Raw genomic sequence first — 57671 nt, 5'->3', positions numbered from 1 at the left:
TAGCGTGTGCTTATATGAAGTCAGATGAAGTTCCTTCATTACAAGCATTTAGGACCGCTTATTACTCTTCTGAAGGGCAAAGCTTCTTGAAGGAAAAAGTAACATTGCTTCATTGTACGACCGATTATCCGACTCGCTATGAAGATGTTCATTTGAATAAAATGACTACTTTGCGTCATGCATTTGGCCTGAGTACGGGCTATTCCGACCATACGTTAGGAACCGAGATAGCTGTTGCGGCTGTCGCTATGGGGGCTGAAGTAATTGAGAAGCATTTCACGCTTGATAAGAATATGCCAGGACCTGATCATCAAGCATCGATGGAGCCGCATGAACTAACTCAGCTGGTTAAGCAAATACGTCATATCGAGCAGGCAAGGGGGATATCACTAAAAGTCCCTGCGCCATCCGAGCTGCGCAATGCGGAGCCCGCCCGTAAGAGTTTGGTAGCAGCGCAGCCTATAGCAGAAGGAGAATTGTTTACATACAGCAATTTAACACTGAAGAGGCCGGGAACAGGACTCCCCCCATCCGCTTACTGGCGGTTGCTTGGACAGCGCGCATCCCGTACATATGATAGAGACGACTTGATTCAATGAGCACGAAACCTATTATCTTGCTTGGCGGGGGAGGCCATGCGAAGGTATGTCTTGATTTGTTACTGCGGCAGCAAAGGGCGTTTGTCGGCTACACATCGATAGAACGCTCGGAATCTTCGTTTGAGAGAATCGAGTATCTGGGAACTGATGAAGTCATCCTTACATATCGACCTGAGGACGTTTCACTTGTAAACGGTGTCGGCATGGTAGGGAATTCGGACTTAAGAGCGGAACTGTATGATAGATTCGCATCATTAGGCTTTGAATTTGAAACGATCATACATGACCAAGCCATTGTATCTGACATTTCAATGCTGCACAGCGGCGTACAAATTATGGCAGGGGCAATTGTTCAGGCTGGAAGTCAAGTAGGGGCTAACTCTATTGTGAATACGGGAGCTATCATCGACCATGATTGCGTAATCGGTATGCATACTCATATCGCTCCTGGAGCTGTACTCTGCGGTCAAGTTGACGTTGGTGACCATACCCATATAGGGGCCGGATCTACCGTTATTCAAACTATCGCAATAGGCAGTCATTGCTTAATAGGAGCATGCGCGCTTGTTCGTAAATCGATCCCGAACCATACCATCGCATACGGGGTACCTGCTAAGGAGGTTGAGAAATGAAACATATCGATAAATTACTGCTATCTCCACAGTCATCCATTTTTGAAGCGCTTCGTATTATTGATCAAGGAACTGTACAAATTGCGTTAGTCGTTGATGAAGATCGTTTTTTATTAGGTACGGTAACAGATGGTGATATACGACGAGGTATTCTAAGAGGGACTTCTTTGGACGACAAGGTAGAGACGATCATGAATGCTCGTCCTACTGTAGGTAGAGAAGAGGACATCCGCGATGTAATTTTTGCAAGAATGAAACATAACAACTTGAAGCACATTCCGATCGTTAATAATGTTGGCAAGGTTGTAAGGCTGGACTTGTTAGAAGAAATGGTTAAGCGAGATAGAAGCGATAATTGGGTTGTGTTGATGGCAGGAGGACTCGGAACAAGACTTGGGACATTAACGAGAGATTGTCCAAAGCCGCTGTTAAAGGTAGGTTCTAAGCCGATTTTGGAAGTGATTTTGGAAAATTTTATTTCAAACGGATTTTATCGTTTTTTTATTTCGGTTAATTATAGAGCGGAAATGATCATGGATTACTTTGGCGACGGGAGCAAGTGGGGAGTTGAAATCTTATATATTAGGGAAACCCAAAGATTGGGAACTGCTGGTGCGCTCAGCTTACTTCCGTTCAGGCCAGACAAGCCTATCATCGTTATGAACGGAGATTTGCTGACGAAAGTTAACTTCTCACAATTACTAGATTTCCACCATGATACAGATGCAAAAGCGACTATGTGTGTGCGCGAATATGAGTTTCAGGTCCCTTACGGTGTCGTAAAGGTCGATAACCATCGGCTACAAAGCATTGAAGAGAAGCCGTTGCAGCGCTTTTTCATTAGCGGAGGAATCTATGTAATCGATCCTGAAGTGTTGAGCCATATTCCGGCTAACCAGTTCTACGATATGCCTAGTCTGTTTGACCGGTTGATAGAAATTGGTTCAGCCACCTCCGCCTTTCCAATTAGAGAATACTGGATTGATATCGGACGCATGGATGATTTTGAACGAGCCAATATTGAATACAATGAAGGAATTATATAGATATGATCAATGGACACAAAGTACTAGCTATTATTCCAGCAAGAGGCGGCTCCAAGGGCGTTATAGGCAAAAATATTCACCCGCTAGGGGGAAAGCCCTTAATTGCATGGACTATTGAAGAAGCAAGGAAATCCAGCTACATCGATCGTTGCATCGTCTCGTCGGATGATGATGAAATTATTCGCGTTGCACTGAGCTATCAGTGCGACGCCCCCTTTGTTCGACCGGCTCATTTGGCACAGGACGATACACCGGGAGTAGCACCTGTGCTGCATGCGCTAGAGTCGCTGCCGGAATATGATTATGTGGTACTGCTGCAGCCGACGTCGCCTTTTAGAGTGGTAGAAGATATAGATGCCTGCATATCATTGTGCGATCGTATGGAGGCGCCTGCTGTGGTGTCTGTAACGGAGCAAGACAAAAGCCCCTATTGGATGTTCCATATGGAGGACAATCAACAACTTAGCCCTCTTATGGGGCATATTGGCGCTCTGCACAGACAAGGGCTACCGACGGTATATCGATTAACTGGCGCGGTGTATGTGGCGAGGACGGAATGGTTGAAGCAATCGAAATCTTTTATAAGCGACCAAACAATGGGCTGCAGCATGCCTTCCGATAGAGCAATTGACATCGATACCCATTTTGACTTTACGGTGTGCGAAGCGATTATAGCATCGAGGAAGCAGGAGGAAGCAAACCACCTGTGTTGAAATGGTAAGTATGCTAGAGAGAGGTCAGATTGTAGAGAAAGAACGGTTTATTGACTATGTGTTTTATAAGTCTATTGTTGTAAGTAGTCCAGAGTTCTAAACAAGGTATTTCGATTTCTTATCGTCCAACAAAAATTATACCGACATATAAACCAGTCTGTCTTACGTACTCCCAGTGGTTCGTGAGAATGTAACGATTATGATTGATCCTTGAGTGCTAATGAGGGAAGGGTCAATTAGTATTATCCGATTACTAACGTGGTGAACAATAATGGGTATTCGGAAGACTTGCAAAACGGATACAAATATAGAAGCCGAGCATCACAAATAAACAATAAATAAGAATGAAAAATGTTGATTGATTATTCAATGAATCCGCTTACAAAGAATTGTTTGACAATTCGAATAGCTCGATGGTATAGTCAAATTGTGGGTTAGACGTAAGTTGCCTCACAGTATTTGAAGATGAAGGAAATGTTTGCACATGCAAGGTAAAGTTAAATGGTTCAACGCAGAGAAAGGCTATGGATTCATTGAGACTGAGCAAGGCGGCGACGTGTTTGTTCATTTCTCCGCGATCCAATCCGAAGGCTTCAAGACTCTTGAAGAAGGCCAATCGGTCGAATTCGACATCGTAGAAGGCGCTCGTGGTCCACAAGCTGCAAACGTAGTCAAACTGTAATCATCCGGCTATTATTAGCCACCTTATAGATGGTTCGATTGACAACTGCCTAACACAAAGCCCCGGCTAGCGGGGCTTTTTTTGTGTATTCATTTCAAAGAAACGGATCGTTTCGTAAATTGCTCTTCCGCTATTTTAATCAAGCGAAGCATATCCTCGATAGAGTCTTTAAAGCTGAAATTTTGTGTAATTATTTTTTTCATTCTCATGCCCTTTTCCTTGCGATATTCCACGTCTTCATAAAGCCTATAGAGCTCAGCTTCATACTCCTGAATGCTTCCTGAAGCATCGACAGAGCCGACAACAGCTCCGATATCACTGGATTCGTTTAAGGTCAGAATTGGTAGGGACTGATTCATAGCGATATAACCGCTGAACCCGCCGCCTTGTCTAAACGGATTGACGAAAGCGTCACAAATTTCATATAAAGCGGGTAGATCAGCCATATATTCAATGAAAATGATTTGATTGGCGTTAATTAAATGAGCGTAAGCTACATGTAAATAGTTGAACGAGGCTCTGCCTACAATAAGCCACTTCACATCAGTCCTTTGTTGAATAAAGCTACATACTAGATCGATAAATACTTCATTCATTTCCGCATCCAGCCGATTGCCTACCGTAACCATAACATAGTCTTCCGACTTTATAGGATAGGCAGACCTAGCTATCGCTTGAGTGGGCTCGGGGAAGGATAAACCGACTATATGCTTGTGGTAATTAATATCTTTAATCTGATAGCGGTTGTACTCCTTCATGATATCTTCATTACTATAACCGCCAATGTAGAGGTCAGCTCCGCAAGGGTTTACCGCTCCACCCATTGTAAAGTTAATGACAGGAACCAAGTCACCTAAATAGGCTGCCATGAAGCTGTAATTGATCCCGATAGCGATGACAACATGGGGTTCAAAATCAACAATCTGATTCAGATCATTTTGAATTCTATTGATACGCATTTTTGAAACATCAGAGTAATAAATATTCGAAGTCGTTTTTAAATACGCTTCGTGATTGCTGCTGAATGTACTTGATATGGCTGAACGGAAGTAATTAGGGAAACAAACCTCATTAGGACTAAAGTGCAAAAAGTCTTCTGTAAAAATTTTAAATTCATAGTCGGGCAAGTATGTTTGGAAGCCCATTAAGTAGTTTAAGGTAAGCATGGTCGGCGCATGATTCGGAAGAAGCAATTGGCCTGCTACGATAGCTATACGCTTCGGATTTCGTTTCTTGAAATCAACTTGAACGTGAGGCTTATAATAATTAACGATCCGCGAGAATATGGTTTCACGATGAGCGAACAGTTCAGGGTAACCCTTAACCTTGTTCCTGTTCAAGTAAACAAGGGAATTAATTAGCATGGGATAGTGATATTCTAAGTGCTCATTATCCATTAATAAAACGTGAAGGATCTCTTCCAATGAATCATTATCCGCATTTAACATGGCTAAATATGAGAAGAAGTACATTTTTTCAATGAAACCGATAGAGCTATTTTTAATGTGAAGCAGAAACTGTTTATAAATTTTTTGTTGTACAGCATCGTCCCAGGTGCTTATATTTTTAAATAAGGTATAGATTGCACTGTCTTTCTGCTGTTGGGGCAGATCCGCTTGGAAAACAAATTGAACGCCATAGAATGTAAAGTAGGGATGGCTTTGTAATAGTTCCATCCATTTCGTATCAATAGTTACATCGAAGTTTTGAGTAAATGGTAGATTTATGACTTGAGACTCGCTATCTGCATTATATGCGAACTCGTAATCTGTATCATTGTAGTTAAATGTCCAAGACATATTCGACTTGATTGGAGCCAAGTCATAGTCGAAATATTCGAGCTCGTCAAAGTGGACAAAGATATTGTTCTGCATTAAGAAAGGAGTCCATTTCGTTAAGCCATCTTCGCATGTAGATAGATAGATTTTATCACGAAGATTCTGGTGCTTAATGTTATTAAATTGGGACAGCTGCTCGATAAAGGCATAATGCTCCCAATTTGGCGGAGCAGGAGAGCCGCCGATATCATCAAAATAAACAAAGTCATGAGCAAGTGAATTATAGCATCTGTACCAAGAGAATAATAGAAATCTATTATTCGACAGCACCGTAATTCTGTCAATTCCTTCTTTATACCGATTTTGTTCTTTGAGGTAAGTTACAATATCGAGCAAATGTGTGAGTTGAAAGCCGTTATCCTTATCGTCGAATATCTCAATATGAAAATTTTCACTTTCAAACTTATCATAAATCCAATTTAGTCTCGCTTCATCCCTAACATTTGTTAGAACAGCAATTAATATGTTGTTCATGCTCATATCCCCTTTCTTGCGTGGAGCCAAGTGATACACCTGATGATCAGCTCAAAACTTTAAACATACTTTCAATAACATACTCCTGATCTAACTCGGTAAGTAATGGATACAAGGGAATCCGAAGCAGTCTGCTGCTTAGGCGTTCCGTTATTGGCAGATCTCCAGGCATATATCCCAGCTTCTGACCCATCGGAGATAAATGAAGGGGAACATAGTGAAAGCTAGCCATAATGCCTAGTTTACGCAGTTCTGCGAGTGCGTAATCTCGCAGGTTCTCGCTTGGAAATATAACATGGAATAAATGATAGTTAGATTCGCAGTCAGAGGGAATGAACGGAAGCTGAATAATCTCTTTGCTTGCCAGTTCTTTAAGACCCTCGTAATAACGATAATAGGCTTGCTTACGTAAGTGCTGAATCTCATCCAAATGCTCAAACTGAGCGCTTAACATAGCAGCAACGATGTCCGTAGGCAAATAACTAGAACCTATATCTACCCAAGTATACTTATCCACTTGTCCTCTGAAAAACTGGCTTCGGTTTGTTCCCTTTTCTCGTATAATTTCGGCCCGTTCTGCAAGAGCTCCATCATGATTAAATAACAGAGCACCGCCTTCGCCGCAAGAATAGTTTTTCGTATCGTGGAAGCTATAGCAGCCCATATCACCTATAGATCCCAAGTACTTTCCCTTATATTTGGCGTTGACGCCTTGAGCAGCATCTTCAACAACAGTTAGCTTATAGTCTCTCGCAATAGACATAATGGAATCCATATCACAAGAGACACCGGCATAGTGAACGGGGAAAATAGCTCTTGTGCGGCTCGTTATTCTGTTCATAATTTCGCCAGGATCGATATTCAACGTTAATTCATCTATATCGGCGAATACGGGTTTTGCTCCTCGCAGCATGATCGCATTTGCAGTTGAGACGAAAGTGAACGAGGGGAGTATAACCTCGTCATTTTCTTTCAGATTTAGTAAAATGGCCGACATGTCCAGCGCTGAAGAGCAAGAAGTCGTTAATAAGCTTTTCTCAGATTGGAAAGTTGAGTTAATAAATTCGCTGACCCTTTTCGTATAATAACCGTCGCCAGCAGTGCTTATTCCATTTAGCACATTACTGAAATAATTCATTGTATTGTTTGCAATAAAGGGTTTATTGAACGGAATTGTTCTCATAGGTTTGACCCTCTCTTAGTTGTTTTTCAATATGTATGTAGGATTGTTTGCCGCCAATTCTTGTACCAGCATATAGATTCTCGTAGAAATAGGGCTCGAAGCCGCATAGTTCCATTTCTTTCGCAATTTCATCAATATCATAGTCTACCTTGTGCAAAACGACTTGATTATGATTGAAAACGGCAAAGGAAGCTCTAGGATCGCCATCTCTAGGCTGTCCCACAGCGCCTGGATTACAGTAAGTTTTATTAGGGAACTGAGCTAGAGCTTGAACATGTGTATGCCCTGAGAAGAAGAAGTCGCCCGAAAGGTGAGTGAAATAGCCTTCAGTTATTGTGTATAAATACTCATCTACCGGATCGTTCCAGCCGCCATGTACGCAGTTCATATTTTGTGTCATTAGAGAAAGGCACGCTTGCTCAAGCCATAGTCTGTTCTCATCCGTAATTATTTTAGATTGGTGTTCCAAGCATCGATTAGCAGAGTTCGATCGTGGGCACCCTGAGTTTGATAGCAGATATTGATCATGGTTCCCAAGCAGATGGATAACATCTCTCGTTTTCAGTTCATCTATGCACTCATTAATCATGCAATAATAGCCAGCGACATCGCCCAGGCTAATAATTTGTGAACATCCCATTTCGTCAATACTTCGCAATACGGCCTTGAGGGCTGGATAATTGCCATGAATATCAGAGATTATCGCTATCATAGGTGATCACATCCTTTATGTATCGAACTGCAGTTCCTTTTTTGAGCGTTCGATAGCTTGGTGCTTGGTTGTTTAAGTAATAATCGATACACATTTCGGCTTCGTTATATCCAAATGCAGTTCTAATCGAAGTAGAAGATGAGATTCTCGGATTAATTTCTAATAATAAATATTGATCCCCATGACGTCGAAATTGGAAGTTAGTAGGGCCGCTTGGCTTGAATATCTGAACCAAGCGATCTACCATTTCATTCAAGCTTGCATTATCGACAATTTTTGCTTTGGCCGTTGCTCCATCGGGCCCCAGCTTTCGGTGTAAGGCTATCTTCTGAGTACTGCTTCCATCGCCAAGACCGAATACACCAACGGTATACTCGGATTCGGTAGAGCCAACGATTTGCTGGACCATAAAATTATCATGAAGCTTTGTTTTCCAGTATGTAAAATCTTCTTTATTGTATAAAGTGTGTATCCCTTTGGATGCATAGGAGCGTCTTGGTTTAAGCAAGTAAGGAATGCCAAATGCTTGCTCAACTTCAGAATAATCATCGCCAATATAGGAGGGGATGCTAGGCATATTATTGTCGATCAGTTTTTCGTGAGTATGCCATTTATCATCGGCTAGCTTGATTAAGTCGAAGTTGTTGATAGCGAACTTGGTATTAAGCTTATGCAGTCTGTCCCACTCGGCAATCATTCGATTGATATCCTGCTCGATCCCGGGAATGACTAGGTCAATCTGATTATCTAAAATGATTTTAGTTAAAAAGTAGGGGTAGTTCTCATTACTAGCAAGCACGCCGGGAATAAAAGTGTTGCACCAGTTTTTTCCGACGGCATCATCGTAAATATCAGTTCCAATGATATTTACCTTGTGTTTGGAGTCGAGTAAAGATTGAATAATCCCATAGCCTATTACCGCCCCTACACCAGTAACTAATATGTTGTACACTTGGATACCTCTTTCAATCCTTAATATAGAGCCTTTCTAATCAGCTGAATGCCCTGATACAAATCAGTCTTAGGACGATAATCTATTTTGTTGTAAAGCAGTTGAGCGTCTGAAGGAATATATACTTTCTTGATGTTATCTTTCTCTATATCAAAGCGGACCTCTCCGACTTGTTCGAAAACCTGGTAGGCTGTTGTGGCCATCTCACTGATTTTATAATTTTGCGGAGAAATGCATGAATAGACTCCAGTTACTTTATTATCGATGACGCGAGCGATCATCTCGATCAAATCATCAATATATAGAAAGTTTCTCGTTACATCTGCATTTCCAAAGAAGGTAATACTATCACCCCTATGAGCCTTATCAATCACATAATAGAGGAAGGGCTGGTGTTTCTTAGCCTTGCCTATTGCATCATAGACTTGGCTAATGAGCAGGGAAGTGAACGATATTCCGGCTTGGCCGCATCTGAACTCCATATAATCTTGACCGTGCTGCTTAGAAATTCCATAGGACCCGTAGTACTCATTATCTATATGGCGGTAGGCAGATATTGAAGAAAGATAGATTATATGACGGCATTTAAGTTTTATTGCGAGATGACTTGCGAAAATGCTCCCTAATGAGTTGATTCTTTCATTTAACAAGCATCCCGCTAGATCATCAGACGCAAAGCTTGCCGCACAATGTATGATAACATCCACTTCAAACGATGGTTCGAGTGATGTATTCGTATCGAATTGCTCAAGATCTAATGCGATATCATCGTTAGCAGCTCGTCCAGCGGTAAAAACAATGTTATTGCTTGATCGCAATTTAGAAATGAGTTGACTCCCTATCATAGAATTACTGCCGACTACGAGAACTCTCATCTAGTATCACCTGTTTCAAAGAGATAGCGGTTCCGCTTCTACTAATATGGCTGCACAAAGCTCAGGATAGTCCACGCCAACTCGCAGCATTCCGGTAAGGAGTTCGTTGCTTAACTGCAGATCTTTAATTTGTCTCGTTGTAATCGGTTTAAGAAAAATTCCTTCAAGTTTGTTAACTTTTAAATGATTATCCGTGAAAAGCTGGGTAAAGCTTTCAACGTTGTATAGTCGTTGGTGTCCTAATTGCAAGTCGGCCTCGCTTAAAGCGGACATATCGTCAATCATTCCAGCTTCGAATGCAATACGTTTATTTAACGTCGTACTATTAGGTACAGCTGCATAAATTTTCCCATTAGGCTTAAGCATTTGCTTATACTTGTGAATGATCAATTCAGGATCATCGACATGTTCGAGAATGAAACCCATTACAATAATGTCGAATTTCTCATCAGTGTCAAAATCCTCAAAAAAGGCGTGAGTGATATTTACTGGATCGAATCCTTTGAATTTCTCATTAAAGTCTTTAATAATCTCCTTGGAGCCTTCAATAACTAAATGCCGGGCATAATGTTCTGAGAAAATTTTTGAAGTATAGCCATGCCCCAATCCCAGCTCTAACAAAGACTCCCCCTGAGCGTAATGAAGAATCCGTTTAGGATACCAGTTTAAAATTAGTTCATTATCTAATGCGTATGGAAAATCGTTGTTATATGCACCTGAGAAATTATCTAGCTGTGTTTTCAATAGAAAGGCCTCTCTCTTTTTTAAAATAATTAACCGCGTTTTTACCTTCGTTTAGTATTAGATCTAGTATTGAAACTCCATGCTCAAAAGGTCCATTAAGCTGTTCATAGGGCAAGTATCCCGAGTAATCGATGTAGGATACGGAAATGCCGGAGTTTTGAAATTGTCCTTCATCTAAGTAGGATTTTGCCGCAGGACCAGAGATATATCTGGTCGCGCCAGTTGCTTTGCATAAATCAATGAGCCGTTCATTTTTGCCGTTCGTTGAAGGCGGATAGTATGATGAATAAGAGATCTTAGTATGGATATCGAGCACGTTGCAAACCCATTGAATGAAGAGCATATTAATTTCACTAATTCGCTCGAGATTGCTTGAATAATCATACAACTGCTGCAATTCCGATTTGAAATCATTAAAGTGATGCGCTTTGGAATAGGAGGCCTCAATTGTTTTCCAATGCTTAATGCTCCATCGGTTGCTGGCAACCTTCGTTTCAATGATTTTTTGTTGAAGTTCAGTATGAGTGACAGGAATAGTGAGCCATTGCAGGCCTTGTGATGTCTTTATCTTGTTCCGGTTTCTCCAATCATTCTTAGTATACTGAACCTCGTCATACAGAATGAACTCGTCTACCCTACTGATCAAATCGAAATAGCCCTTCCAAGGGATGTAGTTGGACTGCAGCACAGCAATAGTTTTGTGAATAATAAATCCCTCCTTTCTTAATCCTTTTGATGAGCATAGAAGGATTATGCTCGTAAAATAGTACATCCAATATTTGAAGAGGTGATTGGCTAATGGAGCAATAGTATTCAAATAATTTTCAACTGTATGAGCAGTCTCGAAGGATTGATTATGCATAACAGGCCCTTGTCCCATGAACCACTGGTAAGAAACCTCGCAGCTTGTGAATCCAATCGTTTTACTTTTATTTTCAATATCAAGCGGATCGATACCGCCTAATATGTTTTTAGTGTATTCAGCTAAATTGAAAGTATTTTATTAATTCCAAACTCTTTTTCCGCCATGTCATCAATGTATACAACGGAATTAATTTCTCTAGTGACAATATCAGAGTAGTCGGCGTTATCCTTCTCGGTCAGATTCTTTAAAGCCTCCCAATATAGCTTGTTTATTGATTTGTTGACGATTATCTTAGTAATGTCGGTGTAAACTGTACCTTAAATATATCGGTTTAACTAACGTTGAATATTACCTCTAGTATTTGGTTTATTTTTACAGAAACAAAAAGTTATACACGACTTATGCAATTCGCTGAATTAGTTTGGGAATTCTGAGAATCTATGCTTGAATAAACGGCCATAAGGTCATGAATAATTTTTTCGACCAATAAGCTGAAATTATACTTGAAAACCCGCGTACGTCTATGTCAGACTCAATAGAGATTCGTTCAATGCCCTTGTGGTTTCTTGTCCGAACCTGGTAACGAGTTTTGGAGTGTTCACGAACCACTTCGCCGTGGGTGCATCTCTCATCACTCATTTTTTCTTTGTTTACTTGCCATAAAGCAAAGGCTTGCAAAGATTCTGCAGTAAACAATAATTCATTATGAGCATGGTGGTGCTCTTCGGTAGTGGAATGACAATTGTCAAAAGAGAGATCTTGCTTTGCCATACGAAAGAAAACCTCAATACGCCAGCGCTTGCCGTAAACTTCTAGCGCTTTCTCAGGCACATCATGGCGATTACTAATAATCAAATAAGTCCCTTTGTTAAGTAGCTGGGCTTTCTTCTGTTTCATCAGGAGAAGCAGCGATTTCTACATCCTCTTTTAATCGCGCAGCCACGACAGCAGTGATCGGTACAAATTGATTCTTGTTTACCGGCTGTCCTTTTCTTCCAGTGGCTTGAAAGGAAGCTTCATATAGATATCTGGGAATGGAATTGCGGTTAGACCAGTAGTACTTTTAGCGCAACCAGTAAATGAAAGTTCTCTTTTATTAATTGGCGACCCGAAACCGGAATATAGCTAGCTTTATGACCTACCACAGTTACCTTTCGGTAGAGTGCAGTATTGCGTTTCGCCTTGGTTACCCAGTCGAAACCATTGTCCTGTAAGAACACCATAAACTCTCTTTTACAGTACCATCGGTCCATCGCAACCCAAAGTCGACAGGACACCGATTCGCGTAGTTGATGCAATAGTTGCTTGGCTAAATCATATTGGTTAATTCAGAATGATCTTTTGTTTTTGTCCAAAATCGATAGGATAGCGGGTAATCCAAGCCATTTTGAAGGATAGCTTGAATCACAATCAGATTCATACACCAGCTGTACGTTTTGGATGTAGAGTCAAATAACCAACATAAGAATGGCAATTTCTTCGCACACGGATGTGCAATATGGGTGTCATCCAGGTTAATGCAATCTCCATCCTGCAAGGTCATATCTTCATCTTCTTGAAGTCTAGCCATTCGTTTTCGACATTGGAGTATAAATTATAGAGATGTACTCCTTTCAAGTAGGACTGAACACATGTCCAATGTTATTAGTAGTTTTTTCCCCTGTTTCACTGTATTTTCGACACAATCCGCTACTCCCAATCCCTTACTCCATCTAAATGAATTCGCTTACAATAAATTGTTTGACAATTCCGTTATGTGGGTGCTATAGTCAAATTGTGGGTTATACATTGAGATGTCTCACAGCATTTGAAGATGAAGGGAATGTTTGCACATGCAAGGTAAAGTTAAATGGTTTAACGCGGAAAAGGGTTATGGATTTATCGAGACTGAGCAAGGCGGCGACGTATTTGTTCATTTCTCCGCTATCCAAACTGAAGGTTTCAAGACTCTTGAAGAAGGCCAATCCGTTGAATTCGATATCGTCGAAGGCGCTCGCGGACCACAGGCTGCTAACGTAGTCAAACTGTAATCATCAGGCTAATCTAGCCACTTTATAGGGATCACAATTGACAAGTAATAACGACAAAGCTCCGGGAAACCGGAGCTTTTTTTGACCTTAAGTAAGGAAGCCGATCTTTTCGCACCTTTAAATAGTAGTACTATTTCATAATTATCTGAATATTCTAAATAAACTAAAAAAATTTTGATTTAGGTCGTTACATATGATATAATAAGGGCATGTAAAGGAGGAGTTCCCCATGAAATACAACATTCGAGGTCAACACTTTCAAGTCACAGACGCATTGAGAGACTACGTCGAAAAGAAACTCAGCCGATTGGATAAGTACTTTGAAGCACCGATCACCTCCGATATTAACGTGACACTATCTGTCACTAAAGGGAAACACACAGTTGAGGTAACTATACCGCTCACCGGCGTCATGCTAAGAGCCGAGGAGAAAGGCGAGGATATGTACGCTTCCATTGATCTGGTAGCGGACAAACTCGAACGACAAATACGTAAACATAAAACAAAAGTTAATCGCAAATTCCGTCAAGGAAGCGGTGTACGCGCCTTGTTTAGGGAAGAAGGCTCTGCAGTAGGTGTTCTAGAAGAGGAAGATGAACTGGAACTCGTACGTACGAAGCGTTTTGCCCTGAAGCCTATGGACGTGGAAGAAGCGATTTTACAAATGAATATGGTAGGACATAACTTTTTCGTATTCGCGAATGTAGACAATAAAGAGGTTAACGTCGTATACAAACGCAGCGATGGAAAGTATGGTTTAATCGAACAAGATTAGCAGCATTCATTCATAAACCAGTGGCCCTTTTCTCCAATTTGGAGAGGGGCTTTTTCTTTTCCTAGAGCACTCGTTGCGGCGATGTCTACAAACTGTTACAATTTAAGGCAAAGAGGCGTAATAACGAAAGGGGAACACTATGCTCGGACTAGTGAAAAAAATATTCGGTGATCAAAACGAGCGCGAGGTTAAACGACTCCAGCGTACGGTAGACGAGATTAATGCCATAGAATCAAAAATGACAGCACTATCTGATGAAGCACTTCGTGCGAAGACAGATGAATTTAAAGCAAGAATTGAAAAAGGCGAGACGCTGGAAAAAATTCTTCCTGAAGCTTTTGCAACGGTAAGAGAAGCGTCAAAGCGGACCCTTGGCATGCGTCATTTTGATGTACAGCTAATGGGCGGTATGGTACTGCATGAAGGTACGATTGCGGAGATGAAAACGGGTGAAGGTAAAACGCTTGTTGGGACGCTCCCAGTGTATTTGAATGCTTTACTAGGTAAGGGCGTTCATGTCGTGACGGTCAATAACTACTTGGCACAACGCGATAGCGAGATGATGGCTCAGCTTTACAACTTCCTTGGTATGTCTGTTGGTTGTAACCTGCACGGTTTGTCACATGATGAGAAGCAAGAGGCTTACGCATGCGATATTACGTATGGTACAAACAATGAATTTGGCTTCGATTATTTGCGGGACAATATGGTGCTTTACAGTGAACAAATGGTTCAGCGTCCTCTTTATTACGCTATTATCGATGAAGTGGATTCCATTCTAGTCGATGAGGCGCGGACTCCACTTATTATTTCTGGACAAGCAGCTAAGTCAACGGAGCTTTATTTTGCCGCAGATCGCTTTGTGAGCCGTTTGAAGGCTGAAGAGGATTATTTGATTGATATAAAGGTACGCAGCGTTATGCTGACTGAGGCAGGCGTTGAGAAGGCTGAACGTGCTTTTCAAATTGAGAATTTGTTTGACCATGACAACGTAACTATTAATCACCACATACAGCAGGGCCTGAAAGCAAACTTTATTATGAAGCGTGATGTCGATTACGTCGTGGAAGAGGACGAAGTCGTCATTGTTGATGAATTCACTGGACGTTTGATGTCGGGACGTCGTTATAGTGATGGCTTGCATCAAGCTATTGAAGCGAAGGAAGGTCTCAAGGTCCAGAACGAGAGCATGACCCTGGCAACTATCACATTCCAAAACTATTTCCGTATGTACCGCAAGCTAGCAGGCATGACAGGTACGGCGAAGACGGAGGAAGAAGAATTCAAGCGCATTTACGGTCTTGAAGTTATTCAAGTGCCAACTAATCGCTCGATGATTCGTAAAGATATTGCTGACGTTGTATATAAAACCGAAAAGGGTAAATTCAATGCAGTTGTTGATGAAATCGTAGAGCGCCACAGTAAAAAACAACCGGTGCTAGTAGGTACGATTTCCATCGAGAACTCAGAGAAGCTTTCTGACATGCTTAAACGTAAGGGAGTTACCCATAAAGTACTAAACGCTAAGTTCCATGCTGAAGAAGCGGAAATCATTTCACGTGCAGGGCAAGCGAGCTCTGTAACTATAGCAACGAATATGGCTGGACGTGGTACGGATATTTTGCTGGGCGAATCGGTTGCGGAAGCAGGCGGCTTGCACATTATCGGTACAGAACGTCATGAGAGCCGTCGGATCGACAACCAGCTGCGTGGTCGTGCTGGACGTCAAGGTGACCCAGGTTCATCACAGTTCTACTTATCTTTGGAGGATGAGCTGATGCGTCGTTTCGGCTCGGAGAACATTATGGGCATGATGGATAAGCTTGGACTGGATGAGGATCAACCGATTGAAAGTCGAATGATTTCGAAAGCGATCGAGTCCGCGCAAAAACGTGTAGAGGGCAACAACTTTGATATTCGGAAGGTTGTCTTGCAATATGATGATGTAATGAACCAGCAGCGTGAAATTATTTACAAGCAGCGCCGTGATATTCTTGGCTCGGATAATATCCGCAAGGAAGTAATGGATATGCTTACGCCGGTTATCGATCGTATCGTAGAAGCGCATTGCTCGGAGGATATTCCAGAGGAGTGGGATTTGCAGGCGATTGTTGAATATGCGCATGCAACCTTCCTGCAAGAAGGCACGCTGACCAAAGATATGCTTTGGGGTAAAGAGAAGGAAGAAATTACACAGTTCATCCAAGCGAAAGTCGATGAATACTACGATGAACGTGAACAAGAGCTCGGAGAAGAAACGATGCGCGAGTTCGAGAAGGTCGTTGTGCTCCGCGCAGTAGACAGCAAGTGGATGGATCACATCGATGCGATGGATCAGCTGCGTCAAGGTATCCATTTACGCGCATACGGCGGAACGGATCCGCTTCGCGAATATCAATTCGAAGGCTTCGAGATGTTTAAGGAAATGATTGAGAGTATTCAAGAGGAAGTTGCAAAATATATTATGAAGGCTCGTGTTGAAAGCAACCTAGAGCGTCAAGAGGTGGCTAAAGGCCAAACAACGACAACTAGCGGCGGCGGAGAGGCGCAAGAAAAACGTCCAGCTAAGCGTGAAGAGCGTGTTGGCCGCAATGATTCTTGTCCGTGCGGTAGCGGTAAGAAGTATAAGCAATGCCACGGTAAATAAAGAACGGCATTGCACGATTCAGCATATTGTAAATAAATGAATGACTATTTTGAGGTGAAGCTAAGGCTATGATAGACATAACGGTTAAACAAGACCTGCGTGAAATGGCCAAGCGGCTCCAAGAGCTCAGGGGGTCTCTTTGACTTAGATCTTAAGCTGGAGATCATTGCCAATTTCGAAGAAAAAATGACTTATCCTGATTTCTGGGATGACAATGAGCGTGCGCAAAGTGTTATTTCTGAACTGAATGCTGTTAAGTCAGTCGTCGATCAATATAACGGACTTAATTCGGAGCAGGATGACTTGCAGATGATGCTTGAGCTGGTTGAAGAGGAAGGCGATGAATCTCTTGCTGCGGATGTAGTAAGCGGCGTGCAGGAGCTGCTGCGTAAGGTAAATGAATTCGAGCTTCAGCTGCTGCTAAACCAGCCTTACGACAAGCTGAACGCGATCGTCGAGCTTCATCCTGGCGCGGGTGGGACGGAGTCTCAGGACTGGGGACTGATGTTATACCGGATGTATACGCGTTGGGCGGAGAAACGAGGCTTCAAGGTCGATTTGCTCGATTATTTGCCTGGTGACGAGGCCGGCATTAAGAGCGTTACTATTTTGGTAAAAGGCTATAATGCCTATGGGTACTTGAAAGCAGAGAAAGGCGTGCATCGACTTGTTCGCATCTCGCCTTTTGATTCGGCGGGTCGCCGCCATACATCATTTGCATCTTTGGACGTTATCCCTGAAATCAACGATGATATCGAGATTGAGGTTCGTACGGAGGATTTGAAAGTGGATACGTACAGGGCAAGCGGAGCGGGCGGTCAGCACGTTAACAAGACGGAGTCAGCGATTCGGATTACCCATATCCCAACTGGCATTGTGTGTGCATCCCAGCAGGAAAGATCACAAATTAAGAACCGTGAGATCGCAATGAAGATGCTTCGCTCCAAGCTTTACGAGCGGAAGATCGAAGAGCAACAGAAGCATCTGGCAGAAATTCGCGGCGACCAATCTGAAATTGCTTGGGGCAGTCAAATCAGATCGTATGTTTTTCATCCCTACAGCATGGTGAAGGATCATCGTACGTCTGTGGAGACTGGTAATGTTGGAGCGGTTATGGACGGCGATATCGATCAGTTTATTGATGGATACTTACGTCATCAGATTCGTCATGACTAGCACTAACGCGTAGTATCTGTAACAAACATAGTATAGGGAAAAGGGGAAGAGTTTCAACACTGATACGTGTTGGGCTCTTCTTTTTGTGAGAAGTGAGCTAGTGTAGAGATAAGGAGATTGAGGGAATGGCAGGTACTCCTGTAAAACGAAGAAAAGGCAGTCGCAGCTTAAGTCCGCGATCACAGAGAATGGCGAGTGTTTTTTGGCTTGTTATAGGGGCGTTTATCGTAGCGGTCAGCTTCAATATGTTTATGGTTCCGAACGGAATTGCGTCAGGCGGAGTTTCTGGTATTTCGATTCTGGTACAGCGGACTTTGGGAATTGCGCCGGCATTGACACAATGGGCGATCAATATTCCGCTATTTATTGTAGGCTTCCTGCTGCTCGGCAAAAGATTTGGTGCGAAAACAGCGCTAGGCTCGGTCGTGCTGCCATTGTTTGTATTGCTTACAGATAGCTGGCCTTCACCAACGGATAATCTGTTGCTGGCTGCCATTTACGGCGGTATTGGGGTTGGCTTGGGGCTTGGTCTTGTATTTCGTGGCGGAGCTTCCACCGGAGGATTAGATTTGGCTGCGCAAATACTACATCGCTATACGGGGTTGCCGCTCAGCTTGGCAGTTGTTTGTTTTGATGGGGCCGTTATTGTGGCTGCTGGCTTGATCATTTCACCGGAGGTTGCGCTCTACGCGCTTATTGGATTATTTGTGACAAGCAAGACGATAGATTTTGTACAGAGCGGTCTGCAGCTATCGAAGGTCGCTTTTATAATAAGTGATCAAGCCGAAGCGCTGGCGGAGTCTATTTTGAACGATCTGGATCGTGGTCTTACTCGGCTCGATGGGCACGGCGGCTATACGGGAGCGGGGAAAACGGTGCTTATGGTTGTTGTAGGGCAGAATGAAGTGCCAAAGCTGAAACAGCTTGTTAGGGCGATTGATTCAGGTGCTTTCGTTATTATTAGTAATACAGCAGAGGTGCTGGGGCAGGGGTTTAAGCTCGAGAACTGATGTGAGTAAGGGTAAGTGCGTGTGGGGGGACAAGTGCAAGTCCACAAAAATGATTGGGTTCAGCGATTTAGCAGAATTTCTATTGTTTCCCAAGTAGTATGCTAGTGGGGAGCAACTATATAAGTACAAGAAGGATACAAGGTGGCAATTATGACTGCTTCGAATATGGCTTGTATCCTTTGATGAAATTAAGCTTTGGATTGCTTTTGAATAACAGAAAGGGAAGGTCAAGGGTGTCCGCTATCTCTTCGGGTTTATGGCCCTTATTCAATAGCTTACGAATAATAAGTTGGCGTTCTTCTTCTTTACCCTCTTCTTTGCCTTTCTCTCGACCTTCTTCTAGACCTTCTTTGTACCCCCCTCCCCCCCAACGCTTCCACGCGGGCATTAGCTCCATAATAGTCACCTCATCCTCAGGGTATTGTTCAATCAATTCTCGTATCAGGGAAACATCCTGTTCTTTATCAGGTACAAAATATAAGTCGGCTATAGACATAATTAATGCGAGGAGAGCTTGATCAAGTTGCTTTTGAAGTCTTAATATCATTTTCAAATAGACTAAACGAACGGAGCGTTTCTCTTCCTTCATAAGCTCTGCCGATTCCAGCTTTGAACTTAAAAATGTATAAAATTGTTCAAATGATGGAGGTATTTTTGCATTGTATTATTATAAATCAGTATGTATAATAATACGAAACACAACTGATATTTCCATCAACTGCCGAATGATGTACAATTATAAATTGAGGAAGAAGACAACCTTTCCGTTAGCGGAAAGAGCAATAGATGGAACTGTTGCATGCTGGGCCATTTTGGGAGGGGCTGGCAAGCTTCGTCCAGTTACGGGGAGAGATAAACATGAGCACAAAGGTGAAAATTGCGATTGTGGGTTCAACTGGATATGGTGGAGTAGAATTGATGAGATTGCTTGCTTCTCATCCGTTGGCAGAAGTGACTTCGGTCATCTCGTCATCGAGCGCAGGAACACCGATTTCGGAAGGTTACCCGCATTTGACTGGTATTCGCGAGGAACTGCTAGATGATGTTGAGCCACAAGCTATCAAAGCGAAGGCTGATGTTGTTTTTCTAGCAACTCCAGCAGGCGTGGCGGCTAAGCTTGTACCACAGCTTCTTGAAGTAGGCTTGAAGGTTATTGATTTATCAGGTGATTTCCGCTTGAAATCACAAGCATTGTATGAACAGTGGTACAAGAAGCCGGCAGCCGAGGAGAAGTACCTCCAGCAAGCTGTATTCGGGCTCGCTGAGATTTACGGTGATCAAGTCGTAGATGCTAATTTTATCTCAAACCCAGGCTGCTATCCAACAGCAACACTTCTCGGACTTATTCCGGCTGTGAAAGAGGGCTGGATTGATCCTTCTACTATTATTATTGATGCGAAGTCAGGTGTATCCGGTGCTGGTCGCGGTGCATCACTCGGAACTCATTATTCGGAGCTGAATGAAAATCTCAAAGCGTATAAACTGAATCAGCATCAGCATGTTCCGGAAATTGAAATGGTTTTATCAGACGTTGCTGCTAAGCCAGTAGTCACTACATTTACGACGCATCTTGTTCCAATGACAAGAGGAATTATGTCTACGATGTATGCGACAGTGCAAGGTGAGCGCGACGTTAATGATTTTATAGAGCTTTACCGCTCCTACTATAAAGGACGCAGTTTTGTGCGTATTCGTCCTGAAGGACAATGGCCTTCGACGAAGGAAGTATGGGGCTCGAACTACTGTGACATCGGCTTTGCGGTTGATAAGCGTACCGGCCGTGTAACGATTGTTTCTGTTATTGACAATTTGGTCAAAGGCGCAGCAGGTCAAGCGATTCAAAACTTGAATTTAATGATGGGTTGGGATGAAACGCTAGGTCTGCAGTTTGTTCCAGTGTATCCATAAATATAACGTTAATGATAAACCGATATTATAAATCTATTTTATACACGTGAAGGGGATACGCATTTACTATGGGACAGGAGAATAAGGAATCATTGTTCTCGGTCGTCGCGGACGGCTCGATAACTACACCTAAAGGATTCAAAGCAGGCGGACTTTATTGCGGCCTCAAAAAATCGACGCGACATGATCTAGGGGCAATTGTATGCGAGGTGCCGGCAACTGCAGCTGGAGTATATACGACTAACGCATTCCAAGCAGCACCGATTCAGGTTACTCGCGAGAGTATTGGATCAGGCGGCATATTGCGTGCTGTGCTTGTTAACAGCGGTAACGCGAATGCGTGTACAGGTAAGCAGGGAGATGCGGATGCTTATGAAATGCGGTCTCGATTTGCTGAGTCGATTGGCGTATCGGCGGATCATGTAGCAGTTGCTTCGACAGGTGTTATCGGCGAGCCGCTCAAGATGGATAAAGTGCGCAGTGGCATTGATGGTCTGCCTGTGAAGCTGGAAGATAATCGCCAAGGTGCAGACGGCTTCTGCCAAGCGATACTGACAACGGATCTTGTTCAAAAAATGGTATGTGTAGAGCTTGAGCTTGACGGTCAGATTGTCCATGTAGCGGGTGCTGCCAAAGGCTCGGGGATGATTCATCCGAATATGGCTACTATGCTTGGCTTCGTTACGACAGATGCTGCTATAGGCAGTGAAGCGCTGCATCAGCTGCTTCGTCAGGCAACGGACTATACTTTTAATATGATAACTGTTGATGGAGATACAAGTACAAATGACATGCTCGTTGCAATGGCGAGCGGACTTGCTGGAAATCGCGAGCTGACGTCGAATCACGAAGGTTGGGCAGCGTTTGCGGCTGCGCTGCGTTATGTATGTGAAGTGCTGGCGAAAGCTATTGCGCGCGATGGAGAAGGCGCTACGAAGCTTGTTGAAGTACAAGTAAGCGGAGCTGTAAGTGATGAGTCTGCACAAGCAATTGCGAAGACGGTTGTTGGGTCGTCATTAGTCAAGTCCGCTGTTTTTGGTGCGGATGCGAACTGGGGCCGAATTATCGCGGCAGTTGGGCGGGCAGGCCAGCCGGTTAATCCGGAAACGGTCGATATACGTTTGGGGGATATTTTGACGCTAGAGAAGTCTCGTCCGGTTGTATTTGATGAAGAGGCTGCTTTGGAATATTTAAAGGGCGACACCGTTGTAATTCGCGTTGACCTCTATAACGGCGAAGGAACGGCAACGGCTTGGGGCTGCGATTTGACGTATGATTATGTCCGAATTAATGCGGCGTATCGTACATAAGCGAAGTGATGCTGGAGGTTATGGAACTGTGATAGAGCAAAGATTTGTAATGAAATGCGGAGGCAGCACACTAGCGGCGCTTCCGATTCGTTTTTTTGAAGAGCTGCGTGAGCTGCAGCAGTATGGTGTGCGTCCGGTTATTGTTCATGGCGGAGGCCCTGCAATTTCTGAGACGTTATCTAAGCTAGGGATCGAGACTGGTTTCGTAAATGGTTTAAGGAAGACCAATGACGAGGTGCTCGATGTTGTTGAGATGGTGCTTGCAGGACGAATTAACAAGGAAATCGTTCGCAAAATCCAAATAAACGGCGCGAAAGCATTAGGACTTTCGGGTGTGGACGGCATGTTAATCCAAGCACAGCCTGTCGCGAATGCAGCAGAGATTGGATTCGTGGGCGATGTGACGGATGTAAATGCAGAGCTGATTGAGGGCATTATGACAATGGGCTATATTCCTGTTATTGCACCAATCGGAATCGATGAACAGGGTCAGCGCTACAACATCAATGCAGATACAGCTGCAGGAGCAGTTGCCTCTCATTTGGGTGTTGAGCAGATGATCGTGGTGACAGACGTTCCTGGTATTTTGAAGACAGTTGATGGCGTGAAGCAAGTATTGCCGGTAGTTACGGTTGAAGAAATAGAAAGTATGATTGCAAGCGGCGAGATTTATGGCGGTATGATACCAAAAGTACGTGCAGCTATTCAATGCATTCAAGGCCAAGTACGCGAGGTTATCATTGTAAGCGGCGAGGAGCCGGGCGTGTTATCGAAGGCTGTCCGTGAGGGCGGCGTTGGTACGCGTATTGTTCAGACGAATGAAGGGCGGGTGTAATAGCGATGAGCGACACTAAAATAGCAGAGGTTCAGGGACAAGATTTGTTTCCTACCTATGCGAGATATCCAATGGCTCTAGTTAAGGGTGAGGGCAGCTGGCTTTGGGATGATAAAGGAAACAAGTATCTTGATTTTATGAGTGGAATCGCGGTTACGAACCTAGGGCATGCACCGAAGCAAATTAAAGCGGCGCTCATTAAGCAGCTTGATGAACTGTGGCATGTTTCTAACCTATTCCACATTCCAAATCAAGAGGATGCAGCAAAGCTGATTACCGACAATAGCTGCGGCGATGCGGTATTCTTCTGTAATTCGGGAGCTGAAGCGAACGAAGCGGCAATTAAGCTTGCGCGTCGGTACAATCAGAAGGTGCTGAATAATGGTCGCTTTGAAATTATTACTTTCGAGCAATCTTTTCACGGACGGACATTAGCCACATTGACAGCAACAGGTCAAGCAAAGGTAAAAGAAGGCTTCGGACCACTTCCAGAGGGCTTTAAGACAATTCCGTTAAATGATATAGAAGCGTTGAAAGCGGCGGTTTCCGATCAAACAGCGGCGATCATGCTGGAAATGATCCAAGCGGAAGGCGGAATTTATCCGGTTGATGCTGCTTATATGAAGGAGCTTGTCGCATTGTGCGAGAAGCAAGGCATCTTGCTGATTGTAGATGAGATTCAGACGGGCATGGGCAGAACAGGGAAATTGTTCGCTTATGAGCATTACGGCATTGAGCCAGACATTTTCACAATGGCAAAAGGACTTGGAAGCGGGTTTCCGGTTGGCGCGATGGCGGCTAAGGAAAAGCTGCGTGAAAGCTTTAGTGCAGGCAGCCACGGCTCCACATTTGGTGGAACACCGATTGCAACTGCTGTAGTGAAAGCTACGTTGGAGACGATTGTCGGGGAAGAGCTATCTGCTCGTGCTGCACAAATGGGCGAATATTTGATGACGGAGCTTCGTGAGAAGCTGCAAGGGAATGCTTTTGTGAATGAGGTTCGCGGACTGGGTCTGCTGGTTGGTATTGCATGCTCGGAGCCGATTGGTGATATTTTGATTGAGGCACAACAACGTGGACTTATTGCGATTTCTGCCGGACCTAACGTAATTAGGCTGCTTCCTAACCTGCTTGTCACTAAGGAAGAGATCGATATAGCTGTTACGATTTTAGCAGAGCTGATCGAAGCAAAACGGCCTGTCCAAGCGTAAATGAGTGGATTGCCCGATCGAAGGGCAAAAGCTATAAATAGAGCTTCAAATTGAAGGAGGGCTATCACATGCAAGGAACAATAAACGAGGAAATTGCGTTAAGCTTGAAAGGTCGCGATTTTCTTATGCTGGTTGATTTCAAGCCGGAAGAAATTCGTTACTTGATCGACCTAGCGATTGACTTGAAACAGAAGCAAAAGGCTGGCGAAACTCATCATATTTTGAAGGGCAAGACGCTTGGCATGATTTTCGAAAAATCATCAACGCGCACACGTGTCTCATTCGAAGTAGGGATGTATCAGCTGGGCGGTCAAGGACTGTTCTTAAGTGGAAACGACCTGCAGATCGGCCGCGGAGAGACGATCTGGGATACAGCCCAGACGTTATCTCGTTATTTGGACGGCATTATGATTCGTACGTTCGCGCATCGTAAAGTGGTTGAGCTGGCTCGTGGAGCTACAATTCCTGTTATCAACGGTTTAACTGATCTATCGCATCCTTGTCAGGCGCTTGCTGATTATCAAACCATCCTTGAGCAAAAGGGCCGTCTAGAAGGTCTGAAGATCGCCTATATTGGCGATGGTAATAACATGACGCATTCCCTGTTGATGGGCGCGGCGAAACTTGGGCTCCATATGTCAGTAGCAACGCCGGAAGGCTATGAGCCGGACGCTGACATTGTTAGACAAACGAAAGATCATGCAGCTGAAACGGGCTCCAAAATTCATGTGTGCCACGATCCGAAGGAAGCAATCGCGGACGCGGATATCGTATACACGGACGTATGGGCGAGCATGGGCCAAGAAGCGGAGCAGAAGGAACGCGAGGTTGCTTTTGCCGCTTATCAAGTGAATGAAGAGTTGACCAAGTACGCCAAGAAGGATTTCTTGTTCATGCACTGCTTGCCAGCGCATCGCGGCGAAGAGGTAAGTGAAGGGGTTATCGACGGCGAGTGTTCGATTATTTTTGATCAAGCGGAAAATCGTCTTCACGCGCAAAAAGCGATTATGGCAGCAATCATGTCCTAATCCAACATATAAATCTAATAAAATCATTTAAAGAGGAGCAATTGATTAATATGGCTAAAGAAAAAATCGTGCTAGCCTACTCAGGCGGCTTGGATACATCGGTTATTTTAAAATGGTTGAAAGAAACATATGATGCAGAAATTATCGCTTTCACAGCTGATATTGGACAAAAGGACGAGCTTGATGGTCTGGAGGAAAAAGCACTTGCAACAGGTGCGTCGAAAGTTTACATCGATGATCTCCGCGAAGAGTTCGCAAGCGATTTTATTTACCCGATGTTCCAAGCGGGCACTTTGTACGAAGGTCAATATTTGCTCGGTACATCAATTGCGCGTCCGCTTATTGCAAAGCGTATGGTTGATATCGCTCGCGCTGAAGGCGCAGCTTATATTGCTCACGGCGCAACAGGCAAAGGTAATGACCAAGTGCGTTTTGAATTAACAGCTGCTGCACTAGCGCCTGAAATTGGCGTTATCGCACCTTGGCGTTTGGAAGCGTTCCGTGAGGAGTTCCCTGGACGCGCTGAGATGATCGCTTATGCGGAGAAGCATAACATTCCGGTTACGGCATCTGCTGCTAAGCCATACTCAACAGATCGTAACCTGCTGCATATAAGCTTTGAGAGCGGCATGCTGGAGGATCCTTGGTTCGATCCTAGCTCTGAGGAAAATGAAAGCATGTACGTTCTGAGCGTTTCTCCTGAGAACGCGCCGGACAAAGCAGAATATGTGGAGCTTACTTTTGCAGAAGGCAATTGTACAGCAATTAACGGCAAGGAGCTTAGCCCGCTAGAAGTAATGGATACACTCAACGAGCTTGGCGGCAAGCACGGCATCGGTCGCGTTGATATGGTGGAAAACCGTTTCGTTGGTATGAAGAGCCGTGGCGTGTACGAAACTCCAGGTGGTACAATCCTATTTACCGCTCATCGCAAAATGGAATCTTTAACAATGGACCGCGAGGTTATGCACCTTCGTGATTCATTAATCGCTAAATATAGCCAGCTTGTCTATAACGGCTTCTGGTTCGCGCCTGAGCGTCTAGCACTTCAAGCGCTTGTATTGGAATCTCAAAAGAATGTAACTGGCGTTGTTCGCCTGAAGCTATATAAAGGTAATGTCATCGGAGCTGGCGTACAGAGTCCTGTAAGCTTGTATAATCCAGATATCGCTACAATGGAAGCTGATCCTTCTAAAGCATACGATCAAGGCGATGCAACAGGCTTTATCCGTTTGAACGCTTTGCGTTTGAAAGTATCGTCAGCTGTTACAAATAAATAAAAATGGATGGGAGTGTTACAAACCAGTGAGTAAATTATGGGGCGGTCGTTTTACGAAAAAAACAGACCAATTGGTGGAAGAATACACAGCATCCATTATGTTTGATAAGGAATTGGCGGAAGAGGATATCCAAGGCAGCTTAGCGCATGTAACCATGCTCGGCAAGCAAGGTATCTTGCCTCTCGACGACGTGGAGAAAATCAAGGATGGCTTGCACCGCGTTTTGCAGCGCATTAAACGTGATGATATCGAATTCACAATCGGTGACGAAGATATTCATATGAACATTGAGAAAACATTGATTGACGATGTTGGATCAGTTGGCGGTAAGCTGCATACTGGACGCAGTCGTAACGACCAGGTCGCGACAGATATGCATCTATGGCTTCGCAAGCGTGTTGTTGAATTTGTTGACATGCTGAGCAAGCTTCAATCGTCGCTTATCGAACAAGCGAAAGCGAATATCGATACGATCGTACCTGGCTACACGCATTTGCAGCGTGCTCAGCCGATTCTGTTTGCTCATCATTTGATGGCTTACGTGTCTATGTTCGGACGCGATATCGAGCGTCTACAGGACAGCTACAAGCGTATCAATGTGCTTCCGCTCGGAGCGGGCGCTTTGGCGGGAACGACATTCCCGATTGATCGCCACTTCGTAGCAAGCCAGCTAAACTTTGATCGCGTGTATGAGAACAGCCTGGATGCTGTCAGCGATCGTGATTTCATTCTTGAGTTTCTAGCGGATGCATCGATCATTATGATGCATTTGTCACGTCTAAGTGAAGAACTCATTTTGTGGTCAAGCACGGAATTCCGTTTTGTCGAGCTGGATGATGCGTTCTGTACAGGAAGCAGCATTATGCCGCAAAAGAAAAATCCGGACGTGCCTGAGCTTGTGCGCGGCAAAACCGGTCGTGTCTATGGCAATCTAGTCGGCTTGCTTACTGTACTGAAATCATTGCCGCTTGCTTACAACAAGGACATGCAGGAAGACAAGGAAGGCATGTTTGATACGGTACGCACGATGCAAGGAGCGCTTCAGCTGTTCACGCCAATGATCGCTACGATGAAGGTGAACAAGGATCGGATGCGTCAAGCAGTTAACCAAGACTTCTCGAACGCAACAGACATCGCCGACTTCCTCGTTGGCAAAGGATTACCGTTCCGTCAAGCGCATGAAGTAATTGGCAAGACTGTACTCTACTGCATCGAGCAGAACAAGTACTTGCTTGACCTTACTTTAGAAGAGTTCAAACAGTTCTCAGAGCTGTTCGATGATCGTATCTACGCAGTGCTTCAGCCAGAGCAGGTTGTCGATGCACGCAACGTTTATGGCGGTACAGCAAAGGTACAGGTACAGGCCGCGATTGGCCGTGCTGATGCCGTGCTGGATGCTACCGCAGCTTGGGTGACGGAATATAGTGAACGTAGTAAATAGTAAACCATGTAAATAAGTGAGCTAAAAATGCGCTGTAAGTACGGGAAAGACGCTTAACAGAGCAAAACTAGTCGTATAAAGAAGCTGCAAGCACGAAAGTGCTTGCGGCTTTTTTCGTTTTTCAGCAAGGTGGTAAATTATTCTTGACTAGAGACAATCCAAAGTGTATACATGTAATATACATGTATACAACAAAAAGTTATATACATGATTTATGGAAGGGGTGATGATTAATGAATGTAAGATGGAGACGCAAGGCAGTGCTTTTATTATTATGTTTTATTTTGGCAACGCTTTCTTTCGGTGGTGTTACACAGGGAGCGGTTCAAGCAAAGGGTGTATCGGTCTCTGAGCGGGCTCTAGCTAATGCTGGATTCGAAGAGGCTGCTGTTGACGGAGTAATTCCGGGTTGGACTCAATTATTGGGACAGGGCAAGAATGGCTCAGTGACAATAGACTCCATGCAGAAGTATAAGGATAGCAGCAGCTTGAAGCTGGATGATCAAGACACAGTTAACTTCGCAGCAGAGAGTACGAAGGTGGTCGCAGAGGCTGGCGTTGAATACACAGTTACCTCTGCGGTATATATTGCAAGTGGTTCCGTTCAGATGCAGCTGCGTTTCTATAACGCTGATAACGTTCTAATACAGCCAGTACCTGTTCATAATCCGGACTTTCAATCAGCGCCGAAAAATGAATGGCAGACGATATCGCTGATTGCGGTCGCTCCAGAAACAGCTGTCTCCGTATCCGTTGTAATGACATCGGGGAAAAGCGGTAAAGGGGTCAGCTATTGGGATGACGTACATCTTACGTTTCCTAACCTGAATCCACCTGTTCTAACAATTGCTAATGCAGGATTTGAGCAGCCAGGAACAGTGGATCAGCCCATTCCGAATTGGAAGGTTATATCGGGAGTATCTTCAGTAAGTACAAGCCATAAACGGATGGGTGATTATAGCTTAAAATCAAGTGTGAATCCAACAGCAGGTGATAACGCGGTTATCGTAGAGTCGGATTTGATTGATGTAGAAGAGAAAACAACTTACACACTCTCTGCGGAAGTATTTTTGCAGACAGGTACGATGGAAGGTCTGTACGTCTATGTTTATGACAAGGATGGCGCTCTAGTTAAGAGTGAAACGGGCGGTAATTTTCACGCTTATTTAAATGCAACGACTGATCATGAGAAGTGGAAGTATCATGAAAGAACTTTTACCGTACAGCCGGGTGGCGTTAAGATGAAAGTATCGCTCATTACTGGCGCCAAAAAGACATTGGAATTTTATGTTGACGAGATAAGTGTAACGAAGCATATGCCTAATGGAGGCTTGGAGCAGCCTTTAGTTGAAGGTGTCATTTCTGGGTGGAGCAAGGTGAAGGAATCAGATGCTCCGTCCTTTAATGTGACAAACGCACGTGCTAATAGCGGTGAAAACAGTCTTCACTTTCAAAACACACCAGGACTGTTCTTGAATGTAATTAGTGAGCTGATTCCTGTCGAGGCAGGCGCGACATACACCGCTGCTGCTCGAACGTGGATAGAGAGCGGCTCGGCGGATATGTATGTTCGTTTCTTCGACGCTAAAGGCAAATATATCAACCAGCAAGCATGGAATATTACGCCGGGACCAACGGATGTTTGGTTCGATCAATATGTGACGAAGGTTGTACCTGATGGAGCGCAATTTGCTGCAATAATGTTCGCGGGCAGCCCGAGCAAAACCTACTCGTATTATGTGGACGATGTGAAGCTGCTTCGCGGAGAGCATGGGGTTCCCGAAACTCCAATTCCTGAAAATTCGATTAAGGTTGTCGGTGAAAATATGGGGCCTCAAATTCGTAAAGCGACTTTAATGCGGGGGGCCATTGGGCAAGATGGGGAAGGGCGTAATGTGATCTATTCGGTTGTTGCAGGGGCGCCGTCCATTTTTACGATCATTGACATTGCTACGGAGGAGGTAGTGAAGAGCATTCCGATGCCCGGTACATCTGGCGCGTGGTCCGTTACGGTGTCGAGTGACGGCTCGGTTTATATGGGAGCATATAATTTAGGTTTGCTGTATCGCTATCTCCCGTCTACTGATGAGCTAATTAATCTAGGTCATCCGCTTCCTACGAAGGATTCGGTACTCTATCCTATGGCTGCGGGCAAAGATGGCATCATGTATGGAAGTACTTATCCGACAGCAGATCTGTACGAATATAACCCGGCGACAAATCTATTCAAAAATTACGGAACCATGTCGACGAAAACGAGCGGCGAGCGATGGACTCGGGTAGTCGTATATGATGAGCAATCGCATAAAGTATATGCCGGTGTCGGCAACGTGCCTCGATTGCTTGAATATGACCTAACGACAGGTGCAAAGCGGGACCTGCTTCCGGAAGGCTTTGAAAATATTACAGCCGTGTACGATTTGAACCTGGTTGATGGTAAATTATTTGCACGCAAGGAAGCGAATAACGCGAATGAAACATTCGTTATTGATGTGGAAAGCGGGGATTTGATCGAAGTCACGAATGCAGATACGGGAGAGAAAGGGACAACGTTCATCAATTTCTCACGCGGTGTATCTCCAAAATCACCAATTGCGAATAAAGTTTATTTCGCGGGAACTGGCGGAGCTTTGTTCGAATACGATCTGGACACGAACAGTTATCATGCACTGGGTGTCTCCATTGAAGGCGCTGCGATCGGCTACGGCTTTGTGCAGCTGAATGAAGCAGGCTTTCCTGGATACAGCCTTGTCGGTTTGTCCGGCAACTCTGGGAAGATGTTCAAATACAATTTGGAAACGGGAAAAGTAAAGCTAAAGGATGTGCTGGTACCTGCTGAGCCTGTCAATATTCATGAGATTGCAAAAGGTCCCGATGGAAAAATATATACAGCCGGCTATTTGCAAGGGAACCTAGGCGTATATACTCCTACGACAGGGTCAAGTATGTATTTCGATGGAATTGGTCAAGGTGAGGGCATTACATCCATTCATAACAAAATGTATTTCGGAATTTATCCGAATGCCAGTATTTATGAATACGATTTGGCACGGCCTTGGAATCGGACGAATGCGAATGAGCTGAATCCAAATCGTTTATTCACCTTAAATGCACAAAATCAGGATCGTCCATTCGGTATGGGCGGTGCGGAGGATTTGAATAAGTTGTTCGTCGGCACAGTTCCGAAGAATTCAATGCTGGGCGGCGCATTAGCTGTATACGACATTAAAACCGGCGGAGAGCCTGAAGTGTATATGAATGTTGTTCCCAATCAAAGTATCCTTTCGTTTGCTTATAAAGACGGTCTTTTATATGGGGGAACGTCCATTCACGGAGGACAAGGCGGCACTCCAACAGCGAGTGAAGCCATTCTATTCGTTTGGGATGTAGCGAAAAAAGAAAAGGTGTTCGAGGTTGTCCCGGTCGCTGGCAAGCAGGCAATTACAGCGCTGCACATTGGTCCAGACGGTAATATCTGGGGCCTCGCTAATGGCGCATTGTTCATTTTCGATACGGCAACACGCTCCGTCACCCACAGTGACAATGCATTCCCGAGTGCCGCGGGTAGATGGATTGACGGTTCGATGGAGACCGGAACCGATGGCAATGTCTATGCAACCGTAGGAGGTTTCTTCTTCAGGGTCGATGCGGTAACAAAAAAAATTAATGTGTTAGCTTCTGGGGTTCGTAAGCTGGCGCAGGATGACTTTGGAAGCTTTTATATGTTCACCGATCCAGAGAGTCCAAATTTGTATAAATATTCAATCCCTGATCTTAAGCTGAAGCTGACAGGTGCTGAATTATCAGCCCGAGCAGCAGAGATTAAGGCCGGAGAACAGACTCAAGTTAAACTGTTAGGAATGTTGGAGAAAGGCCGTATTACACAGGAACTGTCTGGGGCGGTTAAAGTGTATACAAGCAGCAATCCTTCAATAGCTGATGTTGACCAGAATGGGATAGTCACGGCTAAGGGCGTTGGCATAACACAGATAGCGGTAGAGGTAACACTGGATAATGTTACGGTAAAATCCGAGCCTATCACCCTGAAGGTATCTCGGAAAGACGGAGTAAATCCTGAAGGGCCAGGAGTACCAAGTCAGCCAGATATACCAGATGAGCCGGAGCAGCCTGCTGAGCCCGAAGCTCCAAAAGTAATTTTGACTGATATCGCCAAGCACTGGGCAGAGCCGCTCATTGTTCAAGCCGTGAATCTAGGTTTTATTAACGGATATGCAGACGGTTCTTTCCGCCCAGATAGTAAAGTAAAACGTGCTGAATTTGCCGTGATGTTAAGCCGTATTTTACAGCAAGAAGCTGTTGGCGGCCAAACGATCAGCGATAAAGTGTTTGACGATGATAAAGAAATTCCCAAATGGGCGAAGCCGCATGTAGCTTGGTTAGCCCAACATGGATTAGTTAACGGGTATGCGGACAATACCTTCCGGACGACGAAGCTGGTGACTCGTGTGGAAATGATCTCAATGATTGTTCGAGGATTAAAGCTTAAGACTGACCCAAATGCAATGCTCCCGTTCGCAGATCGGAATATTATTCCAAAATGGGCTTATGCTGATCTTGCAGCCGCATTGGATGCGGGATTAATCAAAGCGGATAAAAATAATCTAATTGCTCCATACGACACCCTCACAAGAGCGGAAACGGTTGAACTATTAATGAATATGTTACGTTTGTTAGAAAAGTAACCACTACTAGAAATTGTGTCAAATGGAAGACAAAAAGCGCAGCTACTTTGGCTGCGCTTTTTATCGGTACATAGGAGCGTACTTACCCCCAAGTCATGTGGGTAAAATGTGAGTAATTCTGTGGATAAAAAATTAAAAGCTTCTCTTAAAGCCCATCCTCCAGCAAAGGCTTTGTCGGAGTTGGATTAGGAGTCGGTGAAGCATTGCCGCCAAGGTCGCCCTTCATAGGTCCCCTTTCAATGATAGTAGGCTGCGACTTATAAGTATCCCTCGAAATCTTCTTCCGTGAGACGACCTCGCCGTCTGTAAAATGTGTACGGTAGGTCTCAACGACGTAGCCTTGTTTACCTTGTTGGATGGTTCGTGTTTGACCGGCGGATAAATGAGTGTTTACCTTCTCTTGTTTGGTTGGTTCAATTGTTTTGACAGTAACCGATTCAATAGCATAGCTGTCTTTAGCGTCCATTGTGCCGAACAGCTTGATGGTTAATTTGCGATCCTTTACCTCGGTGCGGATTATCATATGTTTTCCAGTCGTGTTCTTAAATTTGAAGTTAATGGAGCCGCCGGCAAAAGTCGCGTCTTGGCCAAGCGGCAAATAGGCGACTGGAATCGAATGGTTGCGGCGCTCCTCGATCTCTAGTCCGGCAAGCAATACTGCGTTATAAAGTGTACTTGAGACCTGACAGATTCCGCCTCCGATACCAGGAACCAAGGCGCCGTTCAAAATAACGGGAGCTTCACGATACTCATATAGCTCTTCGGCTCTAGCAATTAGCTTGCCGTAGTCAAACACTTCACCTGGTGCGAGATGCCAGTCGTTTAGCGCTTCCGCTGTAACCGTCACATTATAAGCCCTACCCTCAGCGCTCGTTTGAAAATCAGTAGAGAAAGACATAATTTTACGCGCAATGCCTTCAGCCTTTAGACTCTCCAGCGTCAGCTTCGGGTGGATAACTTCTACAGGCAGCTCCGCTTTAAAGGCTTGCTCAATAGGGGACCCAAGCTGCTCCTTCTCCAGTACAACCCAGTCATTTGCCTGCTTGACCAGACTTGTTAAATTTAATCGATATGCGTCACTATGCGGCTTGTATATGACTTCATCATTATCGGTAATGGTTCTAGAAGCATCGACTGGTTGATTTTTTTCGATCCAGCTCCACTGCTTGCGGACAGCGGCATCAAGCACATCGCCATTCCAGCTTTGCGTTAACCTATAGGTTTTCTCAAAATTGTACCTGTAAACGGCGCGATCCCAAATCCCGCCCTCCCGCAGCTTCAATAACGCTGGGCGTAGCCCGACAAACTCCGATTTGTAGCCAAGCTCAGAAACGGTCCACTGTTTGCTGTCCTCAGCAGCTGTATTAGCTTGCAAAGTAATTGTACGTTTTTGAAGTGATTCATTTATTTGCTCCATTTGCTCCAATGCGTCCTCAATTTTCATCCCGCCTATCGGAATTCCTTCTACAAATACATCCTCAGGAACCTTTTCTTGAACGGCATAATTATAAATAAATCCCCAGCCGACTGCCCCAATGAGCAGCAACGAAGTGATGACAATAATGCCTACATGCATGCGTCTTAAAATGATAAATCACCCTTTTCCCCTTGAAATAAATGAGACAGTCCTACATGTATATGCGAGTTGTTTTGGAATTTTGTCTGAGGCGGATCATAATTTTTCGACAAACTATCGGTTTATGAGATTTGTGAAAAATGAGGAATGTAATCTGGATATGAAGGAATTCAGTATAAGATGTCGAAATAGTAAAGCTGACTATTAACAGGATGTGATAATGTGATCGAGATGCAAGACATATGGAAAACGTACACCGACGGAACGCATGCATTGAAAGGCGTCTCTGTTCTAATAGAGCGTAATGAATTCGTATACCTGGTAGGACCGTCAGGAGCAGGCAAATCAACCTTTATGAAGCTGATTTACAGAGAAGAAGTACCGACTAAAGGGCAAATTTCAGTCAATGGATTTAATATTGGAAAGTTGAAGCCTCGTAAAATACCATTTGTAAGACGCAACATCGGCGTTATTTTCCAAGATTTTAGACTACTCCCGAAATTAACTGTATTTGAAAATGTGGCATTTGCCATGGAAGTCATTGAAGCGCCAAAACGCATCATTAAAAAGCGGACAATGGAAGTGCTTGAGCTTGTCGGATTGAAGCACAAGCATGCAAGCTTACCCTCGCAATTGTCAGGCGGAGAGCAGCAGAGGGTCTCTATCGCGCGAGCAATTGTAAACAATCCTTCCGTAATTGTAGCGGATGAGCCTACCGGAAATCTGGATCCCGAAACCTCGCAGGGTATTATGAATCTGCTTGAGGAAATCAACTTTCGCGGATCGACGATTATAATGGCAACACATAACAAAGAAATCGTTAACTCCATGCGCAAGCGCGTCATTGCTATCGAGGACGGAAATATCGTTCGCGACGAGGCAAGAGGGGAGTACGGTTATGAAGCTTAGAACGGTACTCCGTCACCTGCGAGAAGGTGGCAAAAACATAATTCGTAATGGCTGGATGTCTTTCGCTTCGATGAGTTCGATCTTCATCTCACTTTTTATTTTAGGATTCTTTTTATTACTGGCATTGAATGTGAACAGCATGTCTGATCAGATAGAAAGTCAGGTGCAGATCCGTGTTTTTCTACAGCTTAATGTAGACAAAGCGAAGATGACTGACCTGCAAAATAAGATAGGAAACATTACCGAAGTAAGCAAGGTTACATTTGTTTCCAAAGCAGAGGGCCTCGAGACGCTTCGCAAAAATTTGGGTGAGGAAAACAAGGATTTGCTCGATGGCTACGAGAAAGAAAAAAACCCGCTGCCCGATTCCTTTACGGTTGAGGTGTACAATCCTCGTTCAATCGAACAGGCGGCAAAGCAGATTGAAGCGATTAATAAAGCAGATGACAGCTTGCCAATAGCTAAGATTAAATATGGACAAGGCACAGTTGAGAACCTTTTTAAGATTACGAATGCTCTTCGCATTATCGGGATCGTAATTGTAATTGGTTTGACGGTTACGGCGATGTTCCTGATTTCGAACACGATCAAAATGACCATTATAGCAAGGCGCCGCGAGATCGGCATTATGAAGCTGGTAGGCGCTACAAACGCTTTTATTAGATGGCCGTTTTTCATCGAGGGTGCGTTGATCGGAATTATTAGCTCGGTTATTACAACGCTTGCCGTATTGTACGGTTACTCGGAGCTCGTACAATTTTCGGAGCTGGATCTATCTTTAATGATGATTAAGCTTGTATCTGTTCAGGATTCTGGTTTGCTAACTGCCGCGCTGCTAATTGGTTTAGGTACTTTGATAGGTATATGGGGCAGCGTCATTTCGATACATAAGTATTTGAAAGTGTAGGTGAACATGTAGATGAGAAGATGGATTGGTTTACTTGTAATTGCAATACTTGCTGTATTTGTTCTTCAGCCAACAGGTGGAGATGCTGCAACGCTTAGCCAGATTGATAAGCAAATAAAGGCTGCTCAGGAAGAAGCGAAGGCCGCGGAGAGAAAAGCGGCTAATTTGCAGAGGCAGGCCGCTAATGCGGAGCACAAGAAGGGCGACATCGCGGTCAAGAAGATGGATGTGCAAAATTCGATTAAATCGATTATGGAAGAGCTAGATAATGTCGTCATTAACAAAGAAAAGAAGCAAGCAGAGGTTAATACGAAGGAAGACGAGCTGCGTCAGACAGCGGAAGAGTTAGTGCAAACGGAGGAACGGGTCGCGACACGTGACGAGCTTCTTCAATCTCGTATGCGTCTGATGTATACGAATGGCTTCGTTTCTTACATGGATGTACTGCTTAGCGCGTCAAGCTTCACCGATTTCATCGATCGTTTTGATGCGTTGCAATCCATTTTGAATCAAGATCGCGATATGTTGGAGGAGCTTAAGAAAGACAAGGAGCTCGTAGTTATTAAGAAAGCCGAAGTCGAGAAATCGCTCGCGGATGTTAAGAAGATGTATGAGAAGCTTGCTGAGTACGAAACGCATCTTGTACAGAAGGAAAAAGAGAAAGAAGTTATGATTGCTAGCTATAACAATGAAATGAAGCAGCTTGACAGCGAGCTGGAGCAGCTAGAGGATATTAGCGAGGAGCAGGAGAAAATCTTAATGGCTCTAGCCGCAGAGGTTGCCAAGCTGAATAAAGCGAAAAATAGAATTAAAAATCCGTACAAAGGCGGCAGGCTTGGCATGCCGATTCAAGGCAGTTACCGCATCAGTTCGAACTTTGGTACCCGGGTACACCCGATTACAGGAAAAAGACATACGCATACTGGCATCGATTTTGCATCACCGCAAGGGACAGACATTTATGCGGCTGAATCAGGTGTCGTTATTACGTCAAATAGAACGAGCGGCTATGGGAACTGTATAATCATTGACCATGGTAATGGCTTATGGACGTTATATGGACATATTCGCAATGGCGGTTTATTGGTCAAAGAGGGCGAAACAGTTAAAAAAGGACAGAAGATTGCCGAAGTAGGCAGCACAGGCAATTCAACAGGGCCTCATTTGCATTTCGAGGTTCGCAAAAACGAAACTGCAGTTAACCCAGGCGGATATTTGAAATAAATAATAGCAATACATATATTCATAGTCATTCAACTCGGAGGCAGCCCATGTGGCTGCCCTTGTTTTTACAATTGCAAAGTGAACAACAACTTTTTTCTGCGTATTAGACAAATAATTGCAAACCGCTTGTCATATACTAGTGTGGTCTTATATACAAGAAGGTGGTGTAGACAGGTGCATTTCAAAGGTCGAACAGTGTTCGCGTTCGTTATGCTGACTATGATTGCATCCGTGCTTGTTACTCTAACGGTAGCGGATCAACTCATTAAGCCGGACGAGCCGTCGAAGCCTACGCTTACAGCTGCAGTTGCTACTCAGGGAGAGGGATTTAGCCTCAGAACGAATGAACTGACAAAGCTTAATGCGGTGTTAGAATTAATTGAAACCAAATATTATCAAAAGGTAGATCGCCATGAGCTCGTTGATGGAGCGGTAAGCGGGATGATGTCTGCCTTAGAGGATCCATACTCCGTATATATGGAGAAGGACGTCGCGCAGCATTTTTCAGAATCGGTAGAAGGCTCCTTTACTGGCATCGGCGCGGAAGTGACGGTCGAGAATGGTCGTATTATCGTCGTTTCTCCTATTAAGGGCTCTCCAGCCGAGCGGTCGGGCTTGCTGGCGAAGGATGTGCTGCTCTCGATTAATGGCGAGAAGCTTGATGGCCTCAATTTGCAGGATGCTGTGGCGAAAATTAGAGGACCGAAAGGGACTAAGGCAAAAATTCAGGTGCAGCGTGCTGGATTTTCTGAGCCGATCCAGCTCGTTCTCATTCGTGCTGATATTGACGTAGAGACGGTATATGCAAGCATGCGTTCTGATGATGTAGGCGTTATTGAGATTCGACAATTCTCGCTGCACACAGCTGAACGTTTTGGGGAAGAGCTTGCGCGGCTTGAGGAGCAAGGGATGAAGGGACTTGTAATTGATGTGCGAAATAACCCGGGAGGCATACTTCCGGTCGTTGTTGATATCGCGCAAACCTTTATGAAGAAAGATACTACAGTCGTTCAAGTAGAAGATCGTGATGGAAAACGTAAGAAGACACTGTCTAAGGGGCAAAGCAAATCGTATCCTATTGCTGTTCTTATGAACAACGGCAGCGCAAGCGCATCAGAAATATTGGCGGGCGCTTTGCAGGAGGGCGCTGGTGCGAAGCTTGTTGGTGAGACAACCTTCGGCAAGGGAACCGTTCAAGTCAGCTACAATAAAGTGCTTGGAGACGGTAGTCTTGTGAAGATGACGATTGCAAAATGGTTGACGCCAAATGGCAATTGGATTCATGAAAAGGGCATTAAGCCTGATCTCGCTGTTAAACCTCCGGATTTGTATAAGGCAGCTAGGCTGTCTTTAACAGAGACTTTAAAGGCGGATATGATAAGTGAGCAGGTTCGAAGCTCGCAGGTAATGCTGCGCGGACTTGGATATGAGCCGAAGCGCGAGGATGGCTATTTCAGTGAGGATACCGCAGAAGCGGTTAAGAAATTCCAAACGGAGCAAGGATTAGAAGCAACGGGTCAAATAAATGACAAGACGGCAGAATCACTTGAGAAAGCGGTCATCAAATGGATACAGGACGAGAAAAACGATACGCAGCTGCATGAAGCGATTAAGGCTGTCAGCAGGAAATAGACTGCTTCTGTCGAATTAATAAAAGGTTGACTCTGAGTTTCGGAGTCGGCCTTTTATTTTTTGTTTGTTAAATGGAACGAGCGAAGGAGTGTGGGCTTTGGATACGGCGCTAGGTTTGCTGGAAATGCTCGGACAAGCTGCTGTTCAGTTGGCTGTGCAGCCATTTTATTATATTGCAGTGTTGTTTATCATTTTACAATATACAAGACAAATCAGGATGGAGCGGCAATTGTTTGCAGTTAAGCTGCACAATTGGCCGGGCCTGGTTCTAAAAGCATTATTAGCAGGATTGTTGGTTGGAGTTGTATTATCGGTAGCAGGGGCATTTATCGGAGTAACCTTAACGGGCGAGTCAGTCATTTGGCTTTGGGTGACGGCTGCAATCCTTATGCTTGTGCGTATTCGGTATCTATGCTTCGCATATAGCGCGGGAATAATAACATTGCTGCAGTGGGTAATAGGTTTTACAACCTTGTCAGACCGTACGGATTGGCTAGGGTCATTTGCATCATCACTTGCAGGAATTGATACAGCGGGGCTGCTAGTACTAGTTGCTTTAATGCATCTGGCGGAAGCCGTGCTAGTACGCTGGCAAGGGGAACGACTGGCGACTCCGTTATTTCTGGAAGGGAAGCGCGGCAAGCTCGTAGGCGGCTATATGCTGCAAGGCTTCTGGCCAGTACCGCTGCTTATGCTTGTACCTGTTGGCGGAACAGGGGCGTCAACGATGTCCTTACCGTGGACCCCGCTGTTCGGCGCGGATTGGTCGCAGGGCTGGTCATTCGTCGCATTGCCGATGATTATCGGCTTTACGGAAATGACTCGTTCCTTGCTTCCTCAGGAGAAAGCGAGGCATGCAGCTAAGGGGCTGCTGCTCTATAGTATTTGTCTTGCTGCTTTTGCGCTTGCCGCATGGTGGCAACCGGTATTGCTTCCAGTTGCGGCGTTAGCGTCGTTGCTGCTGCATGAGGCGATCATATGGCGCAGCCGCGCGATGGAAGCAGTCCGCCCGCCTTTGTATGTACATGACGCGCGCGGACTACGCATATTAGGCATCGTTCCAGGAACGCCAGCGGACGCGATGGGACTTCAGACAGGTGAAATCCTGTCTAAAGTGAATGGTGTACGCATCAAAACAAAGGATGAGCTGTATGAGGCGCTGGTTCAAAACTCAGCCTTCTGCAAGCTCGAAGTGTTAAATAGAGAAGGCGAGTTGAAGTTTGCACAGCGCGCACGCTACGCGGGCGAGCATCATCAGCTGGGCGTTATACTAGCACCGGATGAGCAGGCCAACTTTTATGCGGCAGCAGGCCCAGCGTCTTTACTTGAGCTGCTGCGCACCGCTCGTACGTCCAATCGACGCGGCAAAGCACCAGCTCAGGCGGATCAAATGGAAGGTTAAGTGCTGAAGGCAGATAACATATTTGAACAATCTAGAAAAAAGCTATGCCGAATGGTATCTGATCATTGGCATAGCTTTTTTGTTTACGATCCTGGTGAAGTGATTGGAGTTAGAACGGCTGTTCTATTTTGTAGGGCGAATCATTGCAACAGCTGTAATAAAACGGTATAATAAACGGGAACACATATTCTTATTATACAACAATACGCTTGAATCACATATAATTGACAATACTAATAACAGCATTCGGAATGATGGGGGTGGATAATAGGCATGAGTGAATTGACACAAAAGGCAAAGCTGTTCGAGATAAAATCGGACTATATGCCGCAAGGGGATCAGCCTAAAGCGATTGAGCAGCTTATAGAGGGAATTAGTGCCGGCAAGCGGCATCAGACGCTGCTTGGTGCTACAGGAACGGGTAAGACCTATACCATTGCTAATATGATTGAAAAGCTGAATCGCCCTACGCTCGTTATTGCGCATAATAAGACGTTAGCGGCACAGCTTTGCAGCGAGTTCAAACAGTTTTTCCCCGATAATGCGGTGGAATATTTCGTGAGCTATTATGATTACTATCAGCCGGAAGCATACATCCCTTCATCAGATACTTTTATCGAGAAGGATTCCAGTATAAACGATGAGATCGATAAGCTGCGACATTCGGCTACAAGTGCGTTATTCGAGCGGCGCGATGTTATTATCGTCGCAAGCGTTTCTTGTATTTATGGTCTCGGTTCGCCGATGGAATACGGAAGTCTCGTACTTTCGCTGCGAGTAGGTATGGAGAAGTCGCGGGATGCGATTCTTCATAAGCTTGTGGACATTCAATACCAACGGAATGATATTAGCTTTACACGTGGGACGTTTCGTGTGCGCGGCGATATTGTGGAAATTTTCCCAGTAGCAAATAATGAACGCGCGTTGCGTGTCGAGCTTTTTGGAGACGAGATTGAGCGGATCTCTGAAATTGATGTGCTGACGGGTGAAATTATGGGTGAGCGAGATCATATCGCCATCTTCCCTGCGTCTCACTTCGTAACTCATGAAGACACAATGAAGATTGCTTTAGTTAATATTGAACGAGAGCTGGAAGAACGGCTGCTCGAGCTTCGCGAAGCGGGTAAGCTTTTGGAGGCGCAGCGTTTAGAGCAGCGGACGCGATACGATTTGGAAATGATGGCTGAGATGGGCTTTTGCTCAGGCATAGAGAACTACTCCGGACCGCTTACTTTCAGAGAACGGGGAGCGACTCCTTATACGCTGCTTGATTATTTTCCGGATGATATGCTGATCGTGATCGATGAGTCCCATGTTTCGTTGCCACAAATTCGAGCGATGTACAATGGTGACCGTGCGCGTAAGGAAATGCTGGTGAACCATGGCTTTCGTCTTCCTTCCGCGATGGATAACCGTCCGCTTCGCTTTGAAGAATTCGAGGAGAAGGCAAATCAGTTGGTTTATGTATCTGCTACGCCAGGTCCTTATGAAATTGAACATACAGATATAATGATCGAGCAAATCATTCGTCCTACGTTCCTCATCGATCCGATTATCGATGTTCGTCCTTCCAAAGGGCAAATTGATGATTTGCTTGGAGAGATTCGCGATCGCATCACAAAGGATGAGCGTGTACTCGTAACAACTTTAACGAAGAAGATGGCAGAGGATTTAACCGACTATATGAAAGAGATCGGGATTAAGGTAAGATACCTGCATTCTGATATTAAGACACTGGAACGGATAGCTATTTTGCGAGATCTGAGATTAGGTGTATTTCATGTGTTGATTGGAATTAACTTGCTTCGGGAAGGGCTCGATTTGCCGGAAGTATCATTGGTATCTATTCTTGATGCTGATAAGGAAGGCTTCCTACGTTCAGACCGAGCTCTTATCCAAACGATTGGACGTGCCGCGCGTAATAGTGAAGGCCGTGTAATCATGTATGGCGATAAAATAACTGATTCCATGGATCGAGCTATAAAAGAAACCGAAAGACGGCGTACGATTCAGCTCGCCTATAATGAGCAGCATGGTGTAACGCCGCAAACGATTCGTAAAAAGGTACACGAGGTCATCGAAGCGACAAAGGTAGCCGAGCAGAAGGCAGACTACTTAACAGGCGTTGGGGTTGATAAGATGTCGAAGAAGGATCGTGTGGCGCTAGTTCAGAAGCTGGAAGTGGAAATGAAGGAAGCAGCGAAAAGCTTGCAATTCGAACGTGCCGCGGAGCTTCGCGACGCCTTACTGGAATTACGCGCAGAGATGGGATAAGTAGGAGGAGAACGGATTGGCTATCGATAAAATTATAGTAAAGGGCGCTCGTGCCCATAATCTCAAAAATATTGACGTTACAATTCCGCGCGACAAATTTGTTGTGCTAACAGGGCTAAGCGGTTCCGGTAAATCGTCTCTCGCATTCGATACGATATACGCTGAGGGGCAGCGCCGTTATGTCGAGTCCCTTTCCGCATATGCTCGTCAGTTTCTTGGTCAAATGGAAAAACCGGACGTTGATTCTATTGAAGGGCTGTCTCCAGCTATTTCGATAGATCAGAAAACAACAAGTCGCAACCCGCGTTCGACTGTAGGTACGGTTACTGAAATTTATGATTATTTGCGGTTGATGTTTGCACGTGTAGGCAGACCGCATTGCCCAGAGCATGGCATTGAAATTACTTCGCAGACCGTAGAGCAAATGGTTGACCGCATTATGGAGTATCCCGAGAAGACGAAGCTGCAAATATTAGCGCCACTCATTTCTGGACGCAAGGGCGAGCATGCCAAGCTGCTAGCGGATATCCAAAAGCAGGGCTTCGTTCGTGTGCGCGTAAATGGCGAGCTGCGCGAATTAAGTGAAAAGATTGAGCTGGAGAAAAACAAGAAGCATAGTATTGAAGTGGTCATTGACCGCATCGTGGTGAAGGAGGATGTTCACGCCAGACTCGCTGATTCACTTGAAACAGCGCTCAAGCTGTCTGAAGGTCGCGTCCTTGTTGATATTATAGATCGAGAAGAGCTGCTCTTTAGCTCTAATCTAGCTTGTCCTGAATGCGGGTTCAGTATTGAAGAGCTTGCACCGCGTATGTTCTCCTTTAACAGTCCTTACGGAGCTTGTCCGGAATGTGACGGTCTAGGCGCGAAGATGATTGTAGACCCCGACCTGCTTGTGCCGGACATGAGCAAGTCTATCGAGGAAGGAGCATTTCTTGCTTGGGCAGGAAGTACTTCCAACTATTATCCTCAGTTTCTTAGTGCAGTTTGTACGCATTACGGCATTAAAGAAAATGTTCCGGTATCGGAGTTAACCGCTGAGCAAATGAAGAAGCTGCTGCTCGGAACGGGCGGCGAACGTGTGCGTTTCCTCTATGAAAATGATTTCGGCCATCGCAAGGAAGCTTATGTACCTTTCGAAGGTATCGTTCATAATTTAGAACGCCGCTACAGAGACACAGCATCTGATATGATGCGTGAGCATATTGAGAATTATATGAGTGCTAAGCCATGCGGTGGCTGCAAAGGGCAGCGTCTACGCAAGGAAAGTCTCGCGGTTACGATTGGCTCACAAAATATTGCTCATGTAACCTCTTTATCAATTGGTGAAGCTAAGCGGTACTTTGAATCGTTAACACTTACGGAGAAGGAACGTACGATTGCTAATCTTATTTTAAAAGAAATTAACAGTCGCCTCGGATTTCTTGTTAATGTCGGTCTTGAATATTTGTCATTAAGCCGCGCAGCCGGCACCTTATCTGGCGGTGAAGCGCAGCGTATTCGGCTTGCTACACAAATCGGCTCTAGTTTAATGGGCGTTCTCTATATATTGGACGAGCCGAGTATAGGGCTTCATCAGCGTGATAATGATCGACTCATTGAGACGCTTGCGCATATGCGTGATCTCGGCAACACATTAATTGTTGTTGAGCATGATGAGGATACGATGCTTGCAGCTGATTATATTATTGATATTGGACCGGGAGCCGGTATCCATGGCGGTATTGTTATCGCTGAAGGAACGCCGGAGGAAGTGATGGCGAACGAGCACTCGCTTACCGGTCAATATTTGAGTGGTCGTAAGTTTATAGCCGTTCCGCTTGAACGCCGTCCGACTACTGAGAAATGGCTCGAGGTTCGCGGAGCGAAGGAAAACAATCTTAGAAACGTAAACGTAAAAATTCCGTTAGGCGTGTTTTCAGCGGTTACAGGAGTTTCGGGTTCAGGTAAATCGACTTTTGTGAATGAGATCTTATATAAGACACTTGCCCGTGATCTGAACAAAGCGAAGACGCGTCCCGGTCAATACAAAGAAATGCGCGGTATCGAGCATTTGGAGAAAGTGATTGATATCGATCAATCGCCAATCGGACGTACACCGCGTTCAAATCCAGCCACCTATACGGGTATGTTTGATGATATTCGCGATTTGTATTCGAACACTAATGAATCCAAGGTGCGCGGTTATAAGAAGGGCAGATTCAGCTTTAATGTCAAGGGTGGACGCTGTGAAGCTTGTCGTGGAGACGGTATTATCAAAATCGAAATGCATTTCCTGCCGGACGTTTACGTACCGTGTGAAATTTGCAAAGGCAAGCGTTATAATCGTGAAACGCTTGAAGTGAAGTATAAAGGCAAAAACATTGCTGAGATTTTGGATATGACGATTGAAGACGGATGTTTATTTTTTGAGAATATCCCTCGTATTCACCGTAAAGTGCAGACGCTTCTTGATGTGGGTCTTGGCTACATGAAGCTTGGACAATCGGCAACGACTTTGTCTGGAGGAGAAGCGCAGCGGGTGAAGCTGGCAGCAGAGCTGTATCGTCGTTCTACCGGCAAGACGCTGTATATTTTGGATGAGCCGACAACAGGACTGCATGCGGATGATATCGACAGATTGCTTAAAGTATTGCATCGTCTAGTTGATTCAGGAGAATCTGTCCTCGTAATTGAGCATAATTTGGACGTTATCAAAACGGCCGATTATTTAATTGACTTGGGCCCCGAAGGCGGTAGTGGGGGCGGTATGATTGTAGCAACCGGCACTCCAGAGCAGGTTATGAAGGTGGAAGGCTCCTATACAGGTAAGTATCTGAAGCCAATAATAGAACGTGACCTCAAACGGACAATTGCACAAATAAACACATTTGAGAATGTAGCTGTTGCTGTGACAGGAGCAGAATGATTTAGGTTGTAAATATGCAAAAAAACTGCCGGGGGGACGAGTAGGAAACGATATGGTTATATAAAATGCCAGAGATGGACATTTTATATTTACGGGGTAGTCTGATCCTATCTGAATCTACTAAATATGAAGATTTATTGTAAATCGTGACAAAGTTGTTACGAAACGAGTTTCGTACTTGCGCCTGTGGCAACTTAAAGCTAACATATAGTATTATTAGGCTACGTGCGAAAAAGAGGAGGTCCCTTCATGTTTTTGGCAGAAGAAGCAGCAAAAGAGGCTAGCAAAATTGGTACTTTCGATTGGTTTATGCTTGCTTTTACGGTATTGATTGCAATAGGGTTCGTTCGACTATTGTCTCAGCGCCCGAAGAAAAATTTGTTCGCAATCGGTTTTACTGCTGTATCGCTCGGATTGTTCTTGTTGATCGACTACATTATGATTTTCAAAATTTGGATGGCATAATTATAAAAAAAGGTCTGTCGGATATATCCGACAGACCTTTTTTTATAAAATATTAAACCCACCACATCTCGCCAAGCGGCTCACGAATAAGGATTTGCTGAAGATTTTGCACAGCTTTGGTGAAGCCTTCATCTACAGACATCAACCCATCCTCATGTTCGATGCTCACGACATAATCGTAACCAACCAAACGCAATGCACTTAGAATGTCAGCCCAAACCTTCAGATCATGTCCATAGCCAACGGTACGGAACTGCCATGCGCGGTCAAGCATAAGGGAGTATGATTGCATGTCCGTAACACCATGATGGTTAACGTTAATTGGATCAATCGTAGTGTCTTTTGCGTGGAAGTGATGAATCGCTCCAGCACGTCCAAGAATTTGTACCGCTTGTACAGGATCAATTCCTTGCCACCACATATGGCTTGGATCAAGGTTAGCGCCAATTGCATTTCCTGCTGCTTCACGAAGACGAAGAAGAGTTGCAGGGCTATGTACCGAGAAGCCACCGTGAAGCTCAAGACCCATTTTCACACCGCTAGCAGAAGCCAATGCTCCGATTTCGGACCAATAAGGGATAACCTTTGCTTCCCATTGCCATTTCAAAATATCTTGGAAATCATTCGGCCATGGAGCAACCGGCCAGTTCGGATATTTTGCATCCTCGTGATCGCCAGGGCAGCCGGAGAATGTATTTACAACGGAAACCTCGAGACGATTAGCTAATTCAATCGTTTTACGGATGATTTCGTCATGCTCTGATGAAATAGCTTTTTGCGGGTGAAGCGGATTGGCGTGGCAGCTAAGTGCGCTGATCATCAGACCGCGTGATTCTATAGCTTGCTTATACGCTTTGAGCTTTCCTGCGTCAGCAAGCAGTCCATCAAGATCGCAGTGCGCGTTGCCTGGGTATCCGCCTGTTCCGATTTCAATGGCGTCAAGCCCTTTGGAAGCGATGTAATCAAGCGCTTCCTCGAATGGTTTTTGTGTAAATAGTACGCTAAATACTCCTAATTTCATTTAATTAAATACCTCCCGAATTCATCTGATTGGATTGATTTCTAAGTCTTTTCTATTATAGCACTTCTCCTGTTGCTACATATAAGGTCAATTCAGATTTGGCAAAATCACATAATAAAATAGCAAAACTAGCGTGGATAGTACTTTTTTTGCGAAAGCAGCCTTGTTGGCAGTAATGTGTGGTGGAATAGAAGACGGGGGTTTGTTACACTAATAAAAGTAGGTTTCAAAATGAGAGGGATTGAGATTTTGATATGACAAAGACATTAATCAGATCTGATATAGAACTACTGGCACCTGCAGGCGATTGGGATTGTATGCGAGCTGCAGTAGCGAATGGCGCGGATGCGATATTTTTTGGTGTGGAGAAGTTTAATGCCAGAGCTCGCGCGAATAACTTTCGCAGCGAAGAACTGCCTGAGATTATGGCATTTCTTCACACGTACGGCGTAAAAGGTTTTCTGACGTTTAATATTCTCGTATTTGAAGACGAGCTTAGAGATGCGCAAAAGCTAATTGAGATGTGTATTGATGCAGGTGTAGATGCTGTAATTGTACAGGATCTAGGCTTGGTGAAGCTGATTCGTGAGCTGTCGCCGGATTTCCCGATTCACGGATCGACACAAATGACGATAACATCACCAGAAGCGGTTGAATTCACTAAACCGTTTGGTTTGGAGCGAGTTGTGCTAGGTCGGGAAAATAACCTAAAGCAAATTCGTACGATCGGCGATCAAGCTAAGCTGCCGATGGAGGTATTCGTGCACGGCGCGCTATGCGTGTCGTATTCTGGTCAATGCCTCACATCTGAAATGTGGGGCGGCCGCTCTGCCAATCGAGGCGAATGCGCGCAAGCTTGCCGGCTGCCGTACGATCTTATGGTCGATGGCGAGGTTCAGCCGATGGGAGACATCGCTTATTTGCTGTCGCCGAAGGATTTGGCGGCAATCGATATTATTCCCGAGCTAATCGACGCGGGAGTAACGTCTTTCAAAATCGAAGGACGTCTCAAAAGTCCGGAGTATGTCGCGAATGTCGTGAGCAAGTATAGACGAGCGATCGATAAATATTTCGACGGCGACTTATCGAAGCCGTCGGTGGAAGAAGTGCGTGAGCTGCAGCAGAGCTTTTCGCGCGGCTTCACGCATGGTTTTCTGTCGGGAACGAACAACAAGATGCTTGTTGAGGGAACGTTCCCGAAAAGCCGAGGGGTCTTCCTCGGCCGAGTGGAGCGCATCATGCGCGATGCTGTTACATTGCGCATCGACGCGCCGCTTAAACGCGGCGATGGCATTGTGTTTGACGCAGGCGACCCGACGAAGAAGGAAGAGGGAGGCCGCGTCTATGATATACGCCGCCAGGGCGTTAAGATCGAAGGCGAAGCTCAGGAAGGCACGTATATCGAGCTTGTAGCGGGCCGCAACGATGTTGATTTGCGCAAGGTGCATGTTGGGGACCGTGTATGGAAGACAAGCGATCCCGCTTTGGATAAACGTCTAAGAGCTACATTCGAAACAGAAAAGCCATACCGTGTATTTCCTCTTCACGTTCGTGTGACCGGTGCCTTAGGACAACCGATGCGTACATGGTGGACGGATGTTCAGAAGGGGACGACCGTTGAGGTCACATCCGAGTTAGACTTAGAGCAAGCGCAAAAGCGACCGATGGATGCCGCTTTATTGGAGGATCAGCTTGGCCGGCTTGGCGGTACAGTCTATCAGCTGGAGAAGCTTGAAGTGGAGCTTCAAGGCGATTTGATCGTTCCGATTCGTGAACTGAACCGTTTACGCCGTGTAGCCGTAGAACAGCTGGCGGGTGAACGGCCAAAGCCGCCTGTTTATGTGAAGCACGAGGTGAAAACTCGCTCTGGTGTGTTTGAGAACGGAGTTGCTCCTAAAGATATTTTGACACCACGCAGCGGTAAAGATGCGAATCTGGTAGCGCTATGCCGCAGCTTGGAGCAGGTCGAAGCAGCTGTGAAAACAGATATTGCATATGTATATGCAGATTTTGAATTTATAAAGCAGTTTCCAGCAGCAGTTGCCGCTGCTCGCGCTGCCGGCAAGCCAATTGCACTTGCTACACCGCGGATTCATATGCCGAACGAGAATGGCTACCATGCAAATATTTTGAAGCTGCAGCCTGATGCGGTGCTGGTCCGTAACACAGGTGCGCTTTATTACTACTTGCGCGCAAAAGCTGCCAATCCCGATAAGCCGTTTCCTAAGCTAATTGGAGACTTCTCTCTTAATGTAGCGAACCATAAAGCGGTAAATCTCTTTACAGAGGTAGGACTTGATCTGATTACGCCGTCTTATGACTTGAATATACAACAAATGGTCGATTTGCTCGAAAACTCGGATACATCGATGCTCGAAATGGTTATCCATCAGCATTTGCCGATGTTCCACACAGAGCACTGCGTATACTGTACGTTTATGAGTGAAGGAACAGACTTTACGAATTGCGGACGGCCGTGTGAAGAGAAACGGGCTTCACTTCAGGATCGAATTGGCATGGCGCATCCTGTTCGTGTTGATGAAGGCTGTCGAAATACGGTATACAATGCAGTTGAGCAATCAGGTGCGGAGTATATTCGGAATTTTGTTGGGCTCGGTGTATCTAACTTCCGTGTTGAGTTTTTGGAAGAAACGCCGGAGAAGGTTTTGGAGGTACTATCACTCTACCGTGATGCTCTGGATGGTCGGATTACGGGTACGCAGGTATGGCGCAGCTTGAAAGCCATTAACCAGCTTGGCGTAACGCGTGGGCAACTGGTTAAGTAATAATATACGACTGATATAAATAAATAACAGCTCTGATACCGTCTTCTCTGCGATAGGGAGGGCGGTATTTTTGGAAGTAAATGAAAAAGCTTAATCGGAAATAACTAAAGACTAATCGTTTGACACGCTATTCACGCTGACATAGCATAGAAGGATGGTTGAAATATGCGATTAACGATTTTTGTGAAAAAGCGAGGCGTGGTCAAACATGAATGATACTTGGTTTTCCGGCTGGAAGCATGTGTTTAAACTCGATCCTGATCGTGAATTGTCTGATGAGATGCTTGATGCTATCTGTACCTCTGGTACTGATGCAGTTATCGTCGGGGGCTCCAGCGGAGTTACTTTTGAAAATACAGTGGATCTAATGGCAAGAATACGCAGATATTCCGTCGAATGCGCACTCGAGGTTTCTTCGATGGAAGGTGCAGTACCTGGTTTTGACGGATATTTTGTTCCGCTTGTTCTGAATACGAGCAAGGCAGAGTGGATCACAGGTCGGCAAACTGAAGGCTTGAAGGAATACGGTTCTTTCGTTCCATGGGACGAAACGGCGGCTCAAGGCTATATTATATTAAACAAAGACGCAACAGCCGCAAAATTGACTGAGGCGCAAACGGAGCTAAGTGAAGCAGATCTAATCGCGCATGTGCGAATGGCTGATCGTCTAATGAGGCTTCCAGTAATATATTTAGAGTATAGCGGGACATTCGGTGATATGCAGCTTGTGAAGCGGGCTAGAACAGCCATTGTTCAAGCCCAACTCTTCTACGGCGGCGGTATCGACAGTGCTGACAAAGCTCGTCAAGCAGCAGAAGCCGCACACACCGTCGTTGTTGGGAACGTCATATATAGCGATTTAGCAGCTGCGCTATCTACCGTGCCTGCAGTAAGAGAAGTGACGCAAAGCAGCAGTTTGAGTTTGCCTACAAAATAACATCAACATCAAAATAACTTCTCAAAAGAGACGTGACTCACGTGGCACATCGAGAGGGTGGTCGACTGATCCTAACCCCCCGCCGATATGCCACGTTTTCTTTAATTTCTCCTTATCTCCAAAATAACACTGTGTACCCATACCCATACCCATACCCATACCCATACCCATACCCATACCCATACCCATACCCATACCCATACCCATACCCATACCCATACCCATACCCATACCCATACCCATACCCTACTCAAACTCAGGTTAACTCAATTAGTGCTCATTACCTTACACGCAATGAATTACCAGCAATAAAAAGCGTCTTCCATTAAGGGGTTGTATTATATGTGTCCCAACTCCACCTACACAATAGCGCAGCTTGCTCAACTAACCTCTTAGCTCATGAAAGATGCGATTTAAATAAGCTAAAGTAGGTTTGGCCGTCTTTGCTTCACTATCCCCTTAGATCAGGGACAATTGCGATTTAAAAAAGCTAAAGTAGGTTTAGTTGTCTTTGCTCCACTATCCCCACAGTTCAGGACAGATGCGATTTAAAAAAGCTAAAGTAGGTTAAGCCGTCTTTGCTCCACTATCCCCTTAGCTCAGGGACAGTTGCGATTTAAAAAAGCTAAAGTAGGTTAAGCCGTCTTTGCTCCACCATCCCCTCAGTTCAGGACAGATGCGATTTAAAAAAAGCTAAAGTAGGTTTAGTCGTCTTTGCTCCGCTATCCCCTTGGCTCAGGACAGATGCGATTTAAAAAAGCTAAAGTAGGTTTAGTTGTCTTTGCTCCACTATCCCCTTAGCTCAGGGACAATTGCGATTTAAATAAGCTAAAGTAAGTTTAGTTGTCTATGCTCCTCTATCCTCTCGGCTCAGGAGCGGTTTCATTTTGTATGAGTTAAAGGCGGTTTGAGTGTAATTGCTCCATTATTCCCTTAGCTCAAGAGTGACACGCATGATTTTTCAATTAGCTGGGAAAGCCAAACCTCGTAAATAGATGATGATTGATTAGATAACAATTGTATATTTCCATATCGATCAACATCTTTCAAAAAGTAAAATAATAGTTCAGCTAGGTAACAGAATAAGAAGACTTAATTGAATGCGCAAGGGAATAGGGTTGTAGGATTGAATTGTTGCGGTTGATAAGCCATGCAAATTGTAGAGAGACATGTCGAACTCCTGAGCAAAGGGGATAGTGAAGCAAAGGTGAAAAAAGTGGAAATGTCAGTGAAGGATGAATTGAAGAGATTGAAGAGATTGGGGCGAATGAGTGAGTGAACGGGTAAGAATGGGGTGGTTAGAAGGTCATGCAAATTGTAGAGAGACATGTTGGATACCTGAGTAAAGGGGATAGTGAAGCAAAGGTGAAAAAAGTGGAAGTGGCAGTGAAGGATGGATTGAAGAGATTGGTGCGAGTGAGTGAATGAGTGAGTGAGAGAACGGGTACGAACGGGGTCGTTAGAAGGTCATGCAAATGATAGAGGTCAGGTTGGATTCCTGAGCAAAGGGGAGAGTGAAGCAAAGGTGAACAAAGTGGAAGTGGCAGTGAAGGATGGATTGAAGAGATTGGTGCGAGTGAGTGAGTGAGTGAGTGAGTGAACGGGTACGAACGGGGTCGTTAGAAGGTCATGCAAATGATAGAGGTCAGGTTGGATTCCTGAGCAAAGGGGATAGTGGAGCAAAGGTGAAGAAAGTGGAAGTGCCAGTGAATGATGGATTGAAGAGATTGGGACGAATGAGTTAGTGAGTTAGTGAGTAAGTAAGTGAGTGAACGGGTACGGACGGGTAAGAACGTGAAAGAACGGGGTGGTTAGAAGGCCATGCAAATTGTAGAGAGACATGTTGGATTCCTGAGCTAAGGGGATAGTGAAGAAAAGAGCGGGCGATGTGGTGTTAGCTTGTAGTATTGTGATGGAGAATGAGAACTTGGAAGTATTTTTTTTGAGGGGCAAATTGACACATGGGTAGGTCGTTGTCTACACTGAGGATAGGCGAACAAATGGGAACAAAGGAGTCGGAGCATGTTAAATCATATTAGCATCGATCAAGCGGTGCAAAAGCTGAATCCGCCGCAGCGGGATGCCGTTCAAGCAACGGATGGCCCATTGCTTATAATGGCAGGTGCAGGCAGTGGGAAGACGCGCGTACTGACGCATCGAATTGCTTACCTCATAGAAAAGAAGCGAGTGGCTCCATGGAGCATTTTGGCCATTACGTTTACAAATAAGGCGTCTCGTGAAATGCAGGATCGGGTAGGGGCACTGGTTGGACCGTCAGGACGGGATATTTGGGTATCAACCTTCCACTCAATGTGTGTACGTATTTTGCGCAGAGATATTGACCGAATCGGTTTTACATCAAGTTTTTCTATATTGGATTCATCGGACCAACTGTCAGTTATTCGTAACTGCATGAAGGATTTGAATGTTGATACCAAAAAAGTCGAGCCAAAGGCTGTACAAGCTGCAATTAGTGGAGCAAAAAATGAATTAATCTCTCATGAACAATATGAGCAGAAGGCTGGGGATTATTTTCAGGGCATTGTTGCTCAGGTTTTTACGAAGTACCAGAAGAAGCTTAGAAGCAACAACTCGCTTGATTTTGACGACTTGATTATGATAACTATTCAATTGTTCAAGGAAATGCCAGAGGTGCTTGAGTTTTATCAGAACAAGTTCCGTTACATTCACGTGGATGAGTATCAGGATACGAATAGAGCGCAATACATGCTAACTCGCATGCTGGCGGATAGGCATCATAATATATGTGTGGTAGGAGACAGCGACCAGTCGATTTATCGTTGGCGCGGGGCTGATATTACGAACATTTTGAATTTTGAAGGGGATTATCCTGAGGCGCGGACAATAATGTTGGAGCAAAATTATCGTTCGACGGCTAATATTCTTGATGCGGCGAATGCGGTTATTAAGCTAAACACAGGCAGGAAACCGAAGAAGCTGTGGACTGATCAAGGCCCTGGTGATCTTATTTCATTGTATCAAGCCGATACTGAGCATGATGAGGGCTATTTTGTTACAGGCGAAATTCGCAAAAGTGTAAACCAAGGCCGCAAGTTTACTAATCATGCTATTTTGTATCGGACGAACGCGCAATCGCGGGTAATAGAGGAAATACTAATTAAATCAGACATCCCTTATCAAATTGTAGGAGGGGTTAAGTTCTATGATCGTAAAGAGATCAAGGACTTGCTTGGCTATTTAAAGTTGATTTCGAACCCGGATGATGATATTAGTTTAGTGCGTATTATTAATGTGCCGAAGCGGGGCATTGGTGATACGACTGTCGGAAAGCTGGCGGATGAAGCGGGCAGACGAGGGACATCGATTTATAGAGTGCTGAATGATCTTGGAGAGGTCGAAGTAAACGGTCGTACACGAACGCTGCTGCGTGAGTTTTATGACATTATCGACAGTCTAACACGTATGGTTGAGTATCTTTCCGTTACGGAGTTAACTGAGAAGGTGTTGGAGCTGTCACAGTATCGTATGGAGCTTCAACAGGAAAATACTCTCGAATCGAAAGCTCGTCTTGAAAATATTGATGAGTTTTTGTCGGTGACGATGGATTTTGAGAAGCGTAATGAAGATCGTACGCTGGTTGCTTTTTTGACTGATTTGGCGTTAATCGCTGATATTGATTCTTTAAACAAGGATGAAGAAGAGGCGGAAAAGAATAAGGATGCCGTTACACTGATGACGATGCATAGCGCAAAGGGGCTGGAGTTCCCTGTCGTGTTCATCATCGGAATGGAGGAAAGTGTATTCCCTCATAGCCGCGCACTTGCTGATAACGATGAGCTTGAGGAAGAAAGGCGCCTAGCTTATGTCGGTATTACACGAGCGGAGAAGCGTTTGTACTTGACCTGTGCTCGGATGCGGACGTTATTCGGTCGCACAAATAGTAACATGCCTTCACGCTTTCTGCAGGAAATACCAGAAGCAGTGAGGGAAGGCGTCTCGTCCGGAGGCGGGGGTTATTCCCGTGCAATCGGACGGAGCGGAACTGGCCCTAGCGGTGGTGCCGCTGCACAGAGCGCTGCGGGCCGCGGTATTGCGGGGCGCGCGCCAGCTGGCGCGCGCGGTGCAGCAGGTCGTTCCCCAGGCATGGGGGGAACGACTTCAGCCGCAATGGGCGGCAGAGGGGGCGTGCGGGTGAGCACGCCTATGCAGGACGCCGCTCGGGCGGCTCAAGGAGCAGGCGCGGCGGGCGATACCGCGCCGGGAAGCTTTGCTGCCGGGGACAGAGTCTCGCACGGCAAGTGGGGCATTGGTGTCGTTGTATCCGTTAAAGGGACGGGTAAAGACATGCAGGTAAACATCGCTTTTCCGGCCCCGGTTGGTATTAAGCCGTTACTCGCGGCCTTTGCGCCGATTACGAAGCTGTAATACGGATATGCTATTTTGGAAGATTAGAAGGAGGAGCCTCCCGTGAATGTTCAGTTGGAACGGATGCAACAGCTTGTAACGCTCATTAAAGAGCATAACTATTACTATTACACGCTTGATGATCCTAAAATGAACGATGTTGATTATGACAAGCTCTACGATGAATTGATCGCTCTGGAAGCATCTACTGGCACGGTTTTACCAGAATCGCCTACCAGTCGGGTAGGCGGAGAGCTGTTGAAGGGCTTTGAGCCGCATCGACATCGCGCGCGTTTGTGGAGTCTCGATAAAGCGCAAAACGACGAGGATTTGCTCGCATGGAACACGCGGATGCTGAGAGCGATTGCCGATTACAACACAAAGCATCCGGATGAGGAACCATTGCCGCAGCCTACTTATGTTGTAGAACTGAAATTTGATGGATTAACATTAAATCTGACCTACGATGATGGGCAATTAGTTCAGGCGGCAACCCGAGGCAACGGTGCGATCGGTGAAGGGATTTTGCAGCAGGTGCGAACGATTCGTTCTGTACCGCTTACGATACCTTTTACAGAAGGTATTATCGAAGTGCAGGGTGAAGGTATCATGCAGCTATCTGTTCTTGCAAAATACAACGAAACCGCCGCGGAGCCGCTAAAGAACGCGCGTAATGCCGCAGCTGGCGCTCTGCGCAACTTAAATCCTAAGGTGACAGCTGAACGCAAGCTGAATGCTTTTTTCTATAATATCGGTTTTGCTGACGGGGTTTCGTTTGAAGATCATCGAGAGATGCAGCAGTTTTTACGGGATAATCAGTTTAAGGTTAATCCTTATGTGTCTTATTTCGATACCCTTGAAGAAGTGCAGGCCGAGCTATCTAAGATCACCGAGCGGCGCGAAACGTTAGATTTTTTGATCGATGGAGCTGTTGTGAAGGTTGTTGATATGAGGACGCGTGAGGCTCTGGGTTATACGGATAAGTTTCCGCGATGGGCAGTGGCGTTTAAATTTGAGGCGGAAGAAACGACGACGGTGCTGGAATCGGTATCGTGGGAGGTTGGTCGCACAGGTAAAATAACGCCAGTCGCTCGTGTAGAGGCGGTGGAGCTTGCTGGTGTTACGGTACAGAACTGTACACTCAACAATATCGGGGATATCGAACGTAAAAACTTGAAAAATGCACTAGGAGCTCTCGTTATCATTCGAAGGTCAAACGATGTCATTCCAGAGATATTGGGTAAAGCGGATGACGAGCCGGGCAATGAAATTGTATTCCCAACCGAATGTCCTTCATGCGGCACAGAGCTTGAACAACGCGGAGCACATTTGTTTTGCAACAATAAACTCGGCTGCCAGCCGCAAATCATAGGGCGCATTTCTCATTTTGCCTCTCGTGATGCGATGGATATTGATACGTTCAGCGTCATGACGGCAGAACAGCTGTATACAGATAGCGGGGTGCGTGATCCTGCTGATCTTTACGCTTTGACGTATGAGGATCTAATAAAGCTAGATCGATTCGGCGAGAAGAAGGCGCGCAAGCTGCTTGATGCTTTTGAGAAGTCTAAGGATCGGGATTTGGCAGCATTTTTGTTTGCTTTAGGTATTCCGAATACAGGTAAGGCTACTACGAAAATGCTTGCTGATCATTACGGCGACCTTCATGCCATAATGCAAGCTCAAGCGGAGGAGTTAATCACTCTACCTGATATCGGAGGCATTGTCGCGGACAGTATAGTTGGTTTTTTCAATGATCCGATTATACAGACTAGCATCACGCGTATGCTCGAGCTGGGAGTAAAGGCAGAAGCTGAAAAGCAGCCGGAGGCAAGACAGGATAGTGTATTTAGCGGCAAAACAGTCGTTCTAACTGGAACGCTGCCAACCATGTCGCGAGATGAGGCTGCGAAAAAGCTTGAAGCATGTGGTGCCAAAATATCAGGAAGTGTATCTAAGAAAACGGATTTTGTTATTGCTGGGGACAGCGCTGGAAGTAAGCTGACGAAAGCGCGTGAACTAGGCATAACTGTTATTGAGGATGAATTGGAGTTATTACGTCTCTTGGGTGAAGTTTCAGGATAATGCTTCAATAGTGATTAGGAGTGCTCGTGCTGGTTTAGCACGGGCACTTTTCATTAAAGCAGAACGCTTTTATCATAAGCCGAAATCTTACTAGAAGATTCATCCTAGTTTAAAAAGCTTGAACCGAGTAATTTGTCATATTTTACAACTTGCATTCTTATTTCACAGATGATATATTATTTCTTGTCGCTTCTGAGACACAACGCATCAACAAAACGAGACACATTTTGATACGTAAACAAATGTGAAACAAGCTGTTGACACGGTTGAGGAAAGATGGTAATATATTTTCTTGTCACGACAAATTGTGACAAACAAGTTCTTTGAAAACTGAACAAATGGATCACGTCGATCTGATAATGTTTTAAAATAGCTAGTTAAGTAATGAGCAAGTCAAACACCAATTTGGAGAGTTTGATCCTGGCTCAGGACGAACGCTGGCGGCGTGCCTAATACATGCAAGTCGAGCGGAGTTGATGAGATGCTTGCA

Annotated in this window: 45 protein-coding genes and 1 rRNA gene (1 of these 46 running past the window's edge); 33 read left to right on the top strand and 13 right to left on the bottom strand. The window is 45.0% G+C overall.

The genetic code is table 11. The features are described 5' to 3' along the window. The 5 genes from neuB to AC0YN7_RS23575 form a co-directional block, all read left to right on the top strand. Positions 1 to 599, top strand: partial view of an N-acetylneuraminate synthase gene (gene neuB / locus AC0YN7_RS23595; RefSeq protein WP_475812485.1) — the 3' portion only. The gene continues 478 nt to the left of window position 1, outside the view; only the last 599 of its 1077 coding nucleotides appear in the window; the start codon falls outside the window, past its left edge; the stop codon is at positions 597 to 599. Further along, positions 596 to 1231 carry an acetyltransferase gene (locus tag AC0YN7_RS23590; RefSeq protein ID WP_475812484.1) on the top strand — a complete coding sequence of 212 codons (636 nt, stop codon included), beginning with the start codon at positions 596 to 598 and terminating at the stop codon, positions 1229 to 1231. The genes neuB and AC0YN7_RS23590 overlap by 4 nt, the downstream gene beginning before the upstream one ends. Then, positions 1228 to 2277 (top strand): nucleotidyltransferase family protein, encoded by a 1050-nt coding sequence (locus AC0YN7_RS23585; RefSeq protein ID WP_475812483.1) that lies wholly within the window; start codon positions 1228 to 1230, stop codon positions 2275 to 2277. The genes AC0YN7_RS23590 and AC0YN7_RS23585 overlap by 4 nt, the downstream gene beginning before the upstream one ends. Positions 2278 to 2279: 2 nt before the next feature. After that, on the top strand, positions 2280 to 2990 hold the full coding sequence (locus AC0YN7_RS23580) for an acylneuraminate cytidylyltransferase family protein (protein WP_475812482.1): 711 nt from the start codon (positions 2280 to 2282) through the stop codon (positions 2988 to 2990). A 484-nt stretch (positions 2991 to 3474) separates the two neighbouring features. Beyond that, positions 3475 to 3672, top strand: coding sequence for a cold-shock protein (locus AC0YN7_RS23575; protein WP_028599014.1), 198 nt, complete (start codon positions 3475 to 3477; stop codon positions 3670 to 3672). 89 nt (positions 3673 to 3761) lie between these two features. On the opposite strand, the gene AC0YN7_RS23570 is transcribed toward AC0YN7_RS23575, so the two are convergent. The 9 genes from AC0YN7_RS23570 to AC0YN7_RS23530 all read right to left on the bottom strand — a co-directional run bounded on the left by AC0YN7_RS23570 (position 3762) and on the right by AC0YN7_RS23530 (position 12643). Then, positions 3762 to 5984 (bottom strand): glycosyltransferase, encoded by a 2223-nt coding sequence (locus AC0YN7_RS23570; RefSeq protein WP_475812481.1) that lies wholly within the window; start codon positions 5982 to 5984, stop codon positions 3762 to 3764. A 46-nt stretch (positions 5985 to 6030) separates the two neighbouring features. Next, positions 6031 to 7167, bottom strand: a complete 1137-nt coding sequence (gene rffA / locus AC0YN7_RS23565; RefSeq protein WP_475812480.1) for a dTDP-4-amino-4,6-dideoxygalactose transaminase — start codon at positions 7165 to 7167, stop codon at positions 6031 to 6033. Then, positions 7145 to 7879 carry a metallophosphoesterase family protein gene (locus AC0YN7_RS23560; RefSeq protein WP_475812479.1) on the bottom strand — a complete coding sequence of 245 codons (735 nt, stop codon included), beginning with the start codon at positions 7877 to 7879 and terminating at the stop codon, positions 7145 to 7147. The genes rffA and AC0YN7_RS23560 overlap by 23 nt, the downstream gene beginning before the upstream one ends. Further along, positions 7860 to 8831 carry an ATP-grasp domain-containing protein gene (locus AC0YN7_RS23555; RefSeq protein ID WP_475812478.1) on the bottom strand — a complete coding sequence of 324 codons (972 nt, stop codon included), beginning with the start codon at positions 8829 to 8831 and terminating at the stop codon, positions 7860 to 7862. Before AC0YN7_RS23555 ends, AC0YN7_RS23560 begins: the two co-directional genes overlap by 20 nt. A 20-nt stretch (positions 8832 to 8851) precedes the next feature. Continuing rightward, the gene (locus AC0YN7_RS23550; RefSeq protein ID WP_475812477.1) at positions 8852 to 9706 is read right to left on the bottom strand and encodes an NAD-dependent epimerase/dehydratase family protein; all 855 of its coding nucleotides are present in this window, start codon (positions 9704 to 9706) and stop codon (positions 8852 to 8854) included. A gap of 15 nt (positions 9707 to 9721) precedes the next feature. After that, positions 9722 to 10450: a class I SAM-dependent methyltransferase gene (locus tag AC0YN7_RS23545; RefSeq protein ID WP_475812476.1), complete on the bottom strand. Its 729-nt coding sequence runs from the start codon at positions 10448 to 10450 to the stop codon at positions 9722 to 9724. Beyond that, entirely contained in the window at positions 10431 to 11312 is an 882-nt protein-coding gene (locus AC0YN7_RS23540) for a WbqC family protein (protein WP_475812475.1), read from the bottom strand. The genes AC0YN7_RS23545 and AC0YN7_RS23540 overlap by 20 nt, the downstream gene beginning before the upstream one ends. A gap of 441 nt (positions 11313 to 11753) precedes the next feature. Next, positions 11754 to 12212 carry a transposase gene (locus AC0YN7_RS23535; RefSeq protein ID WP_475812474.1) on the bottom strand — a complete coding sequence of 153 codons (459 nt, stop codon included), beginning with the start codon at positions 12210 to 12212 and terminating at the stop codon, positions 11754 to 11756. A gap of 149 nt (positions 12213 to 12361) precedes the next feature. Continuing rightward, positions 12362 to 12643, bottom strand: coding sequence for a transposase (locus tag AC0YN7_RS23530; protein WP_475812575.1), 282 nt, complete (start codon positions 12641 to 12643; stop codon positions 12362 to 12364). A 504-nt stretch (positions 12644 to 13147) separates the two neighbouring features. Between AC0YN7_RS23530 and AC0YN7_RS23525 the strand changes: the two genes are divergently transcribed. The 5 genes from AC0YN7_RS23525 (at position 13148) to AC0YN7_RS23505 (ending at position 18953) form a co-directional block, all read left to right on the top strand. Continuing rightward, positions 13148 to 13345: a cold-shock protein gene (locus AC0YN7_RS23525; protein WP_028608231.1), complete on the top strand. Its 198-nt coding sequence runs from the start codon at positions 13148 to 13150 to the stop codon at positions 13343 to 13345. A 229-nt stretch (positions 13346 to 13574) separates the two neighbouring features. Next, positions 13575 to 14120, top strand: coding sequence for a ribosome hibernation-promoting factor, HPF/YfiA family (gene hpf, locus AC0YN7_RS23520; protein ID WP_475812473.1), 546 nt, complete (start codon positions 13575 to 13577; stop codon positions 14118 to 14120). Positions 14121 to 14259: 139 nt separating this feature from the next. Continuing rightward, complete coding sequence (gene secA / locus AC0YN7_RS23515; protein WP_475812472.1) at positions 14260 to 16767, top strand: preprotein translocase subunit SecA; 2508 nt, start codon at positions 14260 to 14262, stop codon at positions 16765 to 16767. Positions 16768 to 16835: 68 nt separating this feature from the next. Continuing rightward, positions 16836 to 17943 (top strand): peptide chain release factor 2 gene (gene prfB / locus AC0YN7_RS23510; protein WP_475812471.1). Its coding sequence is split into 2 segments (ribosomal slippage): positions 16836 to 16907 and positions 16909 to 17943, totalling 1107 coding nucleotides; the frame shifts between segments, so codons are not numbered across the junction. Positions 17944 to 18068: 125 nt separating this feature from the next. Beyond that, complete coding sequence (locus AC0YN7_RS23505; RefSeq protein WP_475812470.1) at positions 18069 to 18953, top strand: YitT family protein; 885 nt, start codon at positions 18069 to 18071, stop codon at positions 18951 to 18953. 148 nt (positions 18954 to 19101) lie between these two features. Here AC0YN7_RS23505 and AC0YN7_RS23500 read toward each other — a convergent pair whose 3' ends face one another. Further along, the gene (locus AC0YN7_RS23500) at positions 19102 to 19542 is read right to left on the bottom strand and encodes a hypothetical protein (RefSeq protein WP_475812469.1); all 441 of its coding nucleotides are present in this window, start codon (positions 19540 to 19542) and stop codon (positions 19102 to 19104) included. A 269-nt stretch (positions 19543 to 19811) separates the two neighbouring features. On the opposite strand from AC0YN7_RS23500, the gene argC reads away from it, so the two are divergent. The 8 genes from argC to AC0YN7_RS23460 all read left to right on the top strand — a co-directional run bounded on the left by argC (position 19812) and on the right by AC0YN7_RS23460 (position 32669). Next, positions 19812 to 20861 (top strand): N-acetyl-gamma-glutamyl-phosphate reductase, encoded by a 1050-nt coding sequence (gene argC / locus AC0YN7_RS23495; RefSeq protein WP_475812468.1) that lies wholly within the window; start codon positions 19812 to 19814, stop codon positions 20859 to 20861. Between the two features lie 68 nt (positions 20862 to 20929). Then, positions 20930 to 22171, top strand: a complete 1242-nt coding sequence (gene argJ / locus AC0YN7_RS23490; protein WP_475812467.1) for a bifunctional ornithine acetyltransferase/N-acetylglutamate synthase — start codon at positions 20930 to 20932, stop codon at positions 22169 to 22171. A 31-nt stretch (positions 22172 to 22202) separates the two neighbouring features. Continuing rightward, on the top strand, positions 22203 to 23006 hold the full coding sequence (argB, locus tag AC0YN7_RS23485; protein ID WP_475812574.1) for an acetylglutamate kinase: 804 nt from the start codon (positions 22203 to 22205) through the stop codon (positions 23004 to 23006). Positions 23007 to 23011: 5 nt separating this feature from the next. Continuing rightward, positions 23012 to 24217: an acetylornithine transaminase gene (locus tag AC0YN7_RS23480; protein WP_475812466.1), complete on the top strand. Its 1206-nt coding sequence runs from the start codon at positions 23012 to 23014 to the stop codon at positions 24215 to 24217. A gap of 68 nt (positions 24218 to 24285) precedes the next feature. After that, positions 24286 to 25245 carry an ornithine carbamoyltransferase gene (argF, locus tag AC0YN7_RS23475; RefSeq protein WP_475812465.1) on the top strand — a complete coding sequence of 320 codons (960 nt, stop codon included), beginning with the start codon at positions 24286 to 24288 and terminating at the stop codon, positions 25243 to 25245. A 50-nt stretch (positions 25246 to 25295) separates the two neighbouring features. Next, positions 25296 to 26525 carry an argininosuccinate synthase gene (locus AC0YN7_RS23470; RefSeq protein WP_475812464.1) on the top strand — a complete coding sequence of 410 codons (1230 nt, stop codon included), beginning with the start codon at positions 25296 to 25298 and terminating at the stop codon, positions 26523 to 26525. A gap of 25 nt (positions 26526 to 26550) precedes the next feature. Then, the gene (gene argH, locus AC0YN7_RS23465; RefSeq protein ID WP_475812463.1) at positions 26551 to 27966 is read left to right on the top strand and encodes an argininosuccinate lyase; all 1416 of its coding nucleotides are present in this window, start codon (positions 26551 to 26553) and stop codon (positions 27964 to 27966) included. Positions 27967 to 28199: 233 nt separating this feature from the next. After that, complete coding sequence (locus tag AC0YN7_RS23460; protein WP_475812462.1) at positions 28200 to 32669, top strand: S-layer homology domain-containing protein; 4470 nt, start codon at positions 28200 to 28202, stop codon at positions 32667 to 32669. Positions 32670 to 32814: 145 nt separating this feature from the next. Here the strand turns inward: AC0YN7_RS23460 and AC0YN7_RS23455 are convergent, their stop codons facing one another. Next, positions 32815 to 34245 (bottom strand): VanW family protein, encoded by a 1431-nt coding sequence (locus tag AC0YN7_RS23455; RefSeq protein WP_475812461.1) that lies wholly within the window; start codon positions 34243 to 34245, stop codon positions 32815 to 32817. Positions 34246 to 34467: 222 nt separating this feature from the next. On the opposite strand from AC0YN7_RS23455, the gene ftsE reads away from it, so the two are divergent. The 8 genes from ftsE to AC0YN7_RS23415 all read left to right on the top strand — a co-directional run bounded on the left by ftsE (position 34468) and on the right by AC0YN7_RS23415 (position 45966). Beyond that, complete coding sequence (ftsE, locus tag AC0YN7_RS23450) at positions 34468 to 35154, top strand: cell division ATP-binding protein FtsE (RefSeq protein WP_475812460.1); 687 nt, start codon at positions 34468 to 34470, stop codon at positions 35152 to 35154. Continuing rightward, on the top strand, positions 35144 to 36061 hold the full coding sequence (gene ftsX / locus AC0YN7_RS23445) for a permease-like cell division protein FtsX (RefSeq protein WP_475812459.1): 918 nt from the start codon (positions 35144 to 35146) through the stop codon (positions 36059 to 36061). Before ftsE ends, ftsX begins: the two co-directional genes overlap by 11 nt. A gap of 12 nt (positions 36062 to 36073) precedes the next feature. Further along, on the top strand, positions 36074 to 37285 hold the full coding sequence (locus tag AC0YN7_RS23440) for a murein hydrolase activator EnvC family protein (RefSeq protein ID WP_475812458.1): 1212 nt from the start codon (positions 36074 to 36076) through the stop codon (positions 37283 to 37285). A 174-nt stretch (positions 37286 to 37459) separates the two neighbouring features. Continuing rightward, positions 37460 to 38917 carry a S41 family peptidase gene (locus AC0YN7_RS23435; protein WP_475812457.1) on the top strand — a complete coding sequence of 486 codons (1458 nt, stop codon included), beginning with the start codon at positions 37460 to 37462 and terminating at the stop codon, positions 38915 to 38917. Between the two features lie 88 nt (positions 38918 to 39005). After that, on the top strand, positions 39006 to 40319 hold the full coding sequence (locus AC0YN7_RS23430) for a PDZ domain-containing protein (protein WP_475812456.1): 1314 nt from the start codon (positions 39006 to 39008) through the stop codon (positions 40317 to 40319). 273 nt (positions 40320 to 40592) lie between these two features. Continuing rightward, complete coding sequence (uvrB, locus tag AC0YN7_RS23425) at positions 40593 to 42593, top strand: excinuclease ABC subunit UvrB (RefSeq protein WP_475812455.1); 2001 nt, start codon at positions 40593 to 40595, stop codon at positions 42591 to 42593. 16 nt (positions 42594 to 42609) lie between these two features. Next, a complete protein-coding gene (gene uvrA / locus AC0YN7_RS23420; protein ID WP_475812454.1) occupies positions 42610 to 45501 on the top strand; it encodes an excinuclease ABC subunit UvrA in 2892 nt (963 codons plus the stop codon). A 249-nt stretch (positions 45502 to 45750) separates the two neighbouring features. After that, positions 45751 to 45966 carry a hypothetical protein gene (locus AC0YN7_RS23415; protein WP_475812453.1) on the top strand — a complete coding sequence of 72 codons (216 nt, stop codon included), beginning with the start codon at positions 45751 to 45753 and terminating at the stop codon, positions 45964 to 45966. 52 nt (positions 45967 to 46018) lie between these two features. Here the strand turns inward: AC0YN7_RS23415 and AC0YN7_RS23410 are convergent, their stop codons facing one another. Next, entirely contained in the window at positions 46019 to 46987 is a 969-nt protein-coding gene (locus AC0YN7_RS23410; RefSeq protein WP_475812452.1) for a sugar phosphate isomerase/epimerase family protein, read from the bottom strand. A gap of 254 nt (positions 46988 to 47241) precedes the next feature. Between AC0YN7_RS23410 and AC0YN7_RS23405 the strand changes: the two genes are divergently transcribed. Further along, the gene (locus AC0YN7_RS23405; RefSeq protein ID WP_475812451.1) at positions 47242 to 49773 is read left to right on the top strand and encodes a U32 family peptidase; all 2532 of its coding nucleotides are present in this window, start codon (positions 47242 to 47244) and stop codon (positions 49771 to 49773) included. Positions 49774 to 49981: 208 nt separating this feature from the next. Beyond that, positions 49982 to 50710 carry a heptaprenylglyceryl phosphate synthase gene (gene pcrB, locus AC0YN7_RS23400; protein ID WP_475812450.1) on the top strand — a complete coding sequence of 243 codons (729 nt, stop codon included), beginning with the start codon at positions 49982 to 49984 and terminating at the stop codon, positions 50708 to 50710. Between the two features lie 21 nt (positions 50711 to 50731). On the opposite strand, the gene AC0YN7_RS23395 is transcribed toward pcrB, so the two are convergent. Beyond that, the gene (locus AC0YN7_RS23395; RefSeq protein ID WP_475812449.1) at positions 50732 to 50947 is read right to left on the bottom strand and encodes a hypothetical protein; all 216 of its coding nucleotides are present in this window, start codon (positions 50945 to 50947) and stop codon (positions 50732 to 50734) included. Between the two features lie 1195 nt (positions 50948 to 52142). Between AC0YN7_RS23395 and AC0YN7_RS23390 the strand changes: the two genes are divergently transcribed. The 5 genes from AC0YN7_RS23390 to AC0YN7_RS23370 all read left to right on the top strand — a co-directional run. Then, positions 52143 to 52298 (top strand): hypothetical protein, encoded by a 156-nt coding sequence (locus AC0YN7_RS23390; protein WP_475812448.1) that lies wholly within the window; start codon positions 52143 to 52145, stop codon positions 52296 to 52298. Positions 52299 to 52302: 4 nt separating this feature from the next. After that, positions 52303 to 52455, top strand: a complete 153-nt coding sequence (locus AC0YN7_RS23385) for a hypothetical protein (RefSeq protein ID WP_475812447.1) — start codon at positions 52303 to 52305, stop codon at positions 52453 to 52455. Between the two features lie 277 nt (positions 52456 to 52732). After that, a complete protein-coding gene (gene pcrA / locus AC0YN7_RS23380; protein ID WP_475812446.1) occupies positions 52733 to 55117 on the top strand; it encodes a DNA helicase PcrA in 2385 nt (794 codons plus the stop codon). Positions 55118 to 55180: 63 nt separating this feature from the next. Continuing rightward, positions 55181 to 57181, top strand: a complete 2001-nt coding sequence (ligA, locus tag AC0YN7_RS23375; RefSeq protein ID WP_475812573.1) for an NAD-dependent DNA ligase LigA — start codon at positions 55181 to 55183, stop codon at positions 57179 to 57181. 402 nt (positions 57182 to 57583) lie between these two features. Continuing rightward, a 16S ribosomal RNA gene (locus tag AC0YN7_RS23370) occupies positions 57584 to 57671 on the top strand; the annotation flags it as partial.

It is taken from the genome of Paenibacillus sp. J31R122, from assembly GCF_056269185.1.
Note: the sequence above shows the minus strand (reverse complement) of the source record. Positions and strands in the feature narration are given on the sequence as shown.

Bases quoted from the DNA above. Each gene is read 5' to 3' on its own strand.
- AC0YN7_RS23590 (WP_475812484.1), top strand. From the start codon at position 596: ATGAGCACGAAACCTATTATCTTGCTTGGCGGGGGAGGCCATGCGAAG.
- AC0YN7_RS23585 (WP_475812483.1), top strand. From the start codon at position 1,228: ATGAAACATATCGATAAATTACTGCTATCTCCACAGTCATCCATTTTT.
- AC0YN7_RS23580 (WP_475812482.1), top strand. From the start codon at position 2,280: ATGATCAATGGACACAAAGTACTAGCTATTATTCCAGCAAGAGGCGGC.
- AC0YN7_RS23575 (WP_028599014.1), top strand. From the start codon at position 3,475: ATGCAAGGTAAAGTTAAATGGTTCAACGCAGAGAAAGGCTATGGATTC.
- AC0YN7_RS23570 (WP_475812481.1), bottom strand. From the start codon at position 5,984: ATGAACAACATATTAATTGCTGTTCTAACAAATGTTAGGGATGAAGCG.
- rffA (WP_475812480.1), bottom strand. From the start codon at position 7,167: ATGAGAACAATTCCGTTCAATAAACCCTTTATTGCAAACAATACAATG.
- AC0YN7_RS23560 (WP_475812479.1), bottom strand. From the start codon at position 7,879: ATGATAGCGATAATCTCTGATATTCATGGCAATTATCCAGCCCTCAAG.
- AC0YN7_RS23550 (WP_475812477.1), bottom strand. From the start codon at position 9,706: ATGAGAGTTCTCGTAGTCGGCAGTAATTCTATGATAGGGAGTCAACTC.
- AC0YN7_RS23540 (WP_475812475.1), bottom strand. From the start codon at position 11,312: ATGCATAATCAATCCTTCGAGACTGCTCATACAGTTGAAAATTATTTG.
- AC0YN7_RS23535 (WP_475812474.1), bottom strand. From the start codon at position 12,212: ATGAAACAGAAGAAAGCCCAGCTACTTAACAAAGGGACTTATTTGATT.
- AC0YN7_RS23525 (WP_028608231.1), top strand. From the start codon at position 13,148: ATGCAAGGTAAAGTTAAATGGTTTAACGCGGAAAAGGGTTATGGATTT.
- hpf (WP_475812473.1), top strand. From the start codon at position 13,575: ATGAAATACAACATTCGAGGTCAACACTTTCAAGTCACAGACGCATTG.
- secA (WP_475812472.1), top strand. From the start codon at position 14,260: ATGCTCGGACTAGTGAAAAAAATATTCGGTGATCAAAACGAGCGCGAG.
- AC0YN7_RS23505 (WP_475812470.1), top strand. From the start codon at position 18,069: ATGGCAGGTACTCCTGTAAAACGAAGAAAAGGCAGTCGCAGCTTAAGT.
- AC0YN7_RS23500 (WP_475812469.1), bottom strand. From the start codon at position 19,542: ATGAAGGAAGAGAAACGCTCCGTTCGTTTAGTCTATTTGAAAATGATA.
- argC (WP_475812468.1), top strand. From the start codon at position 19,812: ATGAGCACAAAGGTGAAAATTGCGATTGTGGGTTCAACTGGATATGGT.
- argJ (WP_475812467.1), top strand. From the start codon at position 20,930: ATGGGACAGGAGAATAAGGAATCATTGTTCTCGGTCGTCGCGGACGGC.
- AC0YN7_RS23480 (WP_475812466.1), top strand. From the start codon at position 23,012: ATGAGCGACACTAAAATAGCAGAGGTTCAGGGACAAGATTTGTTTCCT.
- argF (WP_475812465.1), top strand. From the start codon at position 24,286: ATGCAAGGAACAATAAACGAGGAAATTGCGTTAAGCTTGAAAGGTCGC.
- AC0YN7_RS23470 (WP_475812464.1), top strand. From the start codon at position 25,296: ATGGCTAAAGAAAAAATCGTGCTAGCCTACTCAGGCGGCTTGGATACA.
- AC0YN7_RS23460 (WP_475812462.1), top strand. From the start codon at position 28,200: ATGAATGTAAGATGGAGACGCAAGGCAGTGCTTTTATTATTATGTTTT.
- AC0YN7_RS23455 (WP_475812461.1), bottom strand. From the start codon at position 34,245: ATGCATGTAGGCATTATTGTCATCACTTCGTTGCTGCTCATTGGGGCA.
- ftsX (WP_475812459.1), top strand. From the start codon at position 35,144: ATGAAGCTTAGAACGGTACTCCGTCACCTGCGAGAAGGTGGCAAAAAC.
- AC0YN7_RS23440 (WP_475812458.1), top strand. From the start codon at position 36,074: ATGAGAAGATGGATTGGTTTACTTGTAATTGCAATACTTGCTGTATTT.
- uvrB (WP_475812455.1), top strand. From the start codon at position 40,593: ATGAGTGAATTGACACAAAAGGCAAAGCTGTTCGAGATAAAATCGGAC.
- AC0YN7_RS23415 (WP_475812453.1), top strand. From the start codon at position 45,751: ATGTTTTTGGCAGAAGAAGCAGCAAAAGAGGCTAGCAAAATTGGTACT.
- AC0YN7_RS23410 (WP_475812452.1), bottom strand. From the start codon at position 46,987: ATGAAATTAGGAGTATTTAGCGTACTATTTACACAAAAACCATTCGAG.
- AC0YN7_RS23405 (WP_475812451.1), top strand. From the start codon at position 47,242: ATGACAAAGACATTAATCAGATCTGATATAGAACTACTGGCACCTGCA.
- pcrB (WP_475812450.1), top strand. From the start codon at position 49,982: ATGAATGATACTTGGTTTTCCGGCTGGAAGCATGTGTTTAAACTCGAT.
- AC0YN7_RS23395 (WP_475812449.1), bottom strand. From the start codon at position 50,947: ATGGGTATGGGTATGGGTATGGGTATGGGTATGGGTATGGGTATGGGT.
- pcrA (WP_475812446.1), top strand. From the start codon at position 52,733: ATGTTAAATCATATTAGCATCGATCAAGCGGTGCAAAAGCTGAATCCG.
- ligA (WP_475812573.1), top strand. From the start codon at position 55,181: ATGCAACAGCTTGTAACGCTCATTAAAGAGCATAACTATTACTATTAC.